The organism is Arthrobacter bambusae (genome assembly GCF_022606295.1).
GTDB lineage: Bacteria > Actinomycetota > Actinomycetes > Actinomycetales > Micrococcaceae > Arthrobacter > Arthrobacter bambusae_A.
In genome coordinates, this window is the sequence record NZ_JAHHZS010000022.1 from 1 (window position 1) to 55,911 (window position 55,911).

Sequence of the window (55,911 nt, forward strand, 5' to 3'; positions counted from 1 at the left end):
TTGGCGCATTCATCGTCGCCTCAGGTCCGGCAGGGTAACTGCCCGTCATGAACGCGGCGTGTGCGACATATCGGTTACAACAGCCCGGTCATGTGCGCCGGGCAGGTTCTCTTGAGCTTGAGCTGCGCTATTCGCGGCGGGCGGTTGCCCTGCAGCCAAAGTCTTCAATGGCCACTGTAGCTTTGTACGAGCCGCGATGCGTAGCCGCGCGGTCGTGAAGGCGTTGTATGTCACACTCAAGCTGTTACATCGTAGGCAGTTGTACCTGCAGCCATGGCTACAGCGCCGATCGTCGCCATGGCTTTAGCCGTGGCCGGGGCGCGGATTATGGTGGAACGCGGGACAATGGCTTGAAGCACACGCCCAAAGGGTGTTGGCTTGTAGTAATCGAAATCACTTCAAGAGGAGGAAACGTGAGCGAGGCCGACGCCGCCACATCGGTAAATGTGGCGGAAAGATTGGGTTTCAAAGATGGGGATCTAATTCAGGAACTCGGTTACGACGATGATGTCGATTTCGATTTGCGTGAAGACATTGAGGAACTCACAGGTTCCGAGCTGCTTGACGAAGACGATCACGAGGTAGTGGATGCGGTCATTTTCTGGTGGCGCGATGGTGATGGAGACCTTGTCGACGCACTGGTGGATTCACTGACCACCCTGGGTGAAGGTGGCGTGGTCTGGGTACTGACTCCCAAATCGGGCCGTGACAACTACGTCTCACCCTCGGATATCCAGGACGCGGCTCCCACTGCCGGTTTGCATTGCACCACCTCCGCAGGCGTCTCCAAGGACTGGAGCGCCACGCGGCTTGTAGCACGCAAGAAGAACAAGTGACCCACTCCAGGTTGAGCCCTCCCGGACTGCATCCGGGAGTTCCCGTTGTGGGACAGGAGGCCCCGGATTTTGAGCTCGTGAACCAGTTTGGTGAGCCGGTTCGCTTGTCTGGTCTCCGCGGCCGCAACGTTGTGGTGGTCTTCTATCCGTTCGCTTTCTCCGGAATCTGCACCGGGGAGCTGTGTGAGATCCGTGACAATCTGGGTATTTTCGAACAGGCCAACGCCACAGTCCTTGGAGTTTCGGTGGACAGCAAGTTCGCCTTGCGGGCGTACGCGGACAAGGAACGCTACGAGTTCGATCTCCTGGCGGACTTCTGGCCGCACGGACAAGTTGCCGAGAAGTATGGCGTGTTTGACGCCGCTACCGGAATGTCGTTGCGGGGCACATTCATCATTGATGCCGCGGGCATCGTCCGCTACGTCGTCGTCAATCCGCGCGGCCAGGCACGCGACTTAGCGGAATACCGCGAGGCATTGTCCGCGCTCGGCCAGGCCTAGCGTCGATGAGCGCCCCACGGCCCGGCGTCGGAATGACTGGCTTCGCCATACTTGCGCCGGCCCCCGCGGCTGAGTTGGATCCAGGCGAGATGGACCTTCTCGGCCAGGCCGCCGGGATTCTCGGGGGCAAGCGGCTTGCTGTTTTGACGGGAGCCGGCCTGAGCACGGACTCCGGCATCCCTGACTATCGCGGCCCAGGAGCGGCACCGCGGAATCCGATGACCTTCCAGGAATTCATCGGAAGCCCTGTGAACCGGCGCCGTTACTGGGCGAGGAATCACCTTGGATGGTCCCACCTCCGGCACGCGGACCCGAACGCCGGGCATGCCGCCGTCGCGCTCCTTGAGCGGCGCGGGCTGCTTACGGGACTCATCACGCAGAACGTGGACCGTCTGCACGAGGATGCCGGCAGCATCAACGTGGTGGACCTGCATGGCCGCTACGATCGTGTGATCTGCCTCGACGAGGGGCATGTCTTCACGCGGCGGCTCGTGGCATCCATTCTTGAGGAAATCAATCCCGGCTTCCTCGAAGCCGTCCAGGCTTCCGGAGTCGTGGAAATGGCACCGGACGCCGATGCCTCGGTGGAGGATCCCGAACTCATTCGATCGTTCGTCGTCGCTGTCTGTCCCGTATGCGGTGGAACGCTCAAGCCCGACTTCGTCTACTTCGGTGAAAATGTGCCCAAGGATCGGGTGCAACGCGCCTATTCCATGGTGGACGAAGCCGGGGCGCTGCTGGTGGCGGGGTCTTCGTTGACCGTCATGAGCGGGCTGAGGTTCGTGCGGCACGCAGCCAAACTCGGCAAGCCGGTAGTGATCATCAACCGGGGTCCGACCCGCGGCGACGGTTTCGCGGATCTCAAAGTGGAAGCAGGAGTCAGCGGCGCGCTGGCCTGGCTTGCCGCTGAGCTTCCCGATCTGCTCCCGTCCAAGCGAGTCGATTAGTGTTCCGGGCGATTGATCCGGTAGAGTACATGTTCGTTGGTTGAAGCGCCGAGGGTGCCGAAATCAGTGTTTTGGGTCTTTAGCTCAGCTGGTAGAGCGCCACGTTTACACCGTGGATGTCATCGGTTCGATCCCGGTAGGACCCACCAAGGAGAAGAGCCCCTGAACTTCGGAAACGAAGCTCAGGGGCTCTTTTTATTTGTTCCAGAGCCTTGGGGCCCCAATGGTTGTGGACGGTCGTTTGCCGGTTCAGAATGGCAGCATGACAGCGTCCGGAGATGCATCGCGCGACAAGAGGCTGGCGAAAATCGGTACGGCGGTGTTTGCCGTCGCCCCGGCTACCGCCGCCGGTCTGTTGCCATGGATGGTGACCCGTTGGAGAGTGCAACAGCCCGTACCCGGCGGATTGCCGGCCCAGTGCGCAGGCGTTCTGTTGATCGGCGCCGGCGCGGCCGTGATCACCAATTCTTTTGCGCGATTCGCCCTTGAAGGAATAGGCACGCCGGCACCCTTTGCGCCGCCGAAGAACCTTGTGGTCACCGGTTTCTATAGGTTCGTGCGGAACCCCATCTACGTGGGCATCGGCGCCGCGATCACCGGACAGGGCCTCTTGCTGGGACAGCCAAGGCTGTTCGGGCTGGCGGCGCTAGGCGCAGTTCCCGTGGTGGCTTTCGTGAGCCTGCATGAGGAGCCGACGCTTGCCCGCAAGTTCGGCGCCGAGTATGACGACTACCGGGCCAACGTTCCGCGTTGGCTGCCACGGCTCACCCCTTGGCGGCAGCAGGACTAGCTTTGCGCCTGATCCCTGCGGGGAATTGGAAAAGCTCTCCACCGCGACTATTGGGGGATGCCGCGGTGGAGAGCTCATAGATGAATATACAGAGAATTTCTGGATATGGAAAGGAAGCCATTCTCCGCCCGGCGAGTCTCATCCCGGCACCAAGCCACTATGATGGTGGTTGTTCAGTGGATTGAACAAGCGTGATTGCCGCGGATCGGAGTTCCGCTGCCCCCGGGTAGCGTTTCTGCTTGGCACGCGCCCACTCTGCGCCAGGCGCACGATTGCGAAGGAGAATCATGGCCGATTCCCGCACCCCCCGTTCCGCCGAAGGATTGGGGAGCTCCTCGCCGGCGCCTGCCGTGACCCGCGCTGCCGCGGTCCTGGATGCCTTGGCGGAGGCGCCTTCGGGCAGGCTGACCCTCAGTGATCTTTCAAGGGAGCTGGGGATTCCGAAATCTTCCACGTCAAACCTGTTGATGGCCCTTGAGGAAGCCCGGTTGATAACCCGCGAAGGTGCCGAGTTTTCGCTCGGCCGGAAGCTGGTTGAACTTGGTGCCGCCTACCTGAGCCGGCTCGACGAAGTCCAGGAGTTTTACAAGTTCTGCGAACAGGCGCCAACACTCTCCGGCGAAACAGTGCGGATTGCGATGATCGACGGCGATCACATCATCTACTTGGCGCGCTACGAAGGGCACCCGGCCGTCCGGCTCACGTCGAACATCGGCGACAAAATGCCGCTTTCCCTGAGCGCAGTCGGCAAGGTCCTCCTGGCCCAGCTTCACGATCATGACATCGAAGCAATGTTCCCGGACGACGTGGAACTCCCTGTCATGACCCCGAAGTCCCTCCGGAGCGCCGTTGAGCTCAAGGCCCAAGTGGCTGCGATCCGCAAGCAGGGCTACGCCTTGGAGGACGAGGAATCCACTCTCGGCGTGGTTTGCCTTGCCGTGCCCGTCCCGACCCACGGGGCACACGGCCCCAGCCTTGGTCTCTCGGTGACGGCCCTGAAAGCCACCTTTTCCGAGGAGCAGGCTGCCCTGATGGTCAAGGAACTCAAGGAGCTCGCCCACTCGCTGGGCAACCCGATGGGCTAACCGATCTGGCCGCCCGGCCAAGGTCATAATTAAATCTGATTACACCACTTGAAACTTGTACAACGTACTGTACTCTGTTCAATATAGTGATTCACGCCATGGCGGCTGACACTATCTCGCCAGGCCAACGGGGGTCTGGAGTGTTCTTGAGGGAGTGCTTGTGACAACTCGTACTAAGACAAAGCTTGCTGACACGGACGGCTCGGTAGTTGAGCCGGAACAGCTGCGAAGGGCAACACTTGCCAGCTCCGTAGGATCCGCTCTGGAGTACTACGACTTCTACATTTACGGTCTGGCTTCGGCCCTGATCTTCGGGCCGCTGTTCTTCAAGCCCTTGGGAGACAGCGGCGCGTTGATCGCGTCGTTCGCCACCTACGGCGTCGGATTCGCGGCGCGCCCCTTCGGTGGCGTCCTCTTCGGATTCATCGGAGACCGCTTCGGCCGCAAGATGGTCCTCCTGATGACCATCGGCATGATGGGCCTCGCAAGCTTCGCAATCGGCTTGCTCCCGACGTTCGATCAAGCGGGCATGCTTGGCGCCGTCCTGCTCGTGGCGCTTCGTATCGTCCAGGGCCTCGGCGCCGGAGCCGAGCAGGCGGGCGCAACAACCCTGATCTCCGAAGTGGCTCCGCCCAAGCGCCGTGGTTATTTCGCTTCGCTGCCCTTCGTCGGCATCCAGCTCGGAACCCTCCTTGGTGCCGGTACCTTCGCGCTGATTGGCATGGCCAACAAAAGCGTGCTTGAAGGCTGGCTGTGGCGTGTTCCGTTCCTTGCCAGCTTCGTCCTGATCGTCGTGGCTCTCTTCATCCGTCTGAGGCTGAAGGAGACCCCGGTGTTCCAGGAGCTGGAGAAGCACAAGAATGTGGTGAAGAACCCCGTTGGCGAACTTCTGAGGCACTCCAAGAAGAACGTGTTGATCGGCATCGGCCTCCGCATGGGCGAAAACGGCAACTCGTCCATCTACGGAACGCTTCTCATCTCCTTCATTTCCGTCAAGGAAGGCGTCTTCCCGGGCGACAAGTTCATTGGCCCGGTCGGCCTGCTGATCGCAGCAGGATTCGCCGCCGTCATGGTAGTGACGTTCGGCGCCTTGTCGGACCGGATTGGGCGAGTGAAGGTGTACCGCTACGGAGCCCTTTTCCAGGCTGTCTTCGCTATTCCTGCTTTCTACCTCGTGACTCTTGGCAACGTCACCCTTGTGTGGGCCGTCATGGTGGTTGGTATCGCCCTCGGTGTGCAGTCCATGCTTGGCCCACAGTGCCCGCTGCTGCCGGAATTGTTCGGTTCGCAGTATCGCTTCACCGGCGTGGCTTTGAGCCGTGAACTGTCTGCCGTTCTGGCCGGCGGCTTGGTTCCCGTCTTCGGTGCCATCCTGCTTGCCGCGACGGGCAACTCCTGGGTGGTTCTGGCGGTCTACTCGCTGGTGCTGGCCCTGATTTCATACGTCACCACGTTCTTCACCCCGGAAACTGCCGGCCGTGATCTCCTTTCCCTGGAGGACGCGAAGTAAGGATCCCCGTACCTGACGTACGCAGCGGCGGTCCCCTCCGAAGTTCGGAAGGGGCCGCCGCTTTTTCGTGCCCCGCCCCGCCAGCAAACCCACGCCGGCCGGCGAGCCCGCCACACACGGCAAAGCGGCCCCTCCGGAATACCGGAGGGGCCGCTTGGATGGAGCTGGGAAAGTCGGCGGTTTAGTAGAAGTGCACCGTGTCCACAAGGTGGGGGAGCTCCCCGCCGTCGAGGAACGTGCGCAAGTTGCTGGCGAAGCGCTCAGCGATGAGCCGGTTTTCCGCAGCGCTGAGTGCCGACGTGTGCGGGGAGACCATGACGTTCGGGTGGTTCCACAGCGGGCTGTCCTGGGGGAGCGGCTCGACGGCGAAGACGTCCAGGCAGGCGTAGGACACCTGGCCGTTGTCCAGGGCTTCGAGGAGCGCCTCTTCGTCAACCACGGTTCCACGCCCAACGTTGACGAAAACCGTGCCGGGCTTCATCGCCGAGAAGACGTCGTGGTTGAAGAGTTTCTCCGTGTAGGGCGTGCCGGGGAGCGTGTTGACGACGGCGTCGGCGCTGGCCAGGAGGCCCGGCAGGCCATCGTTGTCCGCGACCTCGTCGATTCCTTCGATCGCTTCGATGTTCCGCTTGGTTCCGCTCACCTTCATTCCAAGGGCGCGGGCGATGCGGGCGGTCTCGAGGCCGATTTCGCCGAGGCCCGTGATGACCAGCTTGGAGCCGTTCACAAGTTTGGTGGGGGTGCGCAGCTCGGGCCAGACCTTCGCAGCCTGGTCCTGGGCAAGTTCCCCGCTGCGCTTGAACCCGTTGAGGATGCCCAGGGCCGCGAATTCAGCCAGCGGAAGCGCATGCACGCCTGCGGACGTGGTGACCTTGAACTTCTGCAGGGTCTCGCTGTCGAGGCCGGAAGCCTTCACGGCGCCACCGGCACCTGCGGCCATGGCGTGGATCCACTGCAGGTGCGGGTTGCTTTGCGCGATGCGTGCCAGGCCGCCCGGATTCTCGTTGGGGAAGCCGTAGAGGATCTGGGCCTTGTTCAACATCGACCAGTAGCGTTCCTCTTGTTCGGGAGTCCGCTTGAAGTCCGGATCGCCTGAGTGGTCGGCCGGGAAGCGTTCCGGAGGAAGCAGTTCGGGTTCGTAGAGCACCGTAATGCCCGGATCTACGGCGCGGATACGCTCCACATGCTCGGCTTCGAGAGGGACTGCGATCGCGATGGTGAGTTCATCAGTCGTCATGGTGTTCATCATACTGAATTGAGGCTAGGATATTGAACAGTTTTTGAAAGATGAACCACAAAGAAGTGAGGTGCATGCGAAAGATGACCGCCAAGACCGCAGGTTTTGTGGGGCTAGGGCTCATGGGTTTCCCCATGGCCGCCAATCTGCTCGGCAACGGCTGGGAGGTCACTGCGTGGAACCGCTCCTCCGAAGCGCTCGCCGAATTGGAGAAGCTCGGCGGAACGCGTTCGGAGTCGGTTGCCGGGCTCCGGGACCAACCCGTCATTATTTTCATGCTCCCTGATCTCTCCTACATCGAGGATGCCGCCGCGCCGCTCCTCGACTCCTGGCGCTCGGACGCACCGCTTCCCGGAACCACGATCGTCATCATGAGCAGCGTGTCCCCGACCGCCGTGCAGGAATTCGGCCGGACGGTCCGTAGCGCAAGTGCCGGGAACGCCGTCGTCGTCGATGCCCCGGTCAGCGGGGGCACCAAAGGCGCGCAGGACGGCACGCTCGCCATCATGGTCGGAGCCACCGAAGAAGACTTCCAGCGATCGCTGCCCCTCCTCCAATCCATGGGAACCACTGTCCGCCGGATGGGCAAGCTGGGCGCCGGTTCGCTCGCGAAGGCCTGTAACCAATTGATCGTCGGGACCACGACGGCGGCGCTCGCGGAAGCCGCTGAACTCGCCGAGCGCTCGGGCATGGCTGCTTCTGCCCTCTTCGAGGTCCTGGCCGGCGGACTCGCCGGAAGCCGGGTCCTGGAGTTTGTCGGCCCGCGCCTCGCAGCCAAGGATTACGCGCCCACAGGTCCCGCGAAGTTCATGCACAAGGACCTCACGTTCGTCCTCCAAAGCGCTGAAGCGGCCGGCGCCGCCGTCCCGATGGCGACAGCCGGCGTCGAACTCTACCGCGAACTGATCGATCAGGGACTTGGCGACCAGGACCTCGCAGTTGTCCGCAAGGCCATCGCCAACCTCAGCGACACTTCCCTAAGCCCTTCGAACTAAGTAAGGAAACAACCATGAGTGGACTCTTCGATCTTACCGGGCGCGTTGCGCTCGTTACAGGATCCAGCCGCGGCATCGGCAACGCGCTGGCCCGCGGATTGGCCGACGCCGGTGCCACCGTTGTCCTCAACGGCATCAACACGGAACGGCTCAAGGACGCGGAAGCCGCCATGGCGGCGGACTTCGGGCCCGGGCGCATCCATAGCTGTGCGTTCGACGTCACGAGCGACACCGAAGCGGCCCGGGGTATCGCCTGGGTCGAGGAGAACGTCGGCCCGCTCGATATCCTCGTCAACAATGCGGGAATCCAGCACCGCGTGCCGATGCTGGACCTGGATGTGAAGGACTGGGAGCGGGTCATCACCACCGACCTGACCAGCGCCTTCCTCGTAGGACGCGAAGCCGCCCGCCACATGATCCCGCGGGGCCGCGGCAAGATCATCAACATCTGCTCGGTGCAGACCGACCTGGCACGCCCCACGATCGCCCCCTATGTCGCTGCCAAGGGCGGCCTGCGCAACCTGACACGCGCCATGACGGCCGAGTGGGCGGCCTCCGGCCTTCAGATCAACGGCATCGCACCGGGCTACATCCACACCGAGATGACCCAGAACCTCGTGGACGATCCCGACTTCAACTCCTGGATCCTTGGCCGGACGCCGGCCCACCGATGGGGCACCGTGGCGGATCTCGCCGGTCCGGCGGTATGGCTTGCCTCGGAGGCATCGAACTTCGTCAACGGCCAGACGATCTTTGTCGACGGCGGAATGACGGTGGTCGTCTAATGAGCGATTTCCAGCTTCCCCAGTCTTCACCCGCGGTGGTGGCCCACGCCGCCGGCGACCTTCGCATCGAGGACATAGCCCTCGTTGTTCCCACCCCTGACCAGGCCGTCGTCGAGATCGCCTACGGCGGCATCTGCGGCTCGGACCTGCACTACTGGCTCCACGGCGCCGCGGGGGAGTCAATCCTCAAGGCCCCGATGGTCCTGGGCCACGAAATCGTCGGCACAGTCGTCCAGCAGGCCGCCGATGGCAGCGGACCGGCGGCCGGAACCGCCGTCGCGGTGCACCCGGCGACTCCGGCCCCGGGTGCCGCCAAGTACCCGGAAGACCGGCCCAACCTCTCCCCGGGCTGCACCTACCTCGGAAGTGCCGCACGGTACCCGCACACGGACGGAGCCTTCAGCCGCTACGCCACCCTGCCCTCCCGCATGCTCCGGGCGCTTCCGGCCACGCTGGACTTGCGCACGGCGGCGCTTGTGGAGCCGGCCAGCGTTGCCTGGCACGCCGTCGCCCGCGCAGGGGACGTGGCCGGCAAGACAGCCTTGGTGATCGGAAGTGGTCCGATCGGCGCGCTGGCAGTTGCCGTCCTCAAACGCGCGGGTGCAACCCGGATCGTGGCCGTCGACATGCATGACAAGCCTCTTGAGATCGCGCGTGCGGTGGGCGCGGACGAGGTCCTCAAGGGCGACGATGCGGAGGCCATCGCCGCAGTGGAGGCCGACGTCGTCATCGAGTCCTCAGGCAGCCACTTCGGACTGGCCTCGGCCATCAAGGGTGCGGTACGCGGCGGGAAGGTGGTCATGGTCGGGTTGCTGCCCTCCGGACCGCAGCCGGTCTTCATTTCGCTGGCCATCACCCGCGAGCTCGAACTGCTCGGATCCTTCCGTTTCAACGACGAGATCGACGAGGTCATTGCGGCGCTCGCGGACGGTTCGCTCTATGTTGATCCGGTGGTCACCCACGAATTCACGCTGGACCGCGGCCTGGAGGCCTTCGAAGTGGCCAGGAACTCGGCCGAATCGGGGAAGGTCCTGCTGAACTTCCAGCCTGTGGCCTAGGTTCCCAGGCGGCGCGTACGTTCGGCCGTCAGCGCCGCTCGACTGGAACGAACACCCGTGGCTGGCCTTCCCAGCCCGGTGACAGGTCAGCGATGGTCTCCCGCATGATGTTGGAGGAGGCCTCGCGGGCCTTGTCGCCGTCTCCGTCCCGGATGCCCTGGGCTACATCCAGATGCCATTGCAGGGCCGCTTCCTTCGGATGTTCGGGCATGAGCCCGTGAACGGTCCGGCCGGTGAGGGTCTCGGTGACCTGGCCGATCAGGTTCGCGAACATTTCATTGCCGGAACCGGAGAGCACCAGCGCGTGAAAGCGGATGTCGAGGTCCAGGAAGGTGGGCATGTCGCCCGCGCGGCCCGCATCACGCATGGCCAGGGAAATGTCCAACAGTTCGCTGCGCAGGGACTCCGGAGCGTTTTCCGCGGCCAGTTCCGCGGCCACGGGCTCGACGGCGGAGCGGAGTTCGGCGAGGGAGCGCAACTGTGCGCCACGCCCTTCTCCGGCCAGCCGCCAGCGGATCACCAGCGGATCGAAGGGATTCCAGCGGTCCGCGGGGAGGACCCGGATGCCGACACGCTTGATGGTTTCCACCAGCCCCAAAGACTGCAATACCCTGACGGCTTCCCGCACCACCGAGCGTGACACCTTGAGCTCCTCCTCAAGGTGCTCAGCCAGCATGACGTGGCCGGTGGGGAGCTTACCGCCGACGATCCGGGTACCCAGATGCTCGACAGCGCGGTAGTGGAGACTGGTTGACATAGTCGTAAGCATAGTGGCGGCGGGCACTCCGCCAGCGGAAGCCCGGGCCCGGGGAACTCCCCACACCGCTGGCCAGCAACTCCCCACAGCGCGGGCCAGCAACATAGACTCTTTTGTGACGCGGACGTTTCCAAAACGTGGGCTCAACTTTCCCAGACGTGGTCCGAATACGTATGGTTTATTCCAGCTACTGCCCTAGAAAGCGTTTCCTCGCTCCTAGCAGGACTCGATGCACAAGAATGAATTGGAGTTTTGATGTCAGCACACATCGGTGTCACCGGCCTCGCGGTGATGGGCGCCAATCTGGCCCGCAACCTGGCCCGCAACGGCTTCACCGTTGCCCTGCACAACCGCTCCGTCGAAAAGACCGACGCCCTGCTGGCCAAGCACGGCACGGACGGCGACTTCATCCGCACGGAAACCCTCCAGGAACTCGTGGACTCCCTCGAGAAGCCCCGGCGTGTCCTGATCATGGTGAAGGCCGGCAAGCCGGTTGACGCCGTCATCGACCAGCTCGTTCCCTTGCTGGAACCCGGTGACATCGTGATCGACGCCGGCAACTCGCACTACGAGGACACCCGCCGCCGCGAATCCGCGCTGGCCGAGAAGGACCTGCACTTCGTGGGCGTCGGCGTATCCGGGGGCGAAGAGGGCGCCCTCAACGGCCCCTCCATCATGCCCGGCGGTTCCAAGGAGTCCTACGACGCCCTGGGCCCGCTGCTCGAAAAGATCTCCGCCAAGGTTGACGGCAAGCCGTGCTGCGCCTGGATAGGCACCGACGGTGCCGGCCACTTCGTCAAGATGGTCCACAACGGCATCGAATACGCCGACATGCAGGTCATCGGCGAAGCCTTCGATCTCCTCCGCTCCGGCGCCGGCATCGAGCCGGCCGAGCAGTCCAGGATCTTCACCGAATGGAACAAGGGCGAACTCGCTTCCTTCCTGATCGAAATCTCCGCAGAGGTCCTGGGCCACGTCGACGCCAAGACGGGCAAGCCGTTCGTCGACGTCGTCGTGGACGCTGCCGGCCAGAAGGGCACCGGCCGCTGGACGGTCATCTCCGCCCTCGAACTCGGTTCCCCGGTTTCGGGTATCGCAGAGTCCGTCTTCGCACGAGCGCTGTCTTCCCAGGCGGAGCAGCGCAAGCTCGGCCAGGAGCTGCTCGCCGGCGAGGAAATCGCCGTCGAAATCCCGGAGAACTTCGTCGAGGACGTCCGCCAGGCGCTCTACGCCTCCAAGCTGGTTTCCTACGCCCAGGGCCTGGACATGCTGACCTCGGCCGCGAAGGAATACGGCTGGGACCTCAAGCTCGACGAAATCGCTTCGCTGTGGCGCGGCGGCTGCATCATCCGCGCTGAGCTGCTCAAGGAAATCACCAACGCCTACGCAGCCGAGGAGAAGCCCGCCAACCTGCTGTTCGCCCCGGCCTTCACCAAGGCGATCGCCGGCGCGCTTCCAGCATGGCGCCGCGTGGTGGCCACGGCCGTCCAGCTGGGCATCCCGGTTCCCGTGTTCTCCTCCTCGCTGGCCTACTACGACGGGCTTCGCCGCAAGCGCCTCGCCGCAGCGGTCATCCAGGGACAGCGCGACCTCTTCGGGGCGCACACCTACGGCCGCGTTGACGCCGAAGGCACCTTCCATACCCTGTGGGGCGAAGACAAGTCCGAGGTCTCGGCAGTCGACACCCACTAAGGACCCTGCTGCCCCACAGATTGGGGCAGGCCCCGCTCGGTTCACGGCTAAGGCCGGCACTTCCCCGATACTGTGGAGGCGCCGGCCTTTGCCGTAGCCAGGTCCGGAAAGAAAACGCCACACGCAACACGAGGAGCAGTCCATGCCGCAACGCGTCGCATTTGTCACCGGTGCATCAACCGGGATCGGTTTCGAAGCCGCTATCAAGCTCAGCAAAGCAGGAATGGTCGTGTACGCGGGGGCGCGGCGGGTCGAAAAAATGGAGCCGCTGAAGGCCCACGGAATCAAGGTGTTGTCCCTCGACGTCACTGAGGAAGGCTCGATGAAGGCCGCCGTGGACCTCGTCATGGCCGAGCAGGGACGGATCGACGTGCTGGTCAACAACGCCGGATACGGGTCCTACGGTTCCTTGGAAGAGGTGCCGCTGGACGAAGGCCGGCGCCAGTTCGAAGTCAACGTCTTCGGTCTCGCCCGGATGTCGCAGCTGGTGATCCCCGCGATGCGGGCTGCGGGGTCCGGCAGGATCATCAATGTCTCCTCGATCGGCGGCAAAATGTACGAACCCCTCGGCGCCTGGTACCACGGAACGAAGTTCGCCGTCGAGGGCATGAGCGACTCCCTGCGCCTGGAACTGAAACCCCATGGCATTGATGTGGCAATCATCGAGCCTGCCGGCACGGACACGGAATGGGGAACCATCGCGGGGGAGAGCCTGCTGACGGTTTCGGGACATGGACCATATCGCGAGCAGGCCCGGATCGTGGCGGCCGCTTTGGCATCGACATCGGGAACCGCGCTGTCAACGCCCCCGCGTGTGGTGGCGGGCGCTATCCTTCACGCGGCAACGTCGCGCCGGCCCAGGACCCGATACCCGGTGGGCAGGGGAGCCTGGACCATCCTGGCCCTGCGCCGGGTGCTTCCCGACCGGGCCTTCGACAACGTTTTCTGGAACGCCTACAAGCGCTTTTCCGGCTAGATCCGGTACTCGATGTAGTACTCGGCGGGATCGACGGCGGGTTTGGTTTCGCTCTTGGCATCACGGTGCCGCCATGTTGCGGGAACGCCGGTGATGATCGACTCAGGCGGTGCGTCCTTGACCACGACGGCGTTGGCGCCAACGGCGCTGTCGGCGCCGATGGTGATGGGCCCAAGGACCTTCGCCCCGGCCCCGATCGTGACGCGGTCTCCGATGGTGGGGTGGCGCTTGACCTTGGCCAAGGAACGTCCACCCAGCGTCACACCGTGGTAGATCATGACGTCTTCGCCGATCTCGGCGGTCTCGCCGATGACCACCCCCATGCCGTGGTCAATGAAGAACCTGCGGCCGATGGTCGCGCCGGGGTGGATCTCGATGCCGGTCAGGAACCGGGCAAGCTGGGAAATAAGCCGTGCCGGGAACCGCAGCTCGGGGTTTTGCCACAATTTGTGCGTCAGGCGGTGTGCCCAGATGGCATGCAGGCCGGAGTAGGCAAAAAAGTTCTCAAAGGAACCTCGGGCCGCCGGGTCATGTGACCGGGCGGCCTCGAGGTCCTCCATAAGTCTTGCGAAGAAGCTCACAAAGACCTTTCTACAGGAAATGAAAGAAAGCGGTTGCGCGGGGTCCGCAATCAGCCGCGAATGTCGTCAAAAAGCACCGTGGAGATGTAACGTTCGCCGAAGTCGGGAACGATTGCCACGATGAGCTTGTCCTTGTTCTCCGGACGCTTCGCGAGCTCGAGCGCGCCCCACACGGCCGCACCGGCCGAGATGCCGCCCAGGATGCCTTCCTTGGTGCCGAGGGCACGCGCGGTGGCCACAGAGTCCTCGAGGGTTGCGTCGAGGACCTCATCGTAGACGTTGGTGTCCAGGATTTCCGGAATGAAGTTTGCGCCGAGGCCCTGGATCTTGTGCGGGCCGGCGGCGCCGCCGTTCAGAATGGGAGAGTCCTTGGGCTCAACGGCCACGATCTGGATTTCGGGCTTGCGCTCCTTCAGGACCTGCCCGACGCCGGTGATGGTGCCGCCCGTGCCGACGCCGCCGACGAAGATGTCCACTCCGCCTTCGGTGTCTGCCCAGATTTCCTCGGCCGTGGTGGCGCGGTGGATTGCCGGGTTTGCCTCGTTGGCGAACTGCTGGGCCCAGATGGAGTTCTCGGTGTTGGCGACGATCTCCTGTGCCTTCTCGACCGCGCCGCGCATGCCTTCGGAGCCCGGGGTCAGGACAATCTCGGCACCGTAGGCGCGCAGCATGACGCGGCGCTCGGTGGACATGGTTTCCGGCATGGTCAGGATGACTTTGTAACCGCGCGCCGCGCCGACCAGGGCCAGCGCGATGCCGGTGTTGCCCGACGTTCCTTCGACGATGGTGCCGCCCGGCTTCAGCGCACCGGATTTCTCGGCGGCGTCGACGATGGCGACGCCGATGCGGTCCTTGACGCTGTTGGCGGGGTTGTAGAACTCCAGCTTCACGGCAACCGTGGCGTCCAAGCCTTCGGTGAGCCTGTTCAAGCGGACCAGGGGGGTTCCGCCGATCAGCTGGGTGACGTCGTCGTAGATCCGTGCCATGTAATCATGCCTATTCTCTGAATTCGCTGAAATAGCTACTGCTGAGGTCAGCCTAACGAGCGGTGCTACACGCTGCTACGCGCGGAGCCACGAAGAGTAATATTTCCGGGCCTTGGCGAGCTTGGGGTTGATGATGACCTGGCAATAGCCCTGCTCGGGGAACTTGGCGTAATAGTCCTGGTGGATCGACTCGGCTTCGTAGAACTCCGACAGCCTGCTCACCTCGGTCACAATCGGCTTGGACCACAGTTCCTGGTTCCGGAGGATGGCCTCTTCGAAGAGGATCTTTTCTTCCGTGGTGGTGTAGAACATCGAGGAACGGTACTGGGTTCCGACGTCGTATCCCTGGCGGTTGAGTGTGGTGGGATCGTGCAGGGCGAAGAACATGTCCAGGATGATATCCGCCGGGATGATGTCCTCGTCGAAAGTCACGGCGACGACCTCCGCGTGGCCTGTCATCCCGGAGCAGACATCGTAATAGTCAGGGTTGCGGATGTGCCCGCCCGTGTAGCCGGAAACCACGGAACTGACGCCCTTGGTCTTCTGATAGACGGCGTCGAGGCACCAGAAGCAGCCTCCGCCAAGTACAAAAGTTTTCATGATCTCTTCAATGGCCGGGAGTCCTGGATGATTCCCGCACAACCTTACGGGACTGTGACGGCAGTGACCCGGCCGGTGGCAACAATCTCAAGCCGTCGGGTGGCCGCAAGCGCGACTTGGCCGCCGGATGCGCAAGAATGTAATGCATGGAAGCTGTGAACACCGCGGTTGCAGACACAGGATCCGGCGAAGAACCGGAGAATGGAGCGGCGGGGACGCCAGGTAGCCCAACACTCGGTCAGGTCCTCTTGGCAGTGGAGGAGCTTTGGCCGGAATCGCTTGCCGAGGAATGGGACGAGGTCGGACTGGTGGTCGGACGGCCAACCGCCACCGTCACCAAGGTCATGTTCGCTGTGGATCCGACCCTCGCCGCGATTGAAGAGGCCATCGAATGGGGAGCCGAGCTCCTCGTCGCGCACCACCCGTTGCTGCTCAAAGGCGTCACCTCCGTAGCTGCCACGAGCGCCAAGGGCCTGGCGGTCCATCGGCTTATTGAATCGGGTACCGGTCTGCTGACCGTGCACACCAACGGGGACTCCGCCGTCGGAGGCGTTTCGGATGTCCTCGCCGACGCCTTCGGACTGGACAACGTGGTTCCGCTGGCGCCTGCTGCCCATGGATTGCCGGAAGAGGGAATCGGCAGGGTCGGGGACCTGCCCGAACTCATGACGCTTGGAGATTTCGCCGCACGGGTGTTCGAGATCCTGCCCTCCGTGGCCGGAGGCGTGCGGGTCGCCGGAGACAAGGACGGGCTCGTGCGCCGCGTAGCCGTCTGCGGGGGTGCCGGCGACAGTCTCTTCGACGCCGTCCGCGCCAGCCAGGCGGACATCTACGTTACTGCGGATATGCGGCACCACCCGGCGTCCGAGGCCCGCGAAGCCGCCGTTGAGGGCCGGCCGTACCTCATTGACGTATCGCATTTCGCGAGCGAGTGGCTCTGGCTTCCCGCCGCGGCCGAAGCGCTCGGCAACGTACTCGCGGACCAGGGCCACGACGTCGAGATCCGTGTGGCAACCACCAACAGCGATCCGTGGGACTTCATTCTGACTCCCGGCTAAGCCGGGGGAGCACGCTACGCGATAGAGTCGAGACAAGCAGGCCCAAGGCCTGGCTGGGGCTGAAGACCAACCCCGGCACGATCAAGCGGAGGTAAGCGTGGCCAAGGCAGCACCGGCGGAACAGTTGAAATTGCTCGAACTGCAGGGGTTGGATGCGAAGCTCAAATCCTTGGCGAACCGCCGCCGCACGTTGGAGACGGACCCCCGCATCACCGATTTGCAGGACGCCCTCAGCGTGGCCAACGGGGCGCTCGGGGCCGCGAAGCTTGCCGTCCACGACGCCGAAGCCGAGCTCCGCAGGTCAGAGGCCGACGTCGAGCAAGTGGCCGGGCGCATTGAGCGGGATGAAGCCAGGTTGAACAGCGGCACCGGGCTCTCCAAGGACCTCGTCGCGCTGCAAAGCGATATCGCGTCACTGAACAAGCGCCGGTCGGACCTCGAGGATGTCGAGCTGGAAATCCTGGAACGCTTGGACGGACTCAGGGAGCGCCAAGCCGCGCAACAGCAGATCGTCGATGACATCCAGGGCTCGTTCTCCGGGATCCGTGCCGAGCTGGACGCCGCGATCGCCGAGATTGTTGCCGAAGAGGCCGACGTGCGCGCCCAGCGGTCCGGCTTCGCCGAAGGGCTCGACGCCGGGATGGTGGCCATCTACGAAAAGACCCTCGCCAGGCGTGGCGTGGGGGCCGCCAGGCTCTTCCACGGGAAGTCCGAAGGCTCGGGGATGACCCTCAGCCCCGGCGACCTTGCCGAGGTCAAGGCTGCGTCCGAGGACGAGATCGTGTTCTGTCCCGATTCCGGCTGCATCCTGGTGCGCTCCGCCGAATGGAACTAACCGCCTGTTCCGCACCCAACTGACCGGTCCGCCCGACTGACTCGCAGTTAATGTCGTTTTCAGGCGTCAAAACGACACTTGCTGCTAGCTAGTTGGGGAGGATGATGCTGAGGGTGTGCGGCTTGCGCGCCGTGCCTTCCGTCAACTCCGCCGTCCATTTTTCCGAGGCGGCCTTAAGCAACTGTCCGGGCGTTCCGGGCGCCTTGCCTCGACGGCTTAACAAGTGCCTGGCCAGTTCGCCGCGGGTGTGCTTGGCGAAGTGACTGACCACGGTGCGCTTTCCATAGGACTCGGAAAAGACGTTGACGGAGACCGTCTGCGCGGCAGGCGGGGCCCAAGCCGCGGCATAAGTGCTGGACCGGCAATCCACCAGCAGTTCGCCCTCCACGCGCGAGGCGAGGGCCTGCGTGAGCTGCGGCTTCCAGAACGACGCGAGGCGCCCGACGTCGGGCAGTGCCGTTCCCATGGACAAGCGGTAGGCGGGCACACGGTCGCCGAAGCCGATTGCGCCCCACAGGGCGGACACTACGAGGATCGACTCGACCGCTTTGCGGCGCTGCGCCGGTGCCAGGGTCTTGTAGCCGAGCGCGTCGTAGAGAACCCCGGAATACACCTGGTGGGCCGGGGCCGCGGGTTCGTCGTGGAGCCGGGTATTGCGTTCGACGTCGTCCTTCAACGAGGCGCCCACCCCCAGGAGGGCGAGGGCGTCCTCATGCGCGCTGACCAGGCCCAGCGCGTCGAGCACTTTGGCCCGGTAGCTGTTGAGTTCGGGAAAGCTCAGGGACTCCCATTCGACGGCGGAGCCCTTCTCAGCGGGGGTCTTGCCTTCGGAGGGCGGCAGCAGGATCAGCACCAGTCGATATTAGCTGCATTAAGCGGGCCATCTGTCAGACGTGCAGCCCAGGAGGGCCTTCCGGAAATACGGAGCGCCCGACGCCGGTAGACTGGACGGCGGATGGGTTGACCAGGCGGCCGCGCGCCACGTGAGTGGCTCGAGGAACGTCCGGGCTCCACAGGGCAGGGTGGTGGGTAACGCCCACTCGGGGTAACCCGCAGGCCAGTGCCACAGAGAACAGACCGCCCGCGCCTGCTTGTGCCAGCACGGGCAGGCAGCAGGTAAGGGTGAAACGGTGGTGTAAGAGACCACCAGCTCCTTGGGTGACCAGGGAGGCTAGGTAAACCCCACCCGGAGCAAGGCCAGACAGGGCACGATCGAGGGCTGCTCGCCCGAGTGCCCGGGTAGGCCGCTGGAGGGCGTCGGCAACGGCGTTCGTAGATGGATGGTCGCCACTCCTTCGCCGGCAACGGCGCGGGAGGACAGAACCCGGCGTATCGGTCAACCCATCCCTCAGCCTTGTGTGAGTGATTTCACGCAGTCCGGCGGCCAAGGCCTCCGGTGCCAGACCTTAGAATGGACAGTGAACGTAGAAGTTCCACCGCCGGTTCTGCGTTCGCAGCCGGCGGTTTTTCTTTGCAGCGTTCGAGGTGTCCGGGCAGACCGAAGTCCCGCCGATGCCAGTGCCGCAGGATTACTCCGGGCGGCCGCCATCTACGTACGAGGACGTATGTAGCTGACCCTAGGAAGGTAGTTCTGTGAGCCAGTCATCAGATTCTTGTCTTGATACGTGGATGGGCCGCGAAGCGCTGGCCGAGGCCATGATTCCGGTGATCGGCCGGCTGTACCGTGAGAACAACGTGGTGACGAGCATCCACGGGCGCAGCTTGATCAACAAGTCGTCGATGAACATCCTGAAAGCCCACCGGTTTGCGCGGCGGATGAGCAAGGACGAACTTCGTCTCGAAGAAACCGCGCCGCTGCTGAACATCCTCGCCGAACTTGACCTCGGGGCTGCTGCGATCGACATCGCCCGCCTGAACGAGAAGTACAAGGCCGAGGCTGCGGGAACGCCCTTGGAGGACTTCCTCCGCGCCGAACTTGCCGAGGTTGTCGGGCGCCGCGGCGCGGACGACCGGACCAGCACCGACGTCGTGCTCTACGGTTTCGGCCGCATCGGCCGCCTGCTGGCCCGCCTCCTGATCGAAAAGGCCGGCGGCGGGCACGGCCTGCGGCTGCGCGCGATCGTGGTCCGCAAGGGCGCGGAGAACGACCTCGTCAAGCGTGCCAGCCTGCTGCGCCGCGACTCCGTGCACGGTTCCTTCGAAGGCACCATCCGCGTGGACGAGGCCGCCAACACGATTACGGCCAACGGTGTCCAGGTCCAGGTCATCTACTCGGACAACCCCTCCACCGTCGACTACACGGCTTATGGCATCAAGGATGCCCTGGTGGTCGATAACACGGGCCGTTGGCGCGACGCCGAGGGCCTGTCCCAGCACCTGCAGAGCAAGGGTGTGGCCCGGGTGCTGCTCACGGCTCCGGGAAAGGGCGATCTGAAGAACATCGTCCACGGCATCAACCACACCTCCATCGAGGACACGGACACGATCGTCACCGCGGCGTCCTGCACCACGAACGCCATCACGCCCGTGCTCAAAGCGCTCAACGACAAGTTCGGCGTCATCCACGGCCACGTGGAAACGGTGCACTCGTTCACGAACGACCAGAACCTGATCGACAACTTCCACAAGGGCGACCGCCGCGGCCGCTCCGCCGCCTTGAACATGGTCATCACCGAAACGGGTGCGGCCAAGGCAGTGGCGAAGGCCCTCCCGGAACTGCAGGGCAAGCTGACCGGCAACGCGATCCGCGTTCCCACCCCGGACGTGTCGATGGCCATCCTGAACCTGAACCTTGAAAAGGGAACCACGAAGGAGGAAGTCAACAACTACCTCCGCGAAATGTCCCTGCACTCGGAACTGCGCAAGCAGATCGACTTCATCGACTCACCCGAGGTCGTCTCCACGGACTTTGTGGGCTCCCGCCGGGCAGGCATCGTCGACGGTCTGGCCACCATCGCCACCGACAAGCACCTCGTGGTCTACGTCTGGTACGACAACGAATTCGGCTACTCCTGCCAGGTAGTGCGCGTCATGGAAGAAATGGCCGGCGTGAACCCGCCGTCGTTCCCGGCACGCGGCGTCGCTGTTGACCTTGAGCCCAAGGCAACATTGGAGCCCGCCGGCGTCTGAACGGCCTTGGCCGGGTCAGGAAAGACACAGGGTATTCCCGGCTGATGCGCTGGCATCAGCCGGGAAACCTGACAAGAATGGACGGCATGGACAGCGAAAAGATTCTGGAACACGAAACAACCTTGGAACACGCCCTGGACGTCGCGCGCGCCAACCTCAAGGAAGCCCAGCGGCTGCTCGACGAAGCCAAGGCGGCACACGCAGCGGGTGATATCACTGAGGACCGCGTCCTCCAGTTGGGGTCGCTTCTGGAGCTGGCGGCCGACGACTTGAAACGCGTCACCAAGGAGCAGTAAGCCGCGACTTGTCCTCCACATTGGGGATATCGACGCCGGTGCCTGCGCCCTGATCTAGGCTCAAGGGAAGTATTCCTCCCCGAAAGGACGCAATCCCTTGAGCACCACCTGGGCAGCGTATCGGCGCGCCCGCCGTCAGTCCCGGCAGGCCTGGGTGTTGGTGATACTCATCGTCGCCGGTGGACTGGCCGGCATCGGATGGTTCTTCACCAAGGGCCAGTTCGACGTCGGCGAGGACCCGGGCAACGGACCCACGGAAGCTCCCGTCTTCGATCCGGGTTGGATGAAGCCGGTGGAGGCTGTTCAGCCTGTACCCGTCGGTCCAGCCGTTGATGCCCTTGAGGCGCTTGCCGTGAAGGGGCGTGCCGCCAAGGACAACTACGACCGCAACGAGTTCGGCCAGGCGTGGCTCGACGTCGACCGGAACGGCTGCGATACCAGGAACGACATCCTGAGGCGAGATCTGACGGCAACGGAGTTCACGGCAGGCTCGAAATGCAGGATCGCTTCCGGGGAACTACGTGAGCCATATATCGGGCAGGACATCCATTTCCGCAGGGGCTCTGAAAGCAGCTCGGCGGTACAGATCGACCATGTGGTGGCTCTCGGGGACGCCTGGCAGAAAGGCGCCCAGCAGCTCACTGCCAAACAGCGCCGAAGCCTCGCCAATGACCCCCTGAACCTGGTTGCCGTCGATGGTCCCGCCAACGTGAAGAAAGGCGCGAGCGACGCCGCGAGCTGGCTTCCTGCCAACAAAGGCTTTCGCTGCCATTACGTAGCCCGGCAGATTTCCGTCAAAGCCGCCTACCGGCTCTGGGTCACCCAAGCTGAGAAGGATGCCATGAAGCGCGTCCTGGATTCGTGCCCCGGCCAGCGGACCATCAGGGCGATGTAGCCGCCTCAGGCCGTGTCAAACCTGAGTGCTCCGCGCTGGGGGAAGCGCCAGATGGCCGTGGCCAAGCTGCCAGACCCCGCCGTCTTCGATCCTTTCCAGCACCACCCGCTGAAGTGACGTCTCGCGGGGGAGCCGATCAAGGTTTTCCATGCCGCGCTGCCGGAAAGTGAAGTAGATAGCGTCGCCCGGGGCGTCTGAGCAGCGGTCGAGGGTGAATCGGCGGGCAAAAGCCGCGATGTTGCTGTGCGGCAGCTGATCGGCAAGATAGGGATCCAGCATCCAGGAGTCGCAGCTCGCCACGGAAACCGGCCTGTCCGGGAAGTATCGGTCGAAGAACTCCCTGGCCTGGCTGAAGCTCGCGTCCACGAGGGCAGGGGAGAGGCCTCCATCCTCGGGAATGTGCACGCCCAGCACCCATGAGCCCCCTGCGGGGGCGGAGCCTTCGGCGTCGGCGGAGCCTCCGACGTCTGGGAAATCCGCGTCGCCGCGGACAAGGTGGAATTGCAAGCGGCCGATCCGGAAGATGTTTCCGGCCATGTGGAGGGTCAGCCACGCCCACGTGTCCAGGCCGAAGCGTGCGTGGACCCGTCGGTTGATACGGAGGTTCAGTCCCACATCCGCCAGGATCGCGGCGGAGGATTCCGGCGCGATGCCAAGGGAAAGATGATGCCGGTGGACCACAGGTGCGAAGCGCAAGAGCGCCTCGATCCAGTCGGTTTCGCTGCCGCCGTCCGCGGGGGCAGACGTGCTTGGGAAGGTACCCAGGCGGGAGTCAAGGCTTGCAAGGGCCCGTCGGGTGCCGTCTCCGGGAGGTGAAGCCAGCAGCGAGGCACACTCCTCGGCGTCCTCACCGTGGATGTCGAGAAGCCCGAACAATTCGTCCTGCGCGATGCCGGCCATGGCTCAGTGCCCGAAGGGGTCCGGGTCGACACCCGGCATCCAGCTCAGGCCAGGTACGCCCCAGCCGTTCTTCTTTGCCTGCTTCATGGCTTTCTTGGCGTAGCGGTCAACCAGGCGGTTCACGTAGAGCTTGCCATCAAGGTGGTCGAATTCATGCTGCATGATCCTCGCGAACCACCCCGTGGCGACGAAATCCACCGGGTTGCCGTAGCCGTCGAAGCCTTGGACGCGGGCCCATTCGGCCCGCTGGAGGGGGTAGTGCTCCCCAGGGAATGACAGGCAGCCTTCGACGTCTTCCTCGGGATCGGGAAGGGCGCCGGGGACCTTGGAGAGCGTGAGGACCGGGTTCACCAGAACGCCTTCATCCGGAGCATCGTCCTCATTCGCGTATTTGAAGATGAAGATCCGTTTTCCGACCCCCACCTGGGGCGCGGCCAACCCTACGCCGTTGGCGGCTTCGTTCGTCTCGAACATGTCGGCAATCAAGGTGCGCAGTTCGTCGTCGAACTCTTCCACTTCACTCGCCCGGCGGTGAAGCACGGGCTCGCCCCAGATGGTGACTGGCAGGACTGTCATGTCAGGTGTTCCTCTGGTTCTCGGTCTGTGGTGGCCGACATCGGCCCGGACAAAGCAAAGGCCGCACTGGATAACCAGTACGGCCTTTGGCTGCGATCGATAAACTGCTACCGATCTCGTGAGGGTGAGCGACGGGGGTTGAACCCGCGACCTCCTGGACCACAACCAGGCGCTCTGCCAACTGAGCTACGCCCACCATGTGCCTTTTTGTGCTTTCGGAATGACCCGTTGGCTGCGAAGGCAACGACAAAAACTATACCCCGTCTTGGGGAGTGGTTTTGCCACTTTTGGCCGTTTGGTTGAAAATTCCCGGAAACGTGCCGCAGATCACGTGCCTGCCGGTGTCTCCGGACCCGCTGCAATCTGCTTGGAGATCTTCTGGGCAGTTGCGGTGTCGGGGCCGGGAGCCGGAACGAACACAGCTTCGCGGTAGTAGCGCAGTTCCTCGATGGAGTCCCTGATGTCTCCAAGCGCGCGGTGGCCGCCATGTTTGGCAGGCGACTGGAAATATGCGCGCGGGAACCATCGGCGCGAGAGTTCCTTGATGGTGCTGACGTCGATGACCCGGTAGTGAAGGTGTTCGACGATGGTGGGCATGTCCCGCGCGAGGAACATCCGGTCAGTTCCGACCGAGTTGCCACCCAACGGCGCCTTCTTCGGATCCGGTACCCACTTCTCGATGTACTCCAGAACGATTGCTTCGGCTTCGGCCATGGTCTTGCCATGGGGGAGCTCGTCCAGGAGCTTCGAACGGGTGTGCATGTCGCGGACGAAGTCGTTCATCTGCTCAAGCGCGGCGTCCTCAGGCTTGATGACGACGTCCACGCCATCACCCAGGATGTTCAGCTCCGAATCGGTGACCAAGGCCGCGACCTCGATCAGGGCGTCGTTTTCCAGATCGAGGCCGGTCATCTCACAGTCGATCCAGACGATGCGTTCATTTGTAATAGGCACTGGCCCAGCCTACCGTTCGGGCGCGCAGGAAGGGTGGCGGGGCGCTCCATTCCGAGCCTGCGGCGCAGTGCTGCTGGTAAACTGGGCCGTTGTCGAGCGGTTGTTGCCTGCATCGATGAGCTGGACCAATGTAGGTAGGGACTGGAATATCATGACGGCAGGCGGAACGGGCGTGGGCACCTCAGATAGCCGGGATGAAGCAAAGGAATCCGCGGCGCCGTCGGAGAAGGCCGTCGCCGGTCTCTATTCCCCGAATGCCGCGCACCTCGGCGTCGGAATCCCCGGCCACGCGAAGGCCTACGTGGCAATCTGGCAAGGATTCTTTGGATCCCTCATGATCTTCGTCGGTTCGATCGGCGCCGGCTGGATCGCCAACGGCTCGCCCATGTTCAGGCACCCCCTTGTCATCGCCCTGCGCACGGAGGGCTGGGGCGTGACGACCTCCACCATCCTGCTGACGGCGGGGGCCATGCTTTTGGTCAGGTCATGGTTGAGGCTCGGGCAAAGACTCAAGGACTGGGGCCCCGGCTCGCTCAGATCCGTGGTTGTCGCCGTTGCGGCGTGGGCGGCGCCCCTGATGTTTGCCGTGCCCATCTACTCCCGCGACGTTTACGCCTACACCGGCCAAGGCAGGCTGGTGCTGGAAGGCCAGAACCCGTACACGGCGGGCATTTCCACGCTCAGCAACTGGTTCTCGCTGGGAGCCGATCCGGCCTGGGCAGAAGCCAAGACGCCGTACGGGCCCTACTTCCTGTGGCTGGCTAGATGGGTGGTGGGCATCACCGACGCCCAGCCCGATTTTTCCGTTTTGCTCTTTCGCGTTCTAGCAACCGTCGGAGTGGTGCTGTGCGTGATCTATGTCCCCAGGCTCGCCGAAATGCACGGAATCAATCCCGGCCGCGCGCTGTGGATCGCCGTAGCGAACCCGCTCTTTCTCATCAGCTTCGTAGCCAGCGCCCACAACGATGCCCTCATGGTGGGCCTGGCCGTGGCCGGAATGTACTTCGCAGCCACCGGACGCCATATCACCGGGCTTCTGCTGGTGACGGCTTCCATCGGCATCAAGCCGATCACGGTGCTCCTCTTGCCCTTCATAGGACTCATGTGGGCTGGCCCTGCCGCGAGTTGGGCCCGCAAGTTCCTGTTCTGGGGCGCGACGGCGGGTATCAGTTTTGCGGTCTTGGCAGTGAGCGGCATTCCCTACAACCTTGGCTTTGGCTGGGTCTGGGCCATCCTCGATCCCACACCCGGTTACACGGGATATTCTCCCTCCGGCTTCCTGGGCCAGCAGGTCGAGATGATCGCAAATCTCCTGGGCCTGCCCGGGTCCACCATGGCGACGGGGCTCCGGACGCTCATGAAGTGGGCCGGAATCGGGCTGGTGGTGGTGTTGATGTTCCGCGGCGACTATTCACGGCTGGTGCGCCGCGCGGCCCTGGCGTTTGCTGCCGTCGTCATGCTGTCCCCGATCATCCAGCCGTGGTACATCCTGTGGTTCATCCCGCTGCTCGCGGTCACGGGAATCAGGGACGACTGGCAGATCAAATCCCTCTATGTCGCGGTCACGTTTTTCGTCGCGTTTGGAGCGCAGGACCAGATTTCGGTGCTGTCCTTCGTGGAGTTGAACGTCAAGGTATCCTCCCTGTCATTCCTGGTGGCCTTGGGATTCACTGTCTACCTGATGGTTTTGGACGTCCACACCCGCAGGCTGCTGATCCGTTCCACTCCTGCGCAACTGCTCCGCCGGCTCGAGCAGCGGCTCAGGCGCTCCGAATAGCAGTTCTTGCGCCGGACTTGCGGCCCAGTTCCACCGTCCGCTGCACTGACCACCAGAGCAGGACAACCAAAAGAACGTTCCGCGTGGTGAGCACCGTTGCCATCACCGGGTTGGCATGGATCAGCGGCGTGTAGAACAGCGGGTAGATCACAAAAGTCGTCATGGCGATCCCCATGAGGAGCGCGGCGGGAACCCGCCAACGATTCCAGTCGTGGGTCAGCCCTGCGATAACCACCGGCGCAAGCCAGATGATGAATTGCGGCGAACCCACCTTGTTGAACACGATGAACGCGGTGGTCATCATGAGGGCACCTTCGAGGAACAGCTCTTCCGCTTCGGCGCCGCGCCGAAGGGCCCAGATCAAGAGGGCGGAGCCGGCGACGGCGGCAAGCACCAAGAGCGGCTGCATCATGAACGCCGCCACATTGGCTCCCGGGCCGTATACCTCGGTGGAGTTGATGGCGACGTTGTCGGCGATTTTGGAACCGCCGATGTTGAGCACGCTCAACCAGACCCATGGGGTTGAGAACGTGGCTTCCAATTGCATGCCGCGTTCGCCTTGGTTGGTCAAAAAGTCGAGGATGTGTGGGAGGCCGCCCGAAAGGTAGGTGCCCAGTGCGACGGCCGCGGTTACGGCGGCGCCGCACGCGATGATCCGCAGCCTGCGGTGGCTCGCGATGATGATGGGTACCAGGACGGCGGCCGGCCAGACTTTGATCCACGTGGCGATGCTGAGGAGGATGCCCGCCGCGACGGGCCGCGTAGCGGCATACAACAGGGCGACCAAGACAATGGGTGCCGTGATGCCCTCTACCCGGGCGAAGCTGAGGTAGCCCATGAAAGCGGTGAAGAACAGCCACCACCACGCGGGAGCGATTCCCGTTGTCCTGCGCGGTCCGCGGATCAGGATGAACAAGCCGGCGGCATTGAGCGCAGTGATGATCAACGTCCACACCAGGAGGTATGGACCCGGGCCCGCGATGTTGGCCAGGAAGATCGGAATCTGGGCGAGCACGGGGTATACCCACGGGCTGATGGCTCCATGGAGATCGGCAGGGTTGTAGCCGGCCATCGCCCACTGGCGGTACTGCTCAGTGTCGCTGAACGTGTTTCCCGTCAGGAAGAAACTAGCCATCCAGCCGAGGAAGTACACATGAATGGCGGCAAAACCCCACCAGACGCTGGAAGGGCGGCTGAACCAGGCGACGGCGGCAGGCGGCAGGGCGGCGTCGCGCACGCGGACCAGTCCGTCAAAGAAGCGAACGGAAATCTTAGGACTCCTTGGCAGCGGTGGCGGGCTCTTTGGCCGGGATCTTCTTGCCCAAAAGGTAAAGGCGGCGCACGGACCAGCAGAACAGGACCACCAGCAGGACGTTTCGGACTGTCAAAACCAAGGCCATCAAAGGGTTGTTGTGGCTGAGTGCGTCATAGAAGAGGGGGTAGATGAAGAACGTGGCCACAGCAATGGCGATGAGCATGGCCGCGGGAACGCGCCATTCCTTCCAGCTGTGGGCGAGTCCTACAGCGACAGCCGGCGCCAGCCACACCATGAACTGGGGCGACCCCACCTTGTTGAACACGACGAAAGCCGTGGCCATGGTCAGGGAGCCGGCCAACAACAGCTCCGTGCGGTCCGCCCCGCCGGTTCGCTTGCCGTTGTGGAGCGCCCAGAAGATCAGGGCGGCCACCAGGATTGCAGCCAGGACAAGAAGGGGCTGCATCAGGAATGACATAAGCGTGGTGCCGGGGCCATCGACCTGCATGGAGTTGATGTCCGTGTTCATGTACATCCTGGAACGGCCAATATGGAGGACCGAGAGCCACAACCAAGGAGTGGTGAAGGTAGCCTCCAACTGCATGCCACGATCGCCTTGTTGGGTCAGGAAGTTAAAGAGCCTGGGCAGTTGACCCACCGCAGCAGTGAGCGCGACCACCACGATGCTCGTGAGAATTCCCGCGGCAAGTACCCGTGTTCTCTGCTTGACCACCGTGAAAAGCGAGAGGACGACGGCGGCTGGCCAGACTTTCATCCAGGTCGCGATGCTCAGGAGGGTCGAGGCAATGAAAGGGTGCGACACCCCATATGCCAAGGCGATCAGCACAATGGGTGCAGTCAAGCCATCCACGCGGGCGAAGCCCAAGCAGCCCATGATCAAGAGGAAGACGAGCCACCACCACCCCGCCGGGATGGCGTCGCGACGCCGTCCCCATCCTGTGAGCTTCGCGATGGCCACGCCGTTGAGCACGGTGATCATGAGCACCCACAAGAAGAAGAACGGTCCGGGACCGGCCACGCCTGCTATGGCCATCGGCAAGAGGGCGAGGACCGGGTAGACCCACGGGCTCGGTCCGCCATGGAGGTTCCCGTCCTGGAATCCGGCTGCGGTCCAGTTTCGATAGATCACCGTGTCGCTGTACGCCCCGCCGTGAAGCGAGACAATCAAGGAGAAGACGAGGAAGACCAAATGCACCACGCAGAATCCGGCCAGCAGCCCTTTGGGGGAGTTGAGCCAGGCTTGCGCCGGGGAGGGAAGAACACGGTGACGGAACCGTGTGAGCGCGCTGAAGAATGAGTCCGTGGAAATGGGAGGATCCTTGCTGGGTAGTCGGTGTCGCGGGGTGTCGCAAGCCGTAACGGCCGGAGCCGTTCCAGACAACATCGGCTCCTTGAATTTCACGCGGAACCAGTGTGGCTATGGGTCTTCGGCATCAGACCAGAGCCCCGTCCATCCTATCTCAGGCCCCTTTCGCGGGCAGACCTCCGGTCCCGTTGGCCCCGGGGAGCCACGGGCCACGATGCTACAGTTGCAATAATCCATGGCAGCATGCAGTACCACTTTGGCCGGACGCGGCAGGGAACCGGACAGGATTTTGTTTGATGGTGACGTCGAAGTTTCGTGAGCGTGAGGTGGGGAGTTCGGTGGCTCATCCAGAGGCGCTTGGCGATTCCAACGCCCCGGTACACGGCATTGTGATAGCCAAAGCGGCAAGGACGGCAATCGTCCAGGGTTTCGTCGGGTCTTTGATGATGGTGGCAGGCTCGGTCGGAGTCGGCTGGCTGGCCAGTAGCAGTGCCCTCATCCGTACACCCCTCTTCATCGTGGCCCGGACGTCTCCGGTTGGTGTGATCGTCTGCACCGTGATGCTCTGCCTCGGCGCGCTCCTGCTTCTGCGCTCTTGGCTGCGCATTGCCCAGCGGATCGGCGGATGGAACCCTTCCTCGCGTCCTGTGCTTCGGCGCGCGTTGTGGATGTGGGCTCTCCCGATGATGTTCAGCTTGCCGTTGTTCAGCAGGGACGCTTATGCCTACATCGGCCAAGGCCGGCTCATGGAGCAAGGCCTGAATCCATATACCAACGGCATCTCGGCCCTGAGCAACTACTTTTCACTCGGGCCGGACAAGTTGTGGACGGAAGCACCTACCCCTTACGGTCCGTTGTGGCTCTGGATCGAACAGGGTGCCGTGTGGGTGAGCGCCAGCGTCCCCGAGCTTGCACTCATTCCGTTCCGCCTGGCTGCCCTCGCAGGGGTCATACTCCTCGCTGTCTACGTTCCCCGCTTGGCTGCGCTCCACGGAGTGAACCCGGAGCGGGCATTCTGGCTTGGAGTCCTCAACCCCGCTCTCCTGATCAACTTCATCGCCAGCGCGCACAACGACTCCTTGATGTTGGGACTGGTTGTTGCCGGACTGTACTTCGCCTCGGTCAAACGTCCCGTGCTTGGAATCTTGTTGGTCACTGCCTCGATCGCGATCAAGCCGATCACTCTGATTGCGTTGCCTTTTGCCGGACTGCTGTGGGCAGGTTCCCGTGCCGGCTGGGGACGCAGGATGCTTTGTTGGACGGCCACGTTGGGTCTGTCCATGGGGCTCCTCGCCGCTGCAGGATTGGTGAACGGGCTGGGATTTGGCTGGCTGGGCGCTCTCCAGACTCCCGGCGCCGTCTGGAGTTGGTACGCGCCGGTGGGCTTGCTGGCACACCTGGCCGGACTCGTCGTCGGACTATTCGGTGGTCCGGGCGTTCCCGTGACGGATGTTATCCAGACCGCCGGAACAGCGGTTTCGGCGCTTGCGATCGTCTGGCTCGCGGTGCGGACGCCCGGGCGCGGAATCGGAATGCCCGCGCCGCTTGAGCAGGAATCCGAGTTCAATAAGACCGTGCTCCGCAGGATGGCGTGGGCCTTCGCCGCCGTCGTAGTCCTCGCGCCGGTAATCCAGCCTTGGTACATGGTGTGGCTGCTGGTGTTCTTTGCGGTGACCGGAATCGCAGACGGCGCCCAGCTTCGGACGGTCTTCTATTTGACCGCCTTCTTCACCCTCATCGCGTTGACCGACCAATTGAGCGTCTTCCAATGGATCCCCATCGAGGTGGTGCGCGGGGTGGCGATCGCCATCGGGGTCTCCTTCATCGCCTATCTCGTGTTCTTTGACAAGAAAACCCATGTGCTGTTCCGCCCGCGCCGCGGGATTCTGAAGCTCAGGCTCAAGCCGAAGTCCTGAACCGGATCAGCCGAGGTGTTTCATGGCCTCACGGAGGGACAGCGGGCTCAGCCTCGTCTTTCGGGTTTCCACGTAGCCCCGCACCCACTGGGGACCGGTCTTGGCGTACTCCCGCAAGATCGCTTTCCTGATAAAGAACTCCGGCGCCCAGATTGGCGTCCAGCGCCGTGGCGAGAAGATCCTGGTCCGTGGCGTTCCCGGATGACGGCGATTCTTCGGGGTTCCATACCGCGACTTTAGGCCAACCCGTGGCTCGCCGCGGACTCACCACCCGGTTGACTCGGACGACGGCGCCCATAGAGTGGGTGGAAAGAGTCCGTCCGGCGGCCGTTCCGGCCCCCTGTTCCTATGCTTGGAGGCCTCAGTGTCCATGGTGAAGACGCCAGAGGAGATTGCGCTCATGCGTGAAGCCGGGAGAGTGGTGGCGAACACTCTATCGGCGGTTCGTTCGCACGCCGGCGTCGGGGTGTCGCTCAAGGAACTGGATGATGTGGCTGCCGCTTTCATGGCGGCTGCCGGGGCCACTCCCGCGTTCCTGGACTATCGTCCGCGGTGGGCGCCTACGCCCTTTTCGGGGGTCATTTGCACGAGCGTCAACGATGCTGTGGTGCACGGCATCCCGGACGGATATGTATTGCAGGACGGCGACCTCTTGAGCGTCGATTGCGGGGCGTTTGTGCAGGGATGGTGCGGGGACGCGGCAGTCAGCTTCATCGTGGGCACTCCGGATCCGGTGGACCAGGAGCTGATCGACGCCACGGACGCCGCCCTCGCCCGCGGGATCGAGGCTGCCCGGATGGGAAACAAGATGGGCGACCTTGCGTATGCCATTGGCGGGGAGGCCAAGCGCAGCGGCTACGGGATCCTTGCCGATCACGGCGGGCACGGCATTGGCCGGACCATGCACGCCGAGCCGAGTGTGCCGAACATCGGTCGGCCGGGCCGCGGAGTGAAACTCGTTGAGGGCCTCGTGATCGCTATCGAGCCCATGCTGATTCTGGGCGGCAGCGACGACTACTACCACGACGACGACCAGTGGACCCTGCGCTCCGCCAACGGCCGCCGCGCGGCGCACAGCGAACACACGGTGGCCATCACGGCGGATGGCCCGCTTGTTTTGACACTGCCATAGTTGGATCGGTGGGCGGGGCCGTAGCCGGCTTCCGGGCGCCGCCTTGATAGAAATGCCAAGAGCGGCTCTGAACCACGTTTCCGCAGGTCAGAGCCGCTCTTTGGGTGCCCCGGGAGGGAATCGAACCCCCGACCAAGAGATTAGAAGGCTCCTGCTCTATCCTCTGAGCTACCGAGGCAGGCGTCGCACCAACAGCACATGGCTGTGGCGCCATCAAGAGTTTACATCGCGGCGGCTGCCCTTGTTGTCAGCCCGGGTTCGGGCGTGACCCGTCCTCCACAAGCGGGCATCCGGTCAGGCTATCCACATACGCGAAGTGGATACTGCCGCGGATCTGCGCGGCCCGTGAAGCTGAGAGGGCCAGACAGGCAGCTCAACTCACGTTAGGACACAACCATGAACGACATCATCACTGTCCGGGGTTTCGTTGCGACGGAACCCAAAAGTTCGACGACGCCGGGTGGAACGGGAACTGCCTCGTTCCGGCTGGGTACCACGGAGCGCAGGTTCGACCGTGCCAAGGATGTCTGGGTGGATGGCAACACCAATTGGTTCAGCGTCCAGGCGTTCAGGCATCTCGCGGGAAACATTGGATGCAGCGTCAAGAAGGGCCAGCGGGTCATCGTGGTCGGGAAACTCAAGTTGAGGCAATGGGAACACGACGGCAAGATCTATCACGTTGCCGAAATCGTCGCGGAATCGGTGGGGCACGATCTCATGTGGGGCTCTGCGAACTTCATCCGGACCTCAAGTAACACCATCCCGCAGAATATGCCGGTGGCACCGGAGGTCGTGCCGGAGAACCCCTGGCCTTCGGCGGATGATGATGGTGAGGACGGCCCGCATGACGACGAGGACGGAAGTGCAGCAGCCGAGCGGGAAGTAGTTCTGTCGGCTGGAGAAGGCGATGGGTCGGTTCTCGTTGATACCCGCACCGGAGAACTTGTGGACGCGATTGCCTGAACTACCCCGGTCCCCAGATGACGGCGGCGCCTGAAACAGTTGATGCCACGGACCTCCGCGGTTGCCATGCGGCGCACCAGGTAGTGCGCCGCATGGCAGAATGGCCGGGTGATGAGCAGGGGAACGCCGCGAAAACCATCAGGACGCCGCCAGCAGGCCGGAAGCCGAGGTTTGCTGCTTGCGGTGCCCTTGCTCGTGGCCGGGCTGGTAGCCGGCTGCACTGCGCCTGCTCCTGTCGTGTCAGCAAGCGCGCCGGCTTCATCGCCGATCCCATCGCGTACAGCCGGCGCCACCCCCAAAGCCAGTCCCGCTATCACACCGGGCGCTGCGAGCCCGGGGGCATCGGCTTCGCTCAGTCCGGGCACTGCGGCGCTGAAGCAGACCGTGGAGTCCGTACTCAAAACCGTTGTCGCCACAACGCCCAAACCGGCGCAGGATGCGCTGCGCTCCCAACTCGTTTCGGCAGGCATCCCCGCCTCTGCCGTCGAGGTGTCCGCGAGCAAGACGCCAACGGGACTGGATGTCGACGCCATTGAGACCGCGGCCAAACTGGACAAGGACTGCGTGATGGGGGAGATCAGGGACGGCCAGGTTTCAGTGTCAGTCCTTCCCGTGTTGGCCAGCGGCAAATGCTTCGTCGGGGATTCCCACTAGCAGGGCCGAATGTGAGTTATGCCTTGCCACCCATTAGATTTAACGGCATGGCGGAATTCATTTATACGATGACCAAGGCTCGCAAGGCCGTTGGCGAAAAACTAATCCTGGACGATGTCAGCATGTCGTTCTTCCCTGGCGCGAAGATCGGCGTCGTCGGCCCGAACGGAGCCGGCAAATCCACGATCCTGAAGATCATGGCTGGTATCGACACACCGTCGAACGGCGAAGCCCGCCTCAGCCCCGGCTATTCCGTGGGCATCCTCCTGCAGGAGCCGCCCCTGAACGAGGAAAAGACCGTCCTGGGCAACGTCCAGGAAGGCGTGGGCGAGATCTACTCGAAGATCCAGCGCTTCAACGCGATCTCCGAGGAAATGGCCAACCCCGACGCCGACTACGACACCCTGCTGGAGGAAATGGGCCACCTCCAGGAAGCCATCGACGCTGCAGATGCGTGGGACATCGATTCCCAGCTCGAGCAGGCCATGGACGCGCTCCGCTGCCCGCCGGGCGATTCCGACGTGACTGTCCTGTCCGGTGGTGAGCGCCGCCGGGTAGCGCTCTGCAAGCTCCTGCTGCAGAAGCCTGACCTCCTGCTTCTTGACGAGCCCACCAACCACTTGGACGCCGAAAGCGTTCTGTGGCTGGAGCAGCACCTCTCTTCCTACCCGGGTGCCGTCCTCGCCATCACTCACGACCGCTACTTCCTGGACCACGTCGCCGAGTGGATCTGTGAAGTAGACCGAGGACGCCTTTACCCCTATGAAGGCAACTACTCCACGTACCTGGAGAAGAAGCGCGCCCGCCTCGAAATCCAGGGCAAGAAGGACGCCAAGCAAGCCAAGCGCCTCACGGAGGAACTTGAGTGGGTCCGCTCCAACGCCAAGGGCCGCCAGACCAAGTCGAAGGCGCGCCTGGCCCGGTACGAGGAAATGGCAGCCGAGGCTGACCGCACCAGGAAGCTCGACTTCGAGGAAATCCAGATCCCGCCGGGACCGCGTCTGGGCGGCCTGGTTCTGGAAGCGAAGAACCTGCAGAAGGGCTTCGATGACCGGACCCTGATCGACGGGCTTTCGTTCACGCTTCCCCGTAACGGCATCGTCGGTGTCATCGGGCCCAACGGTGTGGGCAAGACCACGCTGTTCAAGACCATCGTCGGGCTGGAACCGCTCGACGGCGGCGACCTCAAGATCGGTGACTCGGTCAAGATCTCCTACGCCGACCAGAGCCGTGGCGGCATCGACCCCAACAAGACCCTGTGGGAGGTCGTCTCGGACGGACTGGACTTCATCCAGGTCGGCCATGTTGAGATGCCGTCGCGCGCCTACGTCGCGGCTTTCGGCTTCAAGGGACCGGACCAGCAGAAGAAGGCCGGCGTGCTCTCCGGTGGTGAGCGCAACCGCCTGAACCTGGCGCTGACCCTGAAGCAGGGCGGAAACCTCCTGCTTCTTGACGAGCCCACCAACGACCTCGACGTCGAAACCCTCAGCAGCCTTGAGAACGCCCTGCTCGAGTTCCCCGGCTGCGCCGTCGTGGTCTCGCACGACCGGTGGTTCCTCGACCGGGTTGCCACCCACATCCTCGCCTACGAGGGCGACGAGGAGAACCCGTCGAAGTGGTACTGGTTCGAGGGCAACTTCGAGTCCTACGAGGAGAACAAGGTGGAACGCCTCGGTCCGGACGCTGCCAAGCCGCATCGCGTCACGCACCGCAAGCTGACCCGCGACTAAAAGCGGAATGCACCGCAAAAGGCCGGCGCCCTGGATCTTCTTCCAGGGCGCCGGCCTTTGTGTTGCGCAGAATTATTGCTTCGCGGAATCTCGGCCGTCTTGCGGCAGCGTCGCGGGCAGCTAGGACGGGATCCGGAGCATGCCCTCCTGTGCCACGGTGGCGACGTGCTGGCCATCCCGGCTGAAGATCTTGCCCGTGGCAAGTCCGCGGGCGCCTTGGGCGCTGGGGGACTCCTGCACGTAGAGAAGCCAATCGTCCACGCGGACCGGGCGATGCCACCACATGGCATGGTCCAGGCTCGCGACGCTCATTCCAGGAGTCATCCAGCTCAATCCGTTCTTGCGGAGCACCGATTCCAGAATGGTGTAGTCGCTCGCGTACGCCAGGGCAGCCAAATGAAGGTTGGGATCGTCGGGCATCGGGCCGAAAGTCTTCATCCAGACGGCATTGCTGGCTACCCGGTCCTCGGGCGCTTCCACGTAGATCGCGGGATCCACGTGGCGGACATCGAAGGGCCGCTCGAAGGACATGTGGCGGGCAAACGGGTGGTCGTACTTCTGCAGAAGCTCCGCTGTGCTCGGCAGGGTTTCGGGATCCGGGATTCCGGCAGGCATCGAGGACTGGTGTTCCACGCCCCCGGCTTCTGTCTGGAAGGACGCGATCATCGACAGGATCGGTTGGCCTTCCTGGTAAGCGTGCACCCGGCGCGCGGAGAATGAGCGACCGTCACGCAGCCGTTCAACGCTGAACGTGATGGGCTGGTTGGCATCTCCCGGACGGAGGAAATAGCCGTGCATCGAATGGACCGTCCGGTCCTCCTCCACGGTGCGCATGCCGGCGACGAGCGATTGGGCGAGCACCTGGCCGCCGAATACCCGGTGGCGCGGCTGTTTCTGCGACGGTCCAAAGAAGATGTCCTCGGCTGTCCTCGCGCCGTCGAAGTCGGCCAGGGACAACAGCTCGATGAGGGTGGATGTGGGGTCCTCAAGGGCAACCTGATGGTCCAGGCCGGCATGCGCGTCAGTCATGGTTCGACTCTAGACGCCACCCTGACCCCTCTCAACCGCGGACATGCCGGTAGAGTCGATGATGTGTCCGATGTATTGACCCAGTCCTTCCATTTCGTCGATCCCCGTGATCTGGCGGACCTCCGCACTTATGTCACGCGTGCCAAGAGCATCGACGATGGCGCCATCAGGCTGCAGGCTTCCGGTCGCGTCCTGGCGGCATATGTGTGCGTCTTGAGGCCGCGCCTCCTGGGCGAATCGACCCCCACCATTCTCGGGCTACGGACCATCGCCCTCGCCGATGACGCGCACGCGGACGTCACCGTGACGCTGTCCTCGGTCCTGGACCGCTTGGCGCGTTCCGGTGCCGACGACGTCGAGCTTCCGATCCCGCCGTCGACCGTTTCCGAATCGTGGGCGGGAGTCGGGGCTCCCCGCGGAGGCTGGGAGCCTCTGGGTTCTGTGCCCGACGCCGAGCTCAAGTCTGTAGCGAATGCGGGCATTGCCGAGGTGGCCGGGATTGTTCCGGAACAGCCCGGCGCATTGATCGTCAACAACGCCAGGGCCGCGGTGTGGGGACGGGAGATTCCAGGCCTCTACGGCGTGCCCGCGGGCGCCGCGTTCGCGGCCTTGGCGCTCGGCTTCCTTGGCGACGGGGAACACCGGCTCTTCCGCAACGGCCGCTGGTTCCGGCTCAGCGGGAGCCGGGGCCACATCCTGGCACGATCCGGATCGGGCCTGGGCTTCCAGGCCCGATAGGCCCCTGAACCCGAGCCCAGTTCCGGCCCAATCCCCTGGCCACACAGCACCGTCCTACAAACTCAGGGCTGGTGGACCGACGGGCTGTTGACCATCGTGAGCGCAGCCCGCTCCATGTAGTCCCACAGGGTACCTTCGTGAAGCGGCGACAAGCCCAACGAATCCACCGCCGCGCGCATGTGGAAGAGCCAGCGGTCCTTGGCTTCGGGTGTCACCTGGAACGGCATGTGCCGCATCCTCAAGCGGGGGTGCCCGCGTTCCTCGCTGTAGGTGCCCGGACCGCCCCAATACTGCTCAAGGAACATGAGGAACCGTCGCTTCGCGGGGGCGAGGTCCTGTTCCGGGTACATGGGCCGGAGCAACGGATCTCCGGCGACGCCGTCGTAGAAGACATCGATGAGCTTAACGAATGTCTCGTGGCCACCGATGGCCTCGTAGAAGCTGTCCGTGTAGGCCGGCTGGCTGAAGGGATCGTTTTGCATCAGTTGCCGCCGTTCGGCCGGCTGCGGCGCTGTGGCTTCCGGCTGGCTGCCCACGTCACTCACCTGCTTTCTGCTCGTGAATCTTGAGGGATTCCTTCGGGGACTGAGGCGCGCCCGATGCCGCGGTTTCTGCAGGCGCAGTGCCTGGGGGTGCTGGCGGAACGTCCGGATCAGCTGGTTCCTCCGGCACGTAGTCGCCTTGTGATCGGTTGCCCACCCTCAGGATTTCTCCGTTGCGCAGATACCAGATGGCGCCGTCTTCGGCCCGGAGCCGGGTGATCCGCAGGCCTACCGATTCGACGGTGCCGATCACTTCGGTGGTGACGATCACATCGCCGATCCCGAACTGGTCCTCGATGGTGATGAAGATGCCGGACAGGAAATCGCGGATGAGCTGTTGGGCGCCGAAGCCGATGGCGACACCCAAAATACCGACGCTCGTGAGTAGTGGCGCAATGTCCACGTTCAGGTATTTGAGGACGTAGATGATGACGATGACCACCACAACCACGCTCAGCACGCTGGTCAGCAGGGAGCCGATGGTGTGCGCGCGTTGGGCACGCCGTTCATGGTCGAGCGCCCGGAAGGCGGGCTGAACCCACCTGAAATGCGGTTTCTTGAAGAAACTGGTGCCCTCGGCCACCCTGCGGGTGATACGCAGGATGATGAACCGGGCCACAACCCAGAACACCAATCCGATGCCCAGCGTCACGAAGATTGACGCGTAATCGATTTTGGCTGCATCGGCCACGATGTTGTCGGTCGACGAGGCGACGTTCATGTGCGGGAATGCTCCTCACGGGATCCAATTGTTCGCCGGGCCCTTGATTGCCGGGCGCTGAACACTCTGTCCACGCTCAACCCTATCGCCGTAGCGTGGCCGGATCCGCATCGTGATTCCCGGCGGAACAGCATTCCCCTCGTCTGGCTAGCCCGCGGCCGCCGTCGTGCCCGGCTCATGAAGAACAGGAAAATTCACGCTCCGGGCGATGAAGCAGACCTGGTTGGCCTCATGGTGCAATTCGTCCACGAGGGAAATGTGGGCCGCGTCCGCGACCGTGACTTGCGGCTTCAAGGTGACGTTCTCGAACTGTCCGCTGCCATCGCGATTGAGCCTCATCATGCCTTCGGCGTGGTCGACATAGTCGGTGACCACCACGCCGTGCTTGACGGCGACGTGCAGGAAAGACAGCATGTGGCACTGCGACAGGGCGGTGAGGAGCAGCTGTTCGGGGTTGTACCGGCTACGGTCGCCATGGAAGGTGGGGTCCGAGGATCCCTTCAGGACGGGCAGGCCGGGGATCTCGACGTCGTGGTCCCTGGTATAGCCGCGGTAGCTGGAAGTCCCCGTGCCCAGATTCCCGGTCCAGCGCACGGTCAGGGAGTAGCGGTGTTCGTCGAGGCTCATGCGGAAAGTCTAGCGGCGGCCCTTCCCGGACGGCGCACCAACAGGCCCCGGTTCCGTTGAAGCGGAACCGGGGCCTGTTGGTGACTTACCCGACCGCTTCTAGAGGTCTGCCGCGCGGGCCTTCAAAGCGCGGGCAACGCCGTCGCGGTTTTCCAGCATCATGCGCCGCAGGGCGCTGCTGTCCGCCGGCAGTTCGGCGACGAACTTGTCCGTGCGGTCAACCGTGGCTTGCGTGGTCAGCTGCGCCGGGTAAAGCCCGACGACGATCTGCTGGGCCAGCGCGTGGGTGCGGTTGGCAACGATCTCGGGCACTGCCTCAAAGTACTCTTCGGCGTACGGCTCCAACAGGGAGGTGTCCAACACGCGCGTGAAGCCCGTGACGGCGGAGCTCTGAATGGCGTTGGAAAGCTCGCCTGTGACCACGATCTTCTTCCACGCTGCGGCCTTCGCCTCGGGAGTGGGAAGGGCCGCCGCTGCCAGGGCGGCGGCGTTCTGGCCATTGGCGGTGTGGTCGCGCTCCAGCTCGGCGTCGATCCGGTCCTGGCCTTGGCGCCCGCCCACCACCAGTGCGGTGAGGAGTTCCCAACGCAAGTCCTGGTCGACTGTCAGGCCATCGAGGACCGTGCCGCCGTCGAGGATCGCCTGGACGTTGTCCAATTGCGGGTTGCTCGCCGCAAGCAGCGCGAAGGACTTCACGAATTGGAGCTGGGCGTCCGATCCTGCGGCCGCGGTGCTCGAGAGTTCCCAGAGCTTGTCCGCCGCAGCCACGGTAGCCGCATCCTTGTGCTCCGCTGCGACGTAGTAGGTGAGGGTGGTCGCCAGCTGGCGGAGCTGGGTCTGGATCACGGACGAATCGGTCTCGGATGCGATGTTCGCCAGGATCAGCTCGGCGTAGCCACGGGCCGGGGTTTCGCCGTCGCGGGCCGCATCCCAGGCTGAGCCCCACACGAGGGTTCGCGGCAGGCTGCCCGCAAAGTTCTTCAGGTGGGTTTTCGCGGTGGCCAAGGAGGTGGGGTCGAGCCGCACTTTGGCGTAGGCGAGGTCGTCGTCGTTGAGCAGGACGAGATCCGGGCGTGCCATTCCGGAAAGGGCGGGGACCTCGGTCCGGGTGCCGTCGACGTCGAGCTCCTCCCTGTGGGTCCTCTCAAGTTTGCCCTCGGCGGAGAGGTTGTAGAACCCGACGGCGAGGCGGTGCGGCCGCAGTGTCGGCTGCTCCTCGATGGCCGTCTGCACGATCGCGAAAGACGTGATGGTGCCGTCGGCGTCGACCTCGAGCTCGGGGGAGAGGGTGTTGACTCCGGCAGTCTCGAGCCAGAGCTTGCCCCACTGGTCCAGGTCGCGGCCGCTGGCAGCTTCGAGCTCCTTCATGAGGTCCACGAGCTCGGTGTTCTGCCACGCATGCTTCCGGAAGTATTCGCGGACTCCGGCCATGAACTCTTCCGGTCCCACCCAGGCAACCAACTGCCTCAGCACGGAAGCCCCCTTGGCATAGGTGATGCCATCGAAGTTGACCTCGACGTCCTGGAGGTCGTTGATCTCGGCGAAAATCGGGTGCGTCGTGGGCAACTGGTCCTGCCGGTACGCCCAGGACTTCTCCACCGAGGCAAAGGTGGTCCAGGCCCGGTCGAATTCGGTGTTTTCGACTGCGGCGAGGTGGGACATGTACTCGGCAAACGACTCGTTGAGCCAGAGGTCGTTCCACCAGCGCATCGTGACAAGGTCCCCGAACCACATGTGGGCCAGTTCATGCAGCACGGTGATGGCGCGGCGCTCGATCTGGGCACCGGTGACTTTTCCGCGGAAGACGTAGCCCTCGAGGATGGTCACGGCGCCGGCGTTTTCCATGGCGCCGGCATTGAACTCGGGAACGAAGAGCTGATCGTACTTCTCGAAGGGATACGGGAAGCCGAACTGGGCCTCGAAGAACTCAAAACCCTGGCGGGTCAGTTCGAAGATGTTGTCGGCGTCCAGGTACTGCATGAGGGACTTGCGGGCGAACACGCCGAGCGGGATAACGCGGCCATCCGAGCTCGTGACCTTGCTGCGCACCGATTGGTACGGTCCCGCGATCAAGGCGGTGACGTAGGAGGAGATGCGGGGAGTGGGGGTGAAGCTCCAGACGGAGCGCGCCCCGCCGTCGTCCCCTGGGGTGGTTTCCACCGGTACCGGAGTGGGCGAGTTGGAGATCAGGTCCCAGTGCGAGGGCGCAGTGACCGTGAACGTGAACGCGGCTTTCAGGTCCGGTTGCTCGAACACAGCGAACATGCGGCGCGAATCCGGCACCTCGAACTGTGTGTACAGATAGACCTCGTTGTCCACCGGGTCCACGAAGCGGTGCAGGCCTTCACCCGTGTTCATGTAGGGGGCGTCGGCGACTATCGTCAGTTCGTTTTCGGCGGCGAGCCCGGGCAGCTGGATGCGGACACCGTCGGACACCGCCGCGGGATCGAGTTCGGTGCCGTTCAGGGTCACGCTGTGCACGGTGTCCGTGATCGCGTCGATAAAGCTCGATGAGCCCTCGACGGCGGAGAACTTCACCACCGTGGTGGAGCCGAAGACCGTGGCGCCCTTCGTCAAGTCGAGGGTGACGTCATACGAACTCACGGTGATCAATTCTGCGCGCTCTCCGGCTTCGGCGCGCGTCAGGTTCAGGCCTGGCAAGGGTTGCCTCCAAGAATGGTTTCGAGAAGCCGGTTGGTTTCAGCCAGCGCCGGCGCTGTGAAGTCATTCTTTCACTTGATTCCGGCTTGGCAAGGAAGCTCGATCACAGTGTCGCCGGCTCGGGGTAGCGTTGGAATATGGGAAAGATGCGCGACTCCTTGGACCTCCGTGCACTCCGCTTTGCGGTGGCATTTCCGCTGCTGCTCGCCGCCGCGTTCGCCGTGTGCGCGCTCATGCTGCGCAACAACCTTCCGGATCCTGTCGCCATCGCGTGGAACGCCGACGGCGGAATCAGCTTTGCGCCGTTCCTGGCCTATGTGCTGGGCGGAGGAGGGATTCTGGTCGTGGCAGGCTGGCTCGTGTTCATCCAGGCCGTTCCCCTTTCCCGGCCCGTGATGATGCGCCGGGTCATGATGGGCATGGGCCTCATGGTGACCCTCTTCATCACCGCTGTGCTGGCCGCCGGACTCGTGGGGCAAACGGGCCTCGCCGACGCCCGCAGCTCGCACGTCGATCCGACCGTCCTCGCGTTGGGCTCGGGCGCGGCGTTGCCCCTCGGCGTCGTCATGATGATGGCATTCAAGCCTGATCCGCGCTGGACACCGGAAGACGACGCGGCCCTCGAGGCCGAAAGGATCCGGACGGAAGACCCCGGCTTGGCGGAGGATTCCATGTTGCTGTGGGTCCACGCGCGGAGTTCGGTGTTTGTCATGATCTGCGTGGCCACGCTGTTTCCCGCCATGCTGATCGCGATTGCGCTCCCGTGGTTGGGCGCATTGCTGGCCGTGGTCGCCGTCGTCGGGGCGTGTTTCCTGTTCGTCCGGGTGCGGGCGGACCGGGGCGGGGTGCAGGTCTTCGTCGCGGGGGTACTCAGGGTGCTCACGGTGCCGGCCGTGGACATCGCAGGCGCGGCCGCCCAGGAAGTCAGGGCCGCCGACTTCGGCGGCTGGGGACTCAGGCACCACGGAGGAGCCACGGCCATGCTCGTCAGCAGCGGTCCCGCCGTCGTCGTGCGCCAGGTCAGCGGCCGCAGGGTGGCGTTCAGCGCCGGGACCTCGGCCACAGCGGACCGGCTCGCGGGAATCCTGAACCGTGTCGCGGCGCGTGCCCAGCGCGGCGAGCAGCCACCGGCCCCCTGAGCGCCGGAGGGCATCCGGACCGGGGCTTCGTCTTAAACCGGGGCTTCGTCTTAAGAGGTGGGCCGGTGCCCGATCCTAGTAACCTAGGAACCGCATCCCTCACCGCCGCGCCGGGCTTTGCCGCGCGCGCCAGACTGAATGGACTTCCTGTGACCACACCCCGCGTCCACATCGCCACGGACCACGCCGGCATGGAGCTGAGCGCCCACCTCGTAAACCACTTGACGGCCAAGGGCTACGACGTCGTTGACCACGGACCCAAGGTGTACGACGCCCTCGATGACTACCCTTCGTTCTGCATCAACGCGGCCGCTGCCGTGGTCGCCGACCAAGAGGCGGGCGTTCACGCATTGGGCATCGTCCTGGGCGGATCCGGCAACGGCGAACAAATTGCCGCGAACAAGGTCAAGGGTGTCCGGGCCGCGCTCGCCTGGAACCTCTCCACGGCGAAACTGGCCCGGGAGCACAACGACGCCAACGTCGTCGCCGTGGGCGGCCGCCAGCACACGGTCGAGGAAGCCACCGAACTGATCGAGGCCTTCCTCGAAGAACCGTTCAGCAACGACGAACGCCACGTGCGCCGCATCGGAAAGATCGCCACCTACGAGAACACTGGCGAAATCGTTGCCTAATGCCTGAAGGGCATTCCATCCATCGCCTGGCTCGCCAGTTCCAGGATGTTTTCGCCGGGCAGGTTCTGGAGGTCTCCAGCCCGCAAGGCCGATTCGTCGCGGGCGCAGCGCTTTTGGACCGCCATGAGCTGCTCGAAGCGACGGCGCACGGCAAGCAGCTCTTCCTCCGTTTTGACCACGGGCTGCTTCTGCATGTCCACCTGGGCCTCTACGGTGCGTGGAGCTTCGGTGGCGATGAGACCTTCCGCGGAGCCTCGAGCATCGGGGCGCCGCGGCGGATCGGCGAACGCGAGAGTTTCTCCCAGGAAGCCGGCACAGGAAGCCTGGGAAGCAGCTACGCGGGTCCGCCTGAGCCCGTGGGTGCCGTCCGCGTGCGCCTTGTTGCGACGAACGGCTGGGCGGACCTCAGGGGTGCCACCACGTGCGCGACGATCACCGAGGCAGAGGCCGCAGCCGTCCTTGCCCGCTTGGGCCCGGACCCGCTCCACAACCGCCCCGGCGACCGCGAGGAGTTCGTCCGCCGCCTGCTGCGCCGCAAGACCGCCGTCGGGCTCCTCCTCATGGACCAGGCGGTCGTGGCTGGAATCGGCAACATCTATCGCGCGGAAGTGCTGTTCCGCCAGGGCGTCGATCCGTGGACTCCGGGCAGCTCCCTGGACCCGGAAACCGCCGGACGACTGTGGGATGACACCGTGACGGCGATGTCCGACGGCGTCCGCGACGGCCGGATTGTTACGACGCCATCGGCTTTGTGGAGCGGAGGGAACGCAGAAGCGCTCGACGGCGAGGCCCACTTTGTCTACAAGCGGCAGGGACAGGCTTGCCGGCGATGCGGCGAAGCAGTGGGGATGGCCGAGCTCGGCGCGCGCAAACTCTATTGGTGCCCCGGCTGCCAGAACTGACGTCCGGCGCTGACCGGGTGCACCGCGCGCGCCGGGTACATCCTGAAAACACGAAGGGCCCCTCAGCGAGGGGCCCTTCGTTCCATGGAGGGGACGACGGGAATCGAACCCGCGTAATCAGTTTGGAAGACTGAGGCTTTACCATTAAGCTACGTCCCCGGGCAAGGCTGCATGGATCCCTATGAAGCTCACAGGGTGGTCCGTGCATCTTTCCGGTGGCTGTTGAAGCCGGATATAACTAAACCTAATTCAGGGGCCAAGTGTCAAATGTGCATTCTCCGGCGAGATGCCCGTAGACTGTCCTGTGCATTCACGGGGTGTAGCTCAGCTTGGCTAGAGCGCCTGCTTTGGGAGCAGGAAGTCGCAGGTTCAAATCCTGTCACCCCGACTCTGTGTGCCTGTCCCGGTCCGGGACGCGGCAGAACCCCATCCCACAAAACCAGGAGTACTTAGACTGTGAAGAGCGCTGTCGAGAACCTCACCGCCACGCGGGTCAAGCTCAACGTTGAGGTTCCCTTTGAGGAACTGAAGCCGAGCATCGATGCCGCTTACAAGACCGTAGCTTCGCAAATCCAGGTTCCCGGGTTCCGCAAGGGCAAGGTTCCTTCCAAGCTGGTTGACCAGCGCGTCGGCCGCGGCTACGTCCTGGAGACCGCCATCAACGATGGCCTCAACGGCTGGTACCAGGCTGCCGTCCAGGAAGCCGGCCTCCGCCCGCTGAGCCGTCCCGAGGTTGAGATCACCGAGGTTCCGGACCCGTCCTCGACCGACGGCGAACTGAAGTTCCAGGTTGAGATCGACGTCCGTCCCGAGGTTGAACTCCCGGACTACGCCGGCATCAAGGTCGAGGTCGCTGCAGCGGATTCCTCCGACGCCGACGTCGACAAGGCCCTCGACGAGCTCCGCGGCCGCTTCGGCACGCTGAAGTCCGTTGACCGCCCGGCCGCCGATGGTGACTTCCTGACCATCGACATCACCGCCACGATCGACGGCGCCGAGATCGACTCCGCCACCGGCCTGTCCTACCAGGTTGGCGCCGGCACCATGCTTGAAGGCCTCGACGAGGCCGTCACGGGTCTCTCCGCCGAAGAAGAAGCAATCTTCGACACCACGCTGGTTGGCGGCGAGCACGCCGGCGAGGCAGCCCAGGTCAAGGTTGCGGTCAAGACCGTCAAGGAGCGCGAGCTCCCCGAGGCCAACGACGATTTCGCCCAGCTGGCATCCGAGTTCGACACCCTTGCCGAACTGCGCGAAGACCTTGCCAAGCAGGCCGCTGAGTCCAAGGTCGTCGGCCAGGGCGTCGAAGCCCGCGACAAGGTCTTGGACAAGCTCGTCGAGCTCATCGAGGTTCCGGTTCCGGACTCCGTGGTTGAGGAGCAGCTCGAAGCGCACTTCAACGCCGAGAACGCCCACGGTGAGGGCGAGCACGACACCGAGGAGCACCGCGCCGAGGTCAAGGCCAACACGGCCCGCGCCTTCCAGAACGAGATCATCCTTGACGCCATTGCCGACAAGGAAGAAGTGAGCGTCAGCCAGAACGAGCTGATCGACTACATCGTCACCACCGCAAGCCAGTACGGCATGGACCCGAACCAGTTCGCCCAGATCATCGATCAGAGCGGCCAGGTTCCCATGATGGTTTCCGAGGTACGCCGCCGCAAGGCCCTCGCAGTCGTCCTCGGCCAGGCCGAGGTTGTCGACTCCGAAGGCAACAAGGTCGACCTCAGCGACTTCGTGCGCCCCGCAGGCGAAGAGGCCTCCGTCGAGGAAGCCGAAGAGGCAGCCGTTGTTCCGAGCGACGACCCCGCTGCAGTGAAGTTCTAGTTTCACCTCAAGCCGCCCCCGGATCCTTGATCCGGGGGCGGCTTGGTTTAAGCCCGGTGAGCATTGAAAGCGAGCTCTTCGGCAATCGTGCGCCGTCAGCGAACAGTGCGATTCGGGAGAACAAATCGCCGTGGAAAACGGTTAGTGTCCAAGTAGTGAAGATCAGGGATGGCAAGTTCAGCAATGGCCCTGTCACCAGCGAGAGGTAAGTACTTATGTCACAGCACGCAGAGGCGCCCAGGATGGCAACCGTCGATCCAGCGGCCCAGGACAACTACATCTACAACCGCCTGCTGAAAGAGCGCATCATCTGGCTCGGATCCGAAGTCCGGGATGAAAACGCCAACGCGATCTGCTCCCAGCTCCTCCTCCTCTCCGCTGAAGACCCGGAGAAGGACATCTACCTGTACATCAACTCGCCCGGCGGCTCGGTGACTGCCGGCATGGCCATCTACGACACGATGCAGTTCATTCCGAACGACGTCGTGACCGTTGCCACAGGGCTGGCGGCCTCCATGGGCCAGTTCCTCCTTTCCTCGGGCACCAAGGGCAAGCGCTACGCCACTCCGAACGCACGCATCCTGATGCACCAGCCCTCCGGCGGCATCGGTGGAACGGCGTCGGACATCAAGATCCAGGCGGAGCTGATCCTGCACATGAAGAAGGTCATGGCCGAGCTGACAGCCGAACAGACCGGACAGACTGTGGAGACCATCCTCAAGGACAACGACCGCGACAAGTGGTTCACGGCAACCGAGGCTCTCGCTTACGGCTTCTTCGACAAGATCTCTGCCCACGCGGGATCGGTCGCCGGCGGCGGCGGGACGGCGAATTCCTCGAATTCCGAGACCCCGTCGACCTCCGAGAAGTAACCGGCACCAAGAAACTTTCAGATCAGGAGCAATAAAATGAACTACAACTTTGGATGGTCTGCCGGTAATCTCCCGTCCAGCCGTTACGTCCTCCCGCAGTTCGAGGAGCGCACGCCCTACGGCTTCAAGCGCCAGGACCCGTACACGAAGCTCTTCGAGGACCGCATCATCTTCCTCGGTGTCCAGGTTGACGACGCTTCGGCTGACGACATCATGGCCCAGCTGCTCGTTCTCGAGTCCACGGACCCGGACCGCGACATCACGTTGTACATCAACTCCCCGGGCGGTTCGTTCACGGCCATGACGGCTATCTACGACACCATGCAGTACATCCGTCCCGAGATCCAGACCGTGTGCCTGGGTCAGGCCGCCAGCGCCGCAGCAGTGCTGCTCGCAGCCGGCACTCCCGGTAAGCGCCTCGCGTTGCCGAACGCCCGCGTCCTGATCCACCAGCCGGCCCTGTCGGGCGGCCAGGGTGGACAGGCTTCGGACCTTGAGATCCAGGCGGCCGAAGTGATGCGCATGCGCACGTGGCTCGAGGACACGCTGGCCCACCACTCGGGCCGGACCTCGGAGCAGGTCAACAATGACATCGAGCGCGACAAGATCCTCACCGCCGCTGAGGCGATGGACTATGGATTGATCGACCAGGTGCTCGATTCCCGCAAGATCAAGCCCCAGGCGATCGCCAGGTAGCTGGCTAAAACTCGACGCCGGTGCGGTTCAGGAAATATGGGCCGCATCGGCGTTCTGTTTCAACCCAAGCAGCCCATTGTGACCTACAGTGGAAGTTGTCATGGTGGCGCCCCCGCTGCGATCTTCCGTTCTTGGCAGATAGGTACGGGGCTGCACCACCCGCATGAAACGAAGGGATTCCCACATGGCTCGGATTGGCGAGAGCACGGATCTGCTGAAGTGTTCTTTCTGCGGAAAGAGCCAGAAGCAGGTGCGGAAGCTGATTGCCGGGCCCGGCGTGTACATCTGCGACGAGTGCATCGAACTCTGCAACGAGATCATCGAAGAGGAACTCGCGGAAGTATCGGATCTTGGCAGCTTCGAGTTGCCCAAGCCGAGGGAGATCTTCGATTTCCTCCAGGAGTACGTGATCGGCCAGGAACCCGCGAAGCGCTCCCTCGCCGTCGCGGTGTACAACCACTACAAGCGCATCCAGGCGGGCCACGCGCCCAAGACCGGCCTTGGTGAAGGCGGACACCAGGAAGACGTGGAGATCGCCAAATCCAACATCCTGCTGATTGGCCCCACCGGGTGCGGCAAGACCTACTTGGCGCAAACCCTGGCCCGCCGTCTTAACGTCCCCTTCGCGGTCGCCGATGCCACGGCCCTGACTGAGGCCGGATATGTCGGCGAAGACGTCGAGAACATCCTGCTGAAGCTCATCCAGGCCGCGGACTATGACGTCAAGAAGGCCGAACAGGGCATTATCTACATCGACGAGATCGACAAGATTTCGCGCAAGAGCGAGAACCCGTCCATCACGCGCGATGTCTCCGGCGAAGGCGTCCAGCAGGCGCTCCTGAAGATCCTCGAAGGCACCGTGGCTTCTGTTCCGCCGCAGGGCGGACGCAAACACCCGCATCAGGAATTCATCCAGATCGATACCACCAACGTGCTGTTCATTGTGGCCGGTGCGTTCGCCGGGCTCGAGGACATCATCGGCTCCCGCTCGGGCCGCAAAGGCATTGGTTTCGGGGCCCCGCTCAACGAGGTCAAGGACAACGCGGACAGCTACGGCGAGGTGATGCCGGAGGATCTGCTCAAGTTCGGGCTCATTCCTGAATTCATCGGGCGCCTGCCCGTGATCACCACCGTGTCCAACCTCGACCGTTCCGCGCTCATCCAGATTCTCTCCAAGCCCAAGAACGCCCTGATCAAGCAGTACCAGAAGATGTTCCAGCTGGACGGCGTGGAGCTGTTGTTCGACGATGACGCCCTTGACTCGATTGCGGACCAAGCCTTGGAACGCGGCACCGGAGCCCGAGGCCTGCGCGCCATCATGGAGGAAGTGCTGCTCCCGGTCATGTTCGACCTGCCCAGCAGGGACGACATCGCGAGCGTTGTTATTACCGCCGACGCCGTGGCCAAGAAGGGCCAGCCCACCATGATCGCGCACGAGGTCGTTGCGAAGCGTCGGAATAAGTCGGCCTAGCCTGGGGTTTGCATGGTTGGTGCCGGACACCCGTTCGTCCGGTAGCCGCGTCCCTTTCTTCCTACCCAAGGAGTTCCCTGTGCCCGAGCAGACCGCCAACAAGGTTGATTTCTGGTTCGATCCCATGTGCCCTTTTGCCTGGGTGACCTCCCGCTGGATCGGCGAAGTCGAAGACGTCCGTGGCATCGAGACCAACTGGAACGTCATGAGTCTCTCCGTCCTCAATGAAGGCCGCGAGCTGCCTGCTGAATACACCGAGAAGATGAAGCTGGGCTGGGGACCGGTCCGCGTCATCATTGCTGCCCGCGAGCTGCACGGCGATGAGTACATCAAGCCGTTGTACGACGCGATGGGCTTACTCATCCACCACGAAGGCGTCAAGGATTTCGCCGAGGTCATCTCCAAGGCACTGGCTGAAACCGGCTTGCCCGCCGAGTTGGCCCGCTTTGCCGATTCCGAGGAATACGATGTCCAGTTGCGTGCCAGCCACGAAGCGGGAATCTCCCTGGTGGGCCAGGACGTCGGCACGCCGGTGGTCGCCGTCAACGGCACGGCCTTCTTCGGCCCGGTCCTCACCCGCATTCCCCGTGGCGAGGAAGCCGGCCTGATCTGGGACGCCACCGTCACCCTGGCCGGCTACCCGCACTTCTTCGAGCTGAAGCGCAGCCGCACGGAAAGCCCCGAATTCAACTAGCGGGAAGTCAACGCTTCTGAATTCACGTACCCTGGGCCGTCCTTCGAGGCACAGGCTACTTCAGGAATCGCGAGGTTCTGCGGTCCGCGAGGATTTTTCCGTTCGTTTGGCAGACAGGGCAGTACTGCAAAGCCGTGTCGGCAAAGGACACCTCGCGGATCGTGGTTCCACACACTGGGCACGGCTGCCCTGCCCTGCCGTGGACCCGCATGGCGCTGCGCTTCGTGTCCTTGAGTTCGCTGGAGGCTTTCCCCACTGCGGCGGTGACGGCCGCGCCCAGGATGCTTTCGATGGACTCATAGAGGACATGAGTTGTGTCCTTGTCCAGCGACTTGGCGATCGCGAACGGTGAAATCCTCGCGGCGTGAAGGATTTCGTCACTGTAGGCATTGCCGATCCCCGCAATGACACTTTGGCTCCGGAGGAGCCCCTTGATCTGGTGCGGACTTGCGGCAAGGATTCCGGCCAGTGTTTCTTCGGTGAATTCGGGGCCAAGCGGGTCCGGGCCTAGCGTCGCGATCCCGGGAACGTCCAAGGGGTCGAGGACCACGTAGATGGCCAGGCTTTTCTTCGTTCCCGCCTCCGTCAGGTCCACACCGACGGGCGTCGAGCCGTCGCTCTTGGTGAAGCCGAGCCTCGCGGCGATATTGCTGCCGCCCATCCGTAGCTGGGCTTGCGATGGCTGCTCGGTGTAGCGCAGCCACCCGGCTTTGGCGAGATGGAAGATGAAATGGATGCCGTCGGCGTCGAGACTGACGAACTTGCCGAAACGTTCCACCCCGACGATCTTGCGACCCTCCAGGGCTGAGTATGGGGGATCGGCCGTCTTCAGCACGGCAAAGGAAGTGATCTGAATCTTCGTCAGTTCGGCATCGAGAAGATTCCTGCCCAGGAAGGCAGTCAACCCGGCCACTTCGGGAAGTTCTGGCATAGCACCACTGTGCCACAAAGCACCCATGCCCAGAACCCCGGACGCCCGCCACGAAGCCCCGAATTACATACCAGTAGTTCCTGAAGAGGGCTTGTGCTTGCTGGGGAGCAGGTCAAGAATAGAACTTACCCACTTCGAAAGAAGAGGGACACGGAAACCAGAGATTCAGTGATATGTATCTGACGCAGCCTTCGGCAAAGTTGGATGCAAGCTACCAGTGACGAGGTAGGAAGACCTGAAAGTCCGAGGATTCCGCCAGACTGCCAAGACGTCACCAGGTAGCCGAAGAGTCGAAGCCCCACCAACGGCTAAACGCTGATGGGGCTTCCCCTTTGCCCGGGAACTCCCGGGCACCTTACGGACTACGCTTGCGCGGGCTCCTCGGCAGGTGCCAGGACAACGTCGCTCACCGTGAGTTCGCCGTCCCCTGCAACCAGTGAGATCTCCTGTGCGTTGGCCGCGGCCCTCAGGTCTCCCAGTCCGGCTTCCAGTTGTGCAACGAACGACTCGGTTGCGCTGATGGTGGCGGAGAGGACCTCGGTGCGCTGCTTGACTTTGGCTTCGGACTTGGCCTTGCGGATGCCGCTCAGCGCGATGCCGACGGTGCCCAGCATCGTGGTGTCGCCGTCGAGGATTTCCACGGCTGCCGGCCACGGCGCGCGGTGGACTGAACCCGTGCGCCACCAGCTCCAGACCTCTTCGGTGGCGAAGGGGAGGAAGGGCGCGAAGAGGCGCAATAGCGCATCCAGTGCGGTGGCGAGGGCAGCAAGCACGGAGGCCTGCTCAGCCTCGCCGGCCGCACCGTAGGCACGGTCCTTGATGAGCTCCACGTAGTCGTCCGTGAACTGCCAGAAGAACGATTCCGTGATCTGCAGGGCGCGGGCGTAGTCGTAGTTGTCGAACGCCTTGGTGGACTGGGCCACGACGTCGGCCAGCTGCGCCAAAAGTGCACGGTCCAGGGGGTTGCTCAGGACGGACAGGTCCGAGCCGACCACCGAGTTCTCCGTGGCGCCCAGGTTCAACACGAACTTGGAGGCGTTGAGCAACTTGATGGCCAGGCGGCGGCCGATCTTCATCTGGGCGATCTCGTACGCCGTGTCCGCACCGAGCTTGGCCGAGGCGGCCCAGTAACGGACGGCGTCCGAGCCGAATTCGTTCAGGACGTCGGTGGGAACAACCACGTTGCCCTTGGACTTGGACATCTTCTTGCGGTCCGGGTCCAGAATCCAGCCCGAGATGGCTGCGTGCTTCCAGGGAGCGCTGTCCTGCAGGGCATCTGCCCGGACAGCCGAGGAGAAGAGCCAGGTGCGGATGATGTCGTGGCCCTGGGGGCGGAGGTCAAAGGGGTAGACCTTGCTGAATAGTTCCTCGTCACGGCTCCAGCCGCCCACGATCTGCGGAGTCAGCGACGACGTGGCCCAGGTGTCCAGGACATCGGCGTCGCCGATGAAGCCGTTGGGCTGCTCGCGCTGGGACTCGTCGAAGCCGGGTGCCGCGTCCGCCGCGGGGTCTACGGGCAAGGATTCGTCGGACGGCAGGATCGGGTTTTCGTAGTCCGGGTTGCCCTGCGCATCCAGCGGGTACCAGACGGGAATCGGCACACCGAAGAAGCGCTGGCGCGAAACGAGCCAATCGCCGTTGAGCCCGGAGATCCAGTTCTCGTAGCGGGAACGCATGAAGGACGGGTGGAACTCGATCTCGTGTCCGCGCGCGATCAACCGTTCGCGGCGGTCCTCGTCACGCCCGCCATTGCGGATGTACCACTGGCGCGACGTGACAACCTCAAGGGGCTTGTCGCCCTTCTCGAAGAAGTTCACGGGGTGCGTGATCTTCTTGGGTTCGCCATCCAGCAGATCTGCGGCAATGAGCAGCTCCACCACTGTTTCCTTGGCGGAGAACGCGGTCTTGCCGGCAATTGCCGCGTAGGCTTCCTTGCCGGCGTCGGTGGTGATCCACTCAGGGGTTTCCGCGATGATGCGTCCGTCGCGGCCCATGATGGCACGGGTGGGCAACTGCAGCTCGCGCCACCAGGTGACGTCGGTCAGGTCGCCGAAGGTACAGACCATGGCGATGCCGGAGCCCTTGTCCGCCTTGGCGAGCGGGTGGGCTTTGACCTCGAGCTCGACGTCGAACAGGGGGGACCTGACGGTCTTGCCGAACAGCGGCTGGTAGCGCTCGTCGTCGGGGTTTGCCACCAGCGCCGCGCACGCGGCGAGCAGTTCAGGACGCGTTGTCTCGATGTAGATCTTCTCGCCGTCGGCGGTGAAGAAGGGGTAGCGGTAGTACGCGCCGGCAACGTCGCGGTCCTCCAGCTCGGCCTGGGCGACGGCGGTACGGAACGTCACGTCCCACAGGGTGGGGGCCTCGGCCATGTAGGCATCCCCGGCGTTCAGGTTGGCGATGAAGGCGCGCTGGGACACCGCACGGGAGGTGTCGTCGATCGTGCGGTACGTGAGGTCCCAGTCAACGGACAGGCCGAGGGTCTGGAACAGGTTCTCGAAGACCTTCTCGTCCTCGACGGCGAGTTCCTCGCAGAGCTCGATGAAGTTCCGGCGCGAGACGACGTCGAAATCGCGCTGGTTCTTCGCCGGCTGTGCCGGCGGGCGGTAGCCGGCGTTGTAGGGGATGGCGGGATCGCAGCGGACGCCGTAGTAGTTCTGCACGCGGCGCTCAGTGGGGAGCCCGTTGTCGTCCCAGCCCATCGGGTAGAAGACGTTCTTGCCGGTCATGCGCATGTAGCGGGCCTGGACATCCGTCTGCGTGAACGAGAACATGTGGCCCACGTGGAGCGAACCGGATGCGGTGGGCGGGGGAGTGTCGATCGAGTAGACCTGCTCCCGGGTGGTGTCCGGGTTGAACTTGTAGGTTCCTTCGTCCAGCCAGCGCCGCGTCAGGGCAGCCTCGAGGCCTTCAAGGGCCGGCTTGTCGGGAACGTTGATGGGGGCGGTGGCGGGCGTGTCTGTACCCTGCGTTGATTCAGCCATGGGCCAATTGTTTCATGGCGCCCTTTGTTCCGTGGCACGCGGACGTGCCGTAGCATGCGGGCCATGACGGAACTCAAGGATGTTTTGGCCATCAAGCGCATCTATGACGAAGCAAGCGACGACGACGGCTGCCGGGTTCTGGTGGACCGGCTCTGGCCGCGAGGGGTATCCAAAGAACGGGCCCACCTGGATCTCTGGCTCAAGGAAATAGCGCCCTCGCCGCCGCTGCGCACCGAGTTTGCTCATATGCAGGAGCGATTCGGGGACTTCCGCCGTGCATACCTCGCCGAGCTGGAACAGAATTCCGCCGTGGAGCAGTTGCTGGGGTTGGCTGCCGGGAAGAAGCGCGTGACGCTGCTCTATGGCGCCAGGGATCCCGAACTGAACCACGCCCGCGTTCTGCTGGAGTTCCTGCTGGGTGCCGGGGCGGCGGCATGACGCCGCAGCATCCGCGGTTTGCGCGGGCCTATGCCCGGGCCGTTCCGGCGATAAACCTCCGCGGGGGCACACAGCACCGGCGGACGTTGCTCGCCGGGCTGCGTGGCCGCGTCATCGAGGTCGGCGCCGGCGAGGGCTCGTCGTTCGGCCTGTACCCAGCCACTGTGGAAAGCGTCCTCGCGGTTGAACCTGATGACTACCTCAGGGAGCTTGCCGGAGCCAAGGCGCAGGCCGCTCCGGTGCCGGTCACGGTTGTTCCTGGAACCGCCGAAAACATTCCGGCGGACGTCGGCGGGGCGGACGCCGTCGTCGTCAGTCTTGCCCTCTGCAGCGTCGCCGACCAGGCGGCGGCGTTGGCGGAAATCCGCCGGGTGCTGGGTCCCGGCGGAACCTTGGCGTTCTACGAGCACGTGCGCTCGGACAAGCGGTTTATCGCGGCAGTCGAAGACGTGCTCACTCCGGCCTGGCAGCATATGGCCGGAGGCTGCCATCCCAACCGCAACACCCTGGAGGCGATCGGCGCCGCTGGCTTCCAGGTGGTGCACATTGAGCGTTTCGGCTTCTCTGCGGGCCCGCTGTCGCCGTCGATCGCCCACATCCTGGGCCGTGCGGTTTCTCCGGGTGAACCGCGTTAGGGTGGTGCCATGACTGAGGAAGTACAGACAAAGACCGCAGTGGTGACCGGCGCGAGCACCGGAATCGGCGAGGCCACAGTGCGGGCCCTGGCCGCCGATGGATGGAAGGTATTCGCTGTCGCCCGCCGTGCGGAGCGGCTCGAGGCACTCGGCGCCGAGAGCGGCGCTGTGCCGTTCGCCGCGGACATCACCAACGACGACGACGTCGCGGCCTTGCTCTCCGCCGTCACCGAGGCAGGGGGAGCGGACACGCTCATCAACATCGCGGGCGGCGCACGGGGCGCTGACACCCTGGCCAATGCGCAGACCGAAGACTGGGACTGGATGTACCAAGTCAACGTGCTCGGCACCCTGAAGTTGACCCGGGCCTTCCTCCCGATGCTGCGGGCCAACGGAGAGGGCACTGTCCTGAACCTGACGTCTACCGCGGGATTCACGGCCTACGAGGGCGGCGGCGGGTACAACGCGGCCAAGTTCGCCCAGCACGCCATGACCGGTGCCCTGCGCCTTGAAGAAGCCGAGAACAACATCCGCGTGATCGAGGTGGCACCTGGCCTGGTCCACACAGAGGAGTTCGCGCTCAATCGCCTCGGCGATGCCACTGCGGCGGCGAAGGTGTACGCCGGGGTCGAGAAGCCGCTCACGCCCGAGGACGTCGCCGACGTCGTCAAGTACGCGGTCTCGGTCCCGCACCACATCAACCTCGACGAGATCATCGTCCGACCGGTGGCGCAGGCAGCTACCCACAAGTTGATCCGCAAGGGCTAAGGTCGAGGCGTCGCGCGTTTCACCCAAGTGGAGCTCGCGGCGCCGCTGCCGTTAGACTTGTGGCACAAGCTTTGACCCGGACATCACCGGTGAGCTTCCGGAAGAACACCCCCGCCACCACGGGAGCCAGTAGAACCGGACGGGTAAGCCCGTCACAGCAGCAATGAGCGGCCGACGCCGGAACGGCTCCCCTTCACAGGGGGCAGCACCAGCGGCGGTAAGTGAGGTGGTACCGCGGTACCGGCGATGTTGGAAACAACGCAGCTGGCGCCGTCCTCGCATCCTGAATGAAACTTTGTGTTCACCGGCTCAACCCAGGATGAAGAGATGACGTATTACCCCAAGGCCTCCACAACTCCGTCCGGCACCTCACGAGGGGTGTCCGCCTCCGTGAAGTTCCCGGAGATCGAAGAGCGCATCCTCAAGTACTGGGATGAAGACGGCACCTTCCAAGCCAGCATCGACAACCGCAGCGCCGATCTGCCCGGCGGGCACCCTGGCAGCAACGAGTTCGTCTTCTACGACGGTCCTCCTTTCGCCAACGGGCTGCCCCACTACGGCCACCTCCTGACCGGCTACGCCAAGGACCTGGTGGGCCGCTACCAGACCCAGCGCGGCAAGCGCGTGGAGCGGCGCTTCGGTTGGGATACCCACGGCCTGCCCGCTGAACTCGAAGCAATGAAGCAACTGGGCATGACGGACAAGACCCAGATCGAAGCGATGGGCATCGACAAGTTCAACGACGCCTGCCGTGCCTCCGTCATGAAATACGCGGACGAATGGAAGAGCTACGTCACGCGGCAGGCACGCTGGGTGGACTTCGACAACGACTACAAGACCCTCAACGTCGAGTATATGGAGTCTGTCCTGTGGGCCTTCAAGCAGCTCCACGAGAAGGGCCTCACCTACAACGG

At 63.7% G+C, this 55,911-nt stretch carries 54 protein-coding genes, 5 tRNA genes and 1 other RNA gene (1 of these 60 only partly in view); 38 read left to right on the forward strand and 22 right to left on the reverse strand.

From position 1 onward, the window contains the following. Window positions 1-413 precede the first annotated feature (413 nt). The 7 genes from KNN17_RS15150 (at window position 414) to KNN17_RS15180 (ending at window position 5,668) form a co-directional block, all read left to right on the forward strand. Entirely contained in the window at window positions 414-836 is a 423-nt protein-coding gene (locus KNN17_RS15150) for a DUF3052 domain-containing protein (RefSeq protein WP_078108631.1), read from the forward strand. After that, window positions 833-1,336 (forward strand): peroxiredoxin, encoded by a 504-nt coding sequence (locus tag KNN17_RS15155; RefSeq protein ID WP_241709835.1) that lies wholly within the window; start codon window positions 833-835, stop codon window positions 1,334-1,336. Before KNN17_RS15150 ends, KNN17_RS15155 begins: the two co-directional genes overlap by 4 nt. A gap of 5 nt (window positions 1,337-1,341) precedes the next feature. Continuing rightward, a complete protein-coding gene (locus KNN17_RS15160; protein ID WP_241709836.1) occupies window positions 1,342-2,283 on the forward strand; it encodes a Sir2 family NAD-dependent protein deacetylase in 942 nt (313 codons plus the stop codon). 73 nt (window positions 2,284-2,356) lie between these two features. Next, window positions 2,357-2,432 (forward strand) — tRNA-Val (locus KNN17_RS15165). Between the two features lie 113 nt (window positions 2,433-2,545). Next, window positions 2,546-3,073, forward strand: a complete 528-nt coding sequence (locus tag KNN17_RS15170) for a methyltransferase family protein (RefSeq protein ID WP_241709837.1) — start codon at window positions 2,546-2,548, stop codon at window positions 3,071-3,073. Window positions 3,074-3,360: 287 nt separating this feature from the next. Then, window positions 3,361-4,158: an IclR family transcriptional regulator gene (locus tag KNN17_RS15175; protein ID WP_241709838.1), complete on the forward strand. Its 798-nt coding sequence runs from the start codon at window positions 3,361-3,363 to the stop codon at window positions 4,156-4,158. 154 nt (window positions 4,159-4,312) lie between these two features. Then, entirely contained in the window at window positions 4,313-5,668 is a 1,356-nt protein-coding gene (locus tag KNN17_RS15180; protein ID WP_241709839.1) for an MFS transporter, read from the forward strand. Between the two features lie 181 nt (window positions 5,669-5,849). On the opposite strand, the gene KNN17_RS15185 is transcribed toward KNN17_RS15180, so the two are convergent. Further along, window positions 5,850-6,917: a D-2-hydroxyacid dehydrogenase gene (locus tag KNN17_RS15185; protein WP_241709840.1), complete on the reverse strand. Its 1,068-nt coding sequence runs from the start codon at window positions 6,915-6,917 to the stop codon at window positions 5,850-5,852. Window positions 6,918-6,988: 71 nt separating this feature from the next. Here KNN17_RS15185 and KNN17_RS15190 point away from each other — a divergent pair, with 71 nt between their 5' ends. The 3 genes from KNN17_RS15190 to KNN17_RS15200 are packed head-to-tail and all read left to right on the forward strand — an operon-like array spanning window position 6,989 to window position 9,743. Then, window positions 6,989-7,900: an NAD(P)-dependent oxidoreductase gene (locus KNN17_RS15190; protein ID WP_241709880.1), complete on the forward strand. Its 912-nt coding sequence runs from the start codon at window positions 6,989-6,991 to the stop codon at window positions 7,898-7,900. A gap of 14 nt (window positions 7,901-7,914) precedes the next feature. After that, window positions 7,915-8,685 carry an SDR family oxidoreductase gene (locus KNN17_RS15195; RefSeq protein WP_078108638.1) on the forward strand — a complete coding sequence of 257 codons (771 nt, stop codon included), beginning with the start codon at window positions 7,915-7,917 and terminating at the stop codon, window positions 8,683-8,685. Continuing rightward, the gene (locus KNN17_RS15200) at window positions 8,685-9,743 is read left to right on the forward strand and encodes an L-idonate 5-dehydrogenase (protein ID WP_078108639.1); all 1,059 of its coding nucleotides are present in this window, start codon (window positions 8,685-8,687) and stop codon (window positions 9,741-9,743) included. Before KNN17_RS15195 ends, KNN17_RS15200 begins: the two co-directional genes overlap by 1 nt. A gap of 28 nt (window positions 9,744-9,771) precedes the next feature. Here the strand turns inward: KNN17_RS15200 and KNN17_RS15205 are convergent, their stop codons facing one another. Further along, window positions 9,772-10,500, reverse strand: a complete 729-nt coding sequence (locus KNN17_RS15205; protein ID WP_078108640.1) for a FadR/GntR family transcriptional regulator — start codon at window positions 10,498-10,500, stop codon at window positions 9,772-9,774. A gap of 255 nt (window positions 10,501-10,755) precedes the next feature. Here KNN17_RS15205 and gndA point away from each other — a divergent pair, with 255 nt between their 5' ends. Together gndA and KNN17_RS15215 are read left to right on the forward strand one after the other, a co-directional pair. Then, window positions 10,756-12,192 (forward strand): NADP-dependent phosphogluconate dehydrogenase, encoded by a 1,437-nt coding sequence (gndA, locus tag KNN17_RS15210; RefSeq protein ID WP_078108641.1) that lies wholly within the window; start codon window positions 10,756-10,758, stop codon window positions 12,190-12,192. A gap of 142 nt (window positions 12,193-12,334) precedes the next feature. Beyond that, complete coding sequence (locus tag KNN17_RS15215) at window positions 12,335-13,168, forward strand: oxidoreductase (protein ID WP_241709841.1); 834 nt, start codon at window positions 12,335-12,337, stop codon at window positions 13,166-13,168. Here the strand turns inward: KNN17_RS15215 and epsC are convergent. The 3 genes from epsC to msrA form a co-directional block, all read right to left on the reverse strand. Continuing rightward, window positions 13,165-13,749 carry a serine O-acetyltransferase EpsC gene (epsC, locus tag KNN17_RS15220; RefSeq protein WP_078108643.1) on the reverse strand — a complete coding sequence of 195 codons (585 nt, stop codon included), beginning with the start codon at window positions 13,747-13,749 and terminating at the stop codon, window positions 13,165-13,167. The two genes, KNN17_RS15215 and epsC, sit on opposite strands and share 4 nt — an antisense overlap. A 50-nt stretch (window positions 13,750-13,799) precedes the next feature. Continuing rightward, entirely contained in the window at window positions 13,800-14,735 is a 936-nt protein-coding gene (gene cysK, locus KNN17_RS15225; RefSeq protein WP_078108644.1) for a cysteine synthase A, read from the reverse strand. A 75-nt stretch (window positions 14,736-14,810) separates the two neighbouring features. Continuing rightward, complete coding sequence (gene msrA / locus KNN17_RS15230; protein WP_241709842.1) at window positions 14,811-15,335, reverse strand: peptide-methionine (S)-S-oxide reductase MsrA; 525 nt, start codon at window positions 15,333-15,335, stop codon at window positions 14,811-14,813. 146 nt (window positions 15,336-15,481) lie between these two features. Here msrA and KNN17_RS15235 point away from each other — a divergent pair, with 146 nt between their 5' ends. Together KNN17_RS15235 and KNN17_RS15240 are read left to right on the forward strand one after the other, a co-directional pair. Next, on the forward strand, window positions 15,482-16,393 hold the full coding sequence (locus KNN17_RS15235; RefSeq protein WP_241709843.1) for a Nif3-like dinuclear metal center hexameric protein: 912 nt from the start codon (window positions 15,482-15,484) through the stop codon (window positions 16,391-16,393). A gap of 97 nt (window positions 16,394-16,490) precedes the next feature. Further along, window positions 16,491-17,228, forward strand: a complete 738-nt coding sequence (locus KNN17_RS15240; protein ID WP_241709844.1) for a zinc ribbon domain-containing protein — start codon at window positions 16,491-16,493, stop codon at window positions 17,226-17,228. Between the two features lie 88 nt (window positions 17,229-17,316). Here the strand turns inward: KNN17_RS15240 and KNN17_RS15245 are convergent, their stop codons facing one another. Then, on the reverse strand, window positions 17,317-18,081 hold the full coding sequence (locus KNN17_RS15245) for a YaaA family protein (RefSeq protein WP_241709845.1): 765 nt from the start codon (window positions 18,079-18,081) through the stop codon (window positions 17,317-17,319). A 103-nt stretch (window positions 18,082-18,184) separates the two neighbouring features. On the opposite strand from KNN17_RS15245, the gene rnpB reads away from it, so the two are divergent. From rnpB to KNN17_RS15265, 4 genes are all read left to right on the forward strand, one after another. Beyond that, window positions 18,185-18,576: RNase P RNA component class A (rnpB, locus tag KNN17_RS15250), an RNA gene on the forward strand. Between the two features lie 245 nt (window positions 18,577-18,821). Beyond that, window positions 18,822-20,318 carry a glyceraldehyde-3-phosphate dehydrogenase gene (locus tag KNN17_RS15255; RefSeq protein WP_078108648.1) on the forward strand — a complete coding sequence of 499 codons (1,497 nt, stop codon included), beginning with the start codon at window positions 18,822-18,824 and terminating at the stop codon, window positions 20,316-20,318. An 86-nt stretch (window positions 20,319-20,404) separates the two neighbouring features. After that, window positions 20,405-20,614, forward strand: a complete 210-nt coding sequence (locus KNN17_RS15260; protein WP_241709846.1) for a hypothetical protein — start codon at window positions 20,405-20,407, stop codon at window positions 20,612-20,614. Window positions 20,615-20,711: 97 nt separating this feature from the next. Continuing rightward, the gene (locus KNN17_RS15265; RefSeq protein WP_241709847.1) at window positions 20,712-21,509 is read left to right on the forward strand and encodes an HNH endonuclease family protein; all 798 of its coding nucleotides are present in this window, start codon (window positions 20,712-20,714) and stop codon (window positions 21,507-21,509) included. A 15-nt stretch (window positions 21,510-21,524) separates the two neighbouring features. Here the strand turns inward: KNN17_RS15265 and KNN17_RS15270 are convergent, their stop codons facing one another. From KNN17_RS15270 to orn, 4 genes are all read right to left on the reverse strand, one after another. Beyond that, window positions 21,525-22,409 carry an acyltransferase domain-containing protein gene (locus KNN17_RS15270; protein ID WP_241709848.1) on the reverse strand — a complete coding sequence of 295 codons (885 nt, stop codon included), beginning with the start codon at window positions 22,407-22,409 and terminating at the stop codon, window positions 21,525-21,527. 3 nt (window positions 22,410-22,412) lie between these two features. Continuing rightward, window positions 22,413-22,985 (reverse strand): peptide deformylase, encoded by a 573-nt coding sequence (gene def, locus KNN17_RS15275; RefSeq protein ID WP_241709849.1) that lies wholly within the window; start codon window positions 22,983-22,985, stop codon window positions 22,413-22,415. 123 nt (window positions 22,986-23,108) lie between these two features. Then, window positions 23,109-23,181: transfer RNA gene (locus tag KNN17_RS15280), tRNA-His, on the reverse strand. A gap of 131 nt (window positions 23,182-23,312) precedes the next feature. Next, window positions 23,313-23,939 carry an oligoribonuclease gene (orn, locus tag KNN17_RS15285; protein WP_078108652.1) on the reverse strand — a complete coding sequence of 209 codons (627 nt, stop codon included), beginning with the start codon at window positions 23,937-23,939 and terminating at the stop codon, window positions 23,313-23,315. Window positions 23,940-24,090: 151 nt separating this feature from the next. Here orn and mptB (KNN17_RS15290) point away from each other — a divergent pair, with 151 nt between their 5' ends. Further along, window positions 24,091-25,716, forward strand: coding sequence for a polyprenol phosphomannose-dependent alpha 1,6 mannosyltransferase MptB (gene mptB, locus KNN17_RS15290; protein WP_241709850.1), 1,626 nt, complete (start codon window positions 24,091-24,093; stop codon window positions 25,714-25,716). On the opposite strand, the gene KNN17_RS15295 is transcribed toward mptB (KNN17_RS15290), so the two are convergent. Continuing rightward, complete coding sequence (locus KNN17_RS15295; RefSeq protein WP_241709851.1) at window positions 25,700-26,953, reverse strand: glycosyltransferase 87 family protein; 1,254 nt, start codon at window positions 26,951-26,953, stop codon at window positions 25,700-25,702. The genes mptB (KNN17_RS15290) and KNN17_RS15295 overlap by 17 nt on opposite strands. A 34-nt stretch (window positions 26,954-26,987) precedes the next feature. Beyond that, window positions 26,988-28,301 carry a glycosyltransferase family 87 protein gene (locus KNN17_RS15300; protein ID WP_241709883.1) on the reverse strand — a complete coding sequence of 438 codons (1,314 nt, stop codon included), beginning with the start codon at window positions 28,299-28,301 and terminating at the stop codon, window positions 26,988-26,990. Between the two features lie 293 nt (window positions 28,302-28,594). Here KNN17_RS15300 and mptB (KNN17_RS15305) point away from each other — a divergent pair, with 293 nt between their 5' ends. Continuing rightward, on the forward strand, window positions 28,595-30,214 hold the full coding sequence (gene mptB, locus KNN17_RS15305; RefSeq protein ID WP_241709852.1) for a polyprenol phosphomannose-dependent alpha 1,6 mannosyltransferase MptB: 1,620 nt from the start codon (window positions 28,595-28,597) through the stop codon (window positions 30,212-30,214). Window positions 30,215-30,220: 6 nt separating this feature from the next. Here mptB (KNN17_RS15305) and KNN17_RS15310 read toward each other — a convergent pair whose 3' ends face one another. Then, window positions 30,221-30,298 (reverse strand): hypothetical protein, encoded by a 78-nt coding sequence (locus KNN17_RS15310; protein WP_241709884.1) that lies wholly within the window; start codon window positions 30,296-30,298, stop codon window positions 30,221-30,223. Window positions 30,299-30,578: 280 nt separating this feature from the next. Between KNN17_RS15310 and map the strand changes: the two genes are divergently transcribed. Beyond that, a complete protein-coding gene (map, locus tag KNN17_RS15315) occupies window positions 30,579-31,346 on the forward strand; it encodes a type I methionyl aminopeptidase (RefSeq protein ID WP_241709853.1) in 768 nt (255 codons plus the stop codon). Window positions 31,347-31,451: 105 nt separating this feature from the next. Here the strand turns inward: map and KNN17_RS15320 are convergent. Continuing rightward, window positions 31,452-31,524: transfer RNA gene (locus KNN17_RS15320), tRNA-Arg, on the reverse strand. Between the two features lie 218 nt (window positions 31,525-31,742). Between KNN17_RS15320 and KNN17_RS15325 the strand changes: the two genes are divergently transcribed. From KNN17_RS15325 to ettA, 3 genes are all read left to right on the forward strand, one after another. Beyond that, window positions 31,743-32,309 (forward strand): single-stranded DNA-binding protein, encoded by a 567-nt coding sequence (locus tag KNN17_RS15325; protein ID WP_241709854.1) that lies wholly within the window; start codon window positions 31,743-31,745, stop codon window positions 32,307-32,309. A 111-nt stretch (window positions 32,310-32,420) separates the two neighbouring features. Further along, window positions 32,421-32,963 carry a DUF6993 domain-containing protein gene (locus KNN17_RS15330; protein WP_241709855.1) on the forward strand — a complete coding sequence of 181 codons (543 nt, stop codon included), beginning with the start codon at window positions 32,421-32,423 and terminating at the stop codon, window positions 32,961-32,963. A gap of 47 nt (window positions 32,964-33,010) precedes the next feature. After that, window positions 33,011-34,693, forward strand: coding sequence for an energy-dependent translational throttle protein EttA (gene ettA / locus KNN17_RS15335; RefSeq protein WP_078108659.1), 1,683 nt, complete (start codon window positions 33,011-33,013; stop codon window positions 34,691-34,693). A 120-nt stretch (window positions 34,694-34,813) separates the two neighbouring features. On the opposite strand, the gene tesB is transcribed toward ettA, so the two are convergent. Continuing rightward, entirely contained in the window at window positions 34,814-35,722 is a 909-nt protein-coding gene (tesB, locus tag KNN17_RS15340) for an acyl-CoA thioesterase II (protein WP_241709856.1), read from the reverse strand. A gap of 63 nt (window positions 35,723-35,785) precedes the next feature. Between tesB and KNN17_RS15345 the strand changes: the two genes are divergently transcribed. Continuing rightward, window positions 35,786-36,460, forward strand: coding sequence for a hypothetical protein (locus KNN17_RS15345; RefSeq protein ID WP_241709857.1), 675 nt, complete (start codon window positions 35,786-35,788; stop codon window positions 36,458-36,460). Between the two features lie 62 nt (window positions 36,461-36,522). Here the strand turns inward: KNN17_RS15345 and KNN17_RS15350 are convergent, their stop codons facing one another. The 4 genes from KNN17_RS15350 to pepN form a co-directional block, all read right to left on the reverse strand. Further along, window positions 36,523-36,942, reverse strand: coding sequence for a globin (locus KNN17_RS15350; protein ID WP_139359747.1), 420 nt, complete (start codon window positions 36,940-36,942; stop codon window positions 36,523-36,525). Window positions 36,943-36,997: 55 nt separating this feature from the next. Continuing rightward, the gene (locus KNN17_RS15355) at window positions 36,998-37,723 is read right to left on the reverse strand and encodes a mechanosensitive ion channel family protein (protein WP_241709858.1); all 726 of its coding nucleotides are present in this window, start codon (window positions 37,721-37,723) and stop codon (window positions 36,998-37,000) included. A gap of 147 nt (window positions 37,724-37,870) precedes the next feature. Then, entirely contained in the window at window positions 37,871-38,350 is a 480-nt protein-coding gene (locus KNN17_RS15360) for an OsmC family protein (protein WP_241709859.1), read from the reverse strand. Window positions 38,351-38,449: 99 nt separating this feature from the next. Continuing rightward, on the reverse strand, window positions 38,450-41,011 hold the full coding sequence (gene pepN / locus KNN17_RS15365) for an aminopeptidase N (RefSeq protein ID WP_241709860.1): 2,562 nt from the start codon (window positions 41,009-41,011) through the stop codon (window positions 38,450-38,452). Between the two features lie 137 nt (window positions 41,012-41,148). Between pepN and KNN17_RS15370 the strand changes: the two genes are divergently transcribed. The 3 genes from KNN17_RS15370 (at window position 41,149) to KNN17_RS15380 (ending at window position 43,684) form a co-directional block, all read left to right on the forward strand. Beyond that, window positions 41,149-42,150, forward strand: a complete 1,002-nt coding sequence (locus KNN17_RS15370; RefSeq protein WP_241709861.1) for a hypothetical protein — start codon at window positions 41,149-41,151, stop codon at window positions 42,148-42,150. A gap of 149 nt (window positions 42,151-42,299) precedes the next feature. Further along, the gene (locus tag KNN17_RS15375) at window positions 42,300-42,782 is read left to right on the forward strand and encodes a ribose-5-phosphate isomerase (protein ID WP_284762586.1); all 483 of its coding nucleotides are present in this window, start codon (window positions 42,300-42,302) and stop codon (window positions 42,780-42,782) included. Continuing rightward, the gene (locus tag KNN17_RS15380) at window positions 42,782-43,684 is read left to right on the forward strand and encodes an Fpg/Nei family DNA glycosylase (RefSeq protein ID WP_241709862.1); all 903 of its coding nucleotides are present in this window, start codon (window positions 42,782-42,784) and stop codon (window positions 43,682-43,684) included. Before KNN17_RS15375 ends, KNN17_RS15380 begins: the two co-directional genes overlap by 1 nt. 85 nt (window positions 43,685-43,769) lie before the next feature. Here KNN17_RS15380 and KNN17_RS15385 read toward each other — a convergent pair. Further along, window positions 43,770-43,843, reverse strand: a tRNA-Gly gene (locus KNN17_RS15385). 154 nt (window positions 43,844-43,997) lie between these two features. On the opposite strand from KNN17_RS15385, the gene KNN17_RS15390 reads away from it, so the two are divergent. From KNN17_RS15390 to KNN17_RS15415, 6 genes are all read left to right on the forward strand, one after another. After that, a tRNA-Pro gene (locus KNN17_RS15390) sits at window positions 43,998-44,072 on the forward strand. 68 nt (window positions 44,073-44,140) lie between these two features. Continuing rightward, complete coding sequence (gene tig / locus KNN17_RS15395) at window positions 44,141-45,508, forward strand: trigger factor (protein WP_078108669.1); 1,368 nt, start codon at window positions 44,141-44,143, stop codon at window positions 45,506-45,508. Window positions 45,509-45,750: 242 nt separating this feature from the next. Next, window positions 45,751-46,380 carry an ATP-dependent Clp protease proteolytic subunit gene (locus tag KNN17_RS15400; protein ID WP_078108670.1) on the forward strand — a complete coding sequence of 210 codons (630 nt, stop codon included), beginning with the start codon at window positions 45,751-45,753 and terminating at the stop codon, window positions 46,378-46,380. Window positions 46,381-46,416: 36 nt separating this feature from the next. Then, entirely contained in the window at window positions 46,417-47,076 is a 660-nt protein-coding gene (locus KNN17_RS15405; protein WP_078108671.1) for an ATP-dependent Clp protease proteolytic subunit, read from the forward strand. A 184-nt stretch (window positions 47,077-47,260) separates the two neighbouring features. Further along, a complete protein-coding gene (clpX, locus tag KNN17_RS15410) occupies window positions 47,261-48,547 on the forward strand; it encodes an ATP-dependent Clp protease ATP-binding subunit ClpX (protein ID WP_241709863.1) in 1,287 nt (428 codons plus the stop codon). A gap of 124 nt (window positions 48,548-48,671) precedes the next feature. Further along, entirely contained in the window at window positions 48,672-49,241 is a 570-nt protein-coding gene (locus tag KNN17_RS15415; RefSeq protein WP_241709886.1) for a mycothiol-dependent nitroreductase Rv2466c family protein, read from the forward strand. 55 nt (window positions 49,242-49,296) lie between these two features. On the opposite strand, the gene KNN17_RS15420 is transcribed toward KNN17_RS15415, so the two are convergent. Together KNN17_RS15420 and valS are read right to left on the reverse strand one after the other, a co-directional pair. Further along, the gene (locus tag KNN17_RS15420; RefSeq protein WP_241709864.1) at window positions 49,297-50,172 is read right to left on the reverse strand and encodes an Fpg/Nei family DNA glycosylase; all 876 of its coding nucleotides are present in this window, start codon (window positions 50,170-50,172) and stop codon (window positions 49,297-49,299) included. A 362-nt stretch (window positions 50,173-50,534) separates the two neighbouring features. Next, a complete protein-coding gene (gene valS, locus KNN17_RS15425; RefSeq protein WP_241709865.1) occupies window positions 50,535-53,156 on the reverse strand; it encodes a valine--tRNA ligase in 2,622 nt (873 codons plus the stop codon). A gap of 63 nt (window positions 53,157-53,219) precedes the next feature. Here valS and KNN17_RS15430 point away from each other — a divergent pair, with 63 nt between their 5' ends. The 4 genes from KNN17_RS15430 to ileS form a co-directional block, all read left to right on the forward strand. Next, window positions 53,220-53,594 carry a DUF488 domain-containing protein gene (locus KNN17_RS15430; RefSeq protein ID WP_241709866.1) on the forward strand — a complete coding sequence of 125 codons (375 nt, stop codon included), beginning with the start codon at window positions 53,220-53,222 and terminating at the stop codon, window positions 53,592-53,594. Beyond that, window positions 53,591-54,229 carry a class I SAM-dependent methyltransferase gene (locus KNN17_RS15435; protein WP_241709867.1) on the forward strand — a complete coding sequence of 213 codons (639 nt, stop codon included), beginning with the start codon at window positions 53,591-53,593 and terminating at the stop codon, window positions 54,227-54,229. Before KNN17_RS15430 ends, KNN17_RS15435 begins: the two co-directional genes overlap by 4 nt. Before the next feature lie 9 nt (window positions 54,230-54,238). After that, entirely contained in the window at window positions 54,239-54,997 is a 759-nt protein-coding gene (locus KNN17_RS15440) for an SDR family oxidoreductase (protein WP_241709868.1), read from the forward strand. A 327-nt stretch (window positions 54,998-55,324) separates the two neighbouring features. Next, window positions 55,325-55,911 carry the 5' portion of an isoleucine--tRNA ligase gene (gene ileS / locus KNN17_RS15445; protein ID WP_241709869.1) on the forward strand. It continues 2,743 nt past the right edge of the window, so 587 of the gene's 3,330 nt are visible here — the first part of the coding sequence; the start codon lies at window positions 55,325-55,327; its stop codon lies beyond the right edge, outside the window.

Excerpts from the sequence above, each read along its gene's own strand:
- ettA (WP_078108659.1), top strand. The coding sequence starts at position 33,011 with ATGGCGGAATTCATTTATACGATGACCAAGGCTCGCAAGGCCGTTGGC.
- KNN17_RS15190 (WP_241709880.1), top strand. The coding sequence starts at position 6,989 with ATGACCGCCAAGACCGCAGGTTTTGTGGGGCTAGGGCTCATGGGTTTC.
- KNN17_RS15260 (WP_241709846.1), top strand. The coding sequence starts at position 20,405 with ATGGACAGCGAAAAGATTCTGGAACACGAAACAACCTTGGAACACGCC.
- KNN17_RS15170 (WP_241709837.1), top strand. The coding sequence starts at position 2,546 with ATGACAGCGTCCGGAGATGCATCGCGCGACAAGAGGCTGGCGAAAATC.
- KNN17_RS15215 (WP_241709841.1), top strand. The coding sequence starts at position 12,335 with ATGCCGCAACGCGTCGCATTTGTCACCGGTGCATCAACCGGGATCGGT.
- gndA (WP_078108641.1), top strand. The coding sequence starts at position 10,756 with ATGTCAGCACACATCGGTGTCACCGGCCTCGCGGTGATGGGCGCCAAT.
- mptB (WP_241709852.1), top strand. The coding sequence starts at position 28,595 with ATGGTGACGTCGAAGTTTCGTGAGCGTGAGGTGGGGAGTTCGGTGGCT.
- KNN17_RS15420 (WP_241709864.1), bottom strand. The coding sequence starts at position 50,172 with ATGCCAGAACTTCCCGAAGTGGCCGGGTTGACTGCCTTCCTGGGCAGG.
- def (WP_241709849.1), bottom strand. The coding sequence starts at position 22,985 with ATGACAGTCCTGCCAGTCACCATCTGGGGCGAGCCCGTGCTTCACCGC.
- KNN17_RS15185 (WP_241709840.1), bottom strand. The coding sequence starts at position 6,917 with ATGATGAACACCATGACGACTGATGAACTCACCATCGCGATCGCAGTC.
- KNN17_RS15380 (WP_241709862.1), top strand. The coding sequence starts at position 42,782 with ATGCCTGAAGGGCATTCCATCCATCGCCTGGCTCGCCAGTTCCAGGAT.
- clpX (WP_241709863.1), top strand. The coding sequence starts at position 47,261 with ATGGCTCGGATTGGCGAGAGCACGGATCTGCTGAAGTGTTCTTTCTGC.
- KNN17_RS15355 (WP_241709858.1), bottom strand. The coding sequence starts at position 37,723 with ATGAACGTCGCCTCGTCGACCGACAACATCGTGGCCGATGCAGCCAAA.
- KNN17_RS15400 (WP_078108670.1), top strand. The coding sequence starts at position 45,751 with ATGGCAACCGTCGATCCAGCGGCCCAGGACAACTACATCTACAACCGC.
- KNN17_RS15325 (WP_241709854.1), top strand. The coding sequence starts at position 31,743 with ATGAACGACATCATCACTGTCCGGGGTTTCGTTGCGACGGAACCCAAA.
- KNN17_RS15360 (WP_241709859.1), bottom strand. The coding sequence starts at position 38,350 with ATGAGCCTCGACGAACACCGCTACTCCCTGACCGTGCGCTGGACCGGG.
- KNN17_RS15160 (WP_241709836.1), top strand. The coding sequence starts at position 1,342 with ATGAGCGCCCCACGGCCCGGCGTCGGAATGACTGGCTTCGCCATACTT.
- mptB (WP_241709850.1), top strand. The coding sequence starts at position 24,091 with ATGACGGCAGGCGGAACGGGCGTGGGCACCTCAGATAGCCGGGATGAA.
- KNN17_RS15235 (WP_241709843.1), top strand. The coding sequence starts at position 15,482 with ATGGAAGCTGTGAACACCGCGGTTGCAGACACAGGATCCGGCGAAGAA.
- KNN17_RS15405 (WP_078108671.1), top strand. The coding sequence starts at position 46,417 with ATGAACTACAACTTTGGATGGTCTGCCGGTAATCTCCCGTCCAGCCGT.
- KNN17_RS15200 (WP_078108639.1), top strand. The coding sequence starts at position 8,685 with ATGAGCGATTTCCAGCTTCCCCAGTCTTCACCCGCGGTGGTGGCCCAC.
- msrA (WP_241709842.1), bottom strand. The coding sequence starts at position 15,335 with ATGAAAACTTTTGTACTTGGCGGAGGCTGCTTCTGGTGCCTCGACGCC.
- KNN17_RS15270 (WP_241709848.1), bottom strand. The coding sequence starts at position 22,409 with ATGGCCGGCATCGCGCAGGACGAATTGTTCGGGCTTCTCGACATCCAC.
- KNN17_RS15435 (WP_241709867.1), top strand. The coding sequence starts at position 53,591 with ATGACGCCGCAGCATCCGCGGTTTGCGCGGGCCTATGCCCGGGCCGTT.
- KNN17_RS15430 (WP_241709866.1), top strand. The coding sequence starts at position 53,220 with ATGACGGAACTCAAGGATGTTTTGGCCATCAAGCGCATCTATGACGAA.
- KNN17_RS15440 (WP_241709868.1), top strand. The coding sequence starts at position 54,239 with ATGACTGAGGAAGTACAGACAAAGACCGCAGTGGTGACCGGCGCGAGC.
- KNN17_RS15195 (WP_078108638.1), top strand. The coding sequence starts at position 7,915 with ATGAGTGGACTCTTCGATCTTACCGGGCGCGTTGCGCTCGTTACAGGA.
- KNN17_RS15370 (WP_241709861.1), top strand. The coding sequence starts at position 41,149 with ATGGGAAAGATGCGCGACTCCTTGGACCTCCGTGCACTCCGCTTTGCG.
- KNN17_RS15415 (WP_241709886.1), top strand. The coding sequence starts at position 48,672 with ATGTGCCCTTTTGCCTGGGTGACCTCCCGCTGGATCGGCGAAGTCGAA.
- tesB (WP_241709856.1), bottom strand. The coding sequence starts at position 35,722 with ATGACTGACGCGCATGCCGGCCTGGACCATCAGGTTGCCCTTGAGGAC.
- KNN17_RS15175 (WP_241709838.1), top strand. The coding sequence starts at position 3,361 with ATGGCCGATTCCCGCACCCCCCGTTCCGCCGAAGGATTGGGGAGCTCC.
- KNN17_RS15350 (WP_139359747.1), bottom strand. The coding sequence starts at position 36,942 with ATGCAAAACGATCCCTTCAGCCAGCCGGCCTACACGGACAGCTTCTAC.
- KNN17_RS15330 (WP_241709855.1), top strand. The coding sequence starts at position 32,421 with ATGAGCAGGGGAACGCCGCGAAAACCATCAGGACGCCGCCAGCAGGCC.
- KNN17_RS15205 (WP_078108640.1), bottom strand. The coding sequence starts at position 10,500 with ATGTCAACCAGTCTCCACTACCGCGCTGTCGAGCATCTGGGTACCCGG.
- cysK (WP_078108644.1), bottom strand. The coding sequence starts at position 14,735 with ATGGCACGGATCTACGACGACGTCACCCAGCTGATCGGCGGAACCCCC.
- valS (WP_241709865.1), bottom strand. The coding sequence starts at position 53,156 with ATGGCTGAATCAACGCAGGGTACAGACACGCCCGCCACCGCCCCCATC.